Here is a 57,671-nt window from a genome sequence, read left to right as displayed (position 1 = left end):
CGGATCCTCAAGGCCACCGACCACGCCACCCGGATGGCCACCCACCCCTCCCCGGTCGTCACCAATCTGCGCCGGATGGTGCTGTCCCGGCTGCTGGGGCGGCGCCGGATCAACAAGTTCGCCGGTGAGGCGATCTCCGGACTGCGCGCCGGCTACGCGGGCCGGGGCCGGCCGGTCGCACTGGGCGGTGCCCGGCTGCGCCCCGGTCAGCGGGTGCCGGATCTGGCGGTGCCGCAGGCCGAGGGCGCGCCGGTGCGGCTGTACGAGCTGATGCGTGACGGCCGGTTCCTGCTGCTCGACCTGGGCGCGGACGGGACGGCGGCCGCGGTCTGCGAGTCCTGGGGCTCGCGGGTCTGCCCGGTCCGGGTGGACGGCCCGGTGCCCCAACTCTCCGGCGTCAGCACGGTTCTGGTCCGCCCTGACGGCTACGCTGCCTGGGTGGACAGCACGTCGTCGGCCACGGGCCGCGAGGAGCGCGTACGGCAGGCGCTGCACCGCTGGTGCGGCACCGAGGGCCCGACTCCCGCGCGCCGCACGACCACCGCCGCCGAGGCCGCCGGCCCGGCCCGGCCGGCCCAGGAGGAGACCGCCGAAGCCCCCGACTCGGAACCGGCCCGCGCAGACCGCACGTGACGAGAGGACACCGTGAAGGACCGACCGAGCCCGGCCGAATCCCTCGAACCGCCTCCCGCGCGGGGGCTTGTGCGGACCAGACGTGGAAAGGCTCGTCGCCGTGGCACACCAGCTGATGTCGTCGCGTTCCCAGCGGACCCGGGAGGCCATACTGCGCGCGGCCCGGATGCACTTCGCGGCCGACGGCTACCAGCGGTCGACGATCCGGGCGATCGCGGCGACGGCGTCCATCGACCCGTCCATGGTCATGCGCTACTTCGGCAGCAAGGAGCAGCTGTTCGACGCCGCTCTCGACGTGGACCTGGGTTTACCGGACCTCACCGGTACGCCCTGGGAGCTGCTGCCGCAGGAGTTGATCACGCGCTTCCTCGCGCCCTGGGAGGACGATCTCGACGAGGGTTCGATGCGGCTGCTGCTGCGCTGCGCGGCGACCAACGAGCGGGCGGCGGAGCATCTGCGGCGGATGCTGCACGAGCAGTTCACCAGCAGTCTGCGCGGCGCTCTGGGGCCGGAGCGTGCGGACGCGTGCAGCGGGGTGCTCGCGGCGCAGTTGCTGGGCGTGGCGTTCACCCGCTACGTCCTGCGGCTGCGGCCGATCGCCGATCTGCCGGTGGCGGCGCTGGTCGAGCTGGTGGCACCCTCGATGCGGACGGTGCTGGCGGCGGAGTGAACAGGAACGGTCAGAGTAAGGAAGAACCCAAGACTCCGCATGTTCATGGTCTGACGGTGCCCGACCTGATAAGGTATTTTCACTGTACAGTGAATTTCTTATTCCTCAATACACCACGCAAAGTGCAGTGATCTGATGAAATCCAGGCGCACAGACGGTTCCGTTTCACCATCCGAGGGACCCGAGCTGTCCGACGCCCCGGCCACCTACCGGGGCCGGTCCAAGCGTGCCCGCAGTGGGCGTCGCCCCGGGGACAGCGGCACCCGGGAACAGATCCTCGAATCGGCACTGCACCTCTTCGCCGAACGCGGCTACGCCCGCACGACGATCCGCGCCATCGCCGAGAGCGCCCAGGTGGACCCCGCCCTGGTACACCATTTCTTCACCAACAAGGAAGGCGTCTTCGACGCCGCGATCAACTCCCCCTTCAGCGTCTCGGCGGTGGTCGGCGAGGCGCCGCTGGCGGACACCACCACCACTCAGGCCGAGTGGCTCGCCATGACGTACTTCTCCTTCTGGGAGAACGAGAAGACGCGGTACGCCATGAAGGCCATCTACCGCGCCGGGCTCGCCGACGGCGCCACCGCGGAGGTCCTCAAGCACCGCATCGAGACCAGCGCCAAGGCCTGGGCGAACGCGTCGGGCTACAAGGAACAGCCGGATGCCGAGGTCCGCGTGGCCCTCGCCTCGGGACACCTCGCCGGACTGGCCATCCTCCGTTACGTCCTGGAGGTCCAGCCCCTGGCCGGCATGGAGTTCGCCGAGTTCATGGCCTGGGTGAAGCCGTCCCTGGAACTGCGGCTCTCCGCCGAGCTGAAACCGCGTCAACCCGCGGAGCCCGGGGCCGACGAGGACTGACCGCACGCGGCGAGCCGCTCGCCGTCGCACGCCGGACGGGCGGGACCGGGCCGAGGCCCTGGTCCTGCCCGTCCGGCGTTCGTGCAGGTGGGACAGGTCCGGGTTGCGGGCCCTCACACCTCGTCCCGCCAGATGGCCTTGACCGCGGTGAGGAAGATCCCGGGACCGGCGCCGAAGATCACGCCGTGCGCGCCCGACCGGGGCGGCTTGGCGAAGGTGCGCTCCAGCATGTCGAGCATGGAGACGGAGCCCAGGTTCCCCAGTTCGCGCAAGGAGTCGCGAGCCGGGTCGAAGATCTCCGGGGAGCATTCGAGCCCCTCGGCGAAGCAGGACAGGATCTTCGGGCTGCCGGTGTGACAGGCGGCGAACTCCGGCCCGTGGTCCGCGCCGACGGGCGCGTCACGCTCCAGCCACTCCTTCAGCTTCGGGGTCAGGCCCCGGATCATGTCGGAGACCACCGGGGAGTTGTGCAGATGCAGCCCGTCGTTGTCGACGTAACCGCCCACCACACCCCTGGCGTTGACCTCCAGGCAGTTCCAGGAATCCTGGATCTCCATGCGCCGGCCGGTCGACCGGTCCTGCACCACGCACGCGCCTGCTGCGTCGCCGACGAGCCCCTTGAAGATCATTCCGTCCATACCGGTGTCCCGCTCGTGGAGATAGTGGCTCAGCGTGTCGGAGCACACCACCAGCGCCTTGGTCTCCGGCCGCGCGGTCACCAGTTCGGCGGCCGTCGCGATCCCGAACGCCCCGCCGGCGCAGCCCATCTGGGTCACCGGGATGCGCCGGGCGGTGGGTGCGATGCCCAACCGCTCCATGAGCTGGATGTCCAGGCCGGGCATGGTGTGCCCGGTGGCGCTGGACGTCACCAGCGCGGTGACCTCCTCCGGCTCGAGACCGGCCTCGCGCAGGGTCGCGCGGGCCGCGCGCTCGGCGAGCTCCAGGCAGTCGTTCAGGTGCGCGCGGGTGCGCTCGGCGACCGAGTCGTCGTTCCTGAACTGCTCGGCCAGCGGGCGTGAGTACCAGCGTGTCCGTACGGTCGTGGCACGGACCACTTCGAAGACGCGGGCCAGCTTTGGGTGATCCGGATACAGCTCCGCGATGCGTTCCAGCACCTCCTCCGTGCTGACCTGATGGACGGGCAGGGCGACAGCGGGAGCAATGACGACAGGCACGACGCCTCCATGGCAGTGCGGAGCTTGCGGGAGGAGGGGGCACCGACCACGTCCGGCCCGGTGGTCGGGCGCCCGGGCGACGTCGCAGTCGCCGCCGGGCAAGGCTCAAACCGTGGAAATCTACGCATGCCGAACACTCCCCCCGGTGTCTGACGGTGCTGTCCCTCGCGGGCGCTGTGCGGCGCGGCGGTGATACGTGCGCAGGCAGGAGCGCAGCCGGTGCCGACACAGAACGATCCAGGACTTTGCCTGTGAGCCTCCCCGGGTAACCGATCGAACGCTCTGGGTCGGCCTCTGAACACGAAGGTACGAGAGGGGAGTTGACTACAACTAGAGCGAAATTCAACGCGCATGGAATTCAATCCGGGAGGACAGCCGAGAGCAACGGCCACCGGGATCACACCGAGAAAGGGCCGACCGCCATGCACGCACCACCGCACTACGCGGACCCTGACCCCTGGACCGAACGCGCGGCCTGCCGCGATACCGACCCCGAGACGTTCTTCCCGCTCCCCGGAGCCTCGGGCGGCCTCGATCGTGAGGCCATCGCCAAACGACTGTGCGGGCGCTGCCCGGTGGCCCGGGAGTGCTTGCGCGAGGCGCTCGTGCGCGACGAGGGGGCCGGGATCTGGGGCGGGTTCAACGCGCGGGAACGGCGTGAGCTGCTGCGGATCGCCGGGACGCTGGAGTCGACCGGAGCGGAGCTGGCCGCGTATCTGGCGGGCGGCGGACGCCGGCTCAGCGCAACGCCCCGGGAGCGGCCGGCGTATGTGTGGTACCTGCGCCGGCACGGCTGGACCCCGCGACGCATCGCGGGCGCCCTCGGCATCAGCTTCGGCCAGGTCCAACAGGCTTGGCAGCTGGCCGAACTGGCCTCCTCCTGCACCCGCGGCCCAGTCAGCGGCATGCCGCTTCCCCGGGCCCCGAGGAAGCGGGTACGGCGCGGCGGCGAGCAGGTCCTGCCCGGCCCCGAACGCTCCACGGCACGCGACGGCATGACACCGCTGGGCCGCCCACCACTCCCGCCGTACGGCGCCCCCACGCGGGGTGTCGCCCCGGCCCTGCGCCCTCAACTCCCGGCTGCCGGGGGGCATCCGGCGGGTCCGGTGCCCATGGGACGGGACGTGGAGGGGGGTTCCAGGGCGAGCACGGGTCCGGCGGCGGGTACGCGTGCCGCGGCAACTGGCCCGGCGGGCTCGGGTTCGAGTCCGCGGAACTCGGGGCCGGGGGCTGTCGGTGGACGGCGGGTGCCGGGGGCGGGCCAGGGTGCGCGCAACGCCGTGCCGGGCCCTTCCGACGGGCGGCGGGTGCCGGGCGTCGGCCGGCCCTCGGCGCCGGCCGAGGCCGGCGGGCGGGGAGTGCCGGGCGGTGGTCGGGCGTCGGTGCCGCTCGGGTCCGACGGGCGAGGTGTCCCGGGCGGTGCCCGGACCTCGGTACCGCTCGGGCCTGATGGGCGGCCCCTGACCGGCGGTGCCCGGGGCTCGCGGGGCTCGCAGGTGCCGCCCGGTGTGCGGTATCCGGCTGGACCGACACCCGCGGACGGAGGGCGCGTTCCCCTCACCGCGGACGGACGGCCCGCCGCTTCTGGAGGCCGCCCCGGCACGCCTGGCAACCCCAACTCCCGGCGCATTCCGGCCGAGCAGCCCCGCACGCCCCTCTCCCCCGGCGCTCGCCGCGTCCCGGGCGGCGTCGTCCCGAACCCCGCGCGAGTGCCCGGCAACCGGCCTCAAGCTCCCCTCACCCCGAACGCCCAGCGCACGCCCGGCAACCGACCCCAAGCCCCCTTCACCCCCAACTCCCCCCGCACCCCGAGTGATCGCACGCGGCAGCCCCTCGGCCCCGAACCTCGGCGCGCCCCCGGGCCCATCGTTGCGGATCGGGTGCGGGTGCCGGTGGGGCCCAAGGTCCGGCGGCGGCCGGAGGGGCCGAGGGTTACGTTGACCAGTGGGTCCGCGAGGACCTTCGTGGCGCCGGGGAATCCTCGGTTGACCATCACCATTCGGCCCGTTCCGGGTGGTGGGGCGTCATGAGCGGCGCGGCGGGGATGCAGGCCCGGCGGCTCGCGGGCACCGTGGTCACCGACGACGGCGCCGAGATCGTCGTATACGCGCATGGGTCGCCCCAGGCCGAGGCCACCGTCGTGCTGTCGCACGGGTGGACCATGTCGGCCCTCGAATGGCGGCCGCACATCGAGGCGTTGACGCGTCCCCGGCCCGGGTTTCCCGCGCTGCGAGCGGTCAGCTACGACCAGCGGGGGCACGGTCGGTCCACCCGGGGTGAGGCGCCGTTGGACATGGCCCTGCTCGGGCGGGACCTCGACCTTGTGCTGCGCCGGGCCACCGCGCCGGAGGACGGTCCCGTACTGCTCGTGGGGCACTCCATGGGCGGCATGTCCGTACAGCAACTCGCCGCCGCCGAACCCGACCTGTTCGGACCGTGGGTCGCCGGCGTCGCGCTCTTCTCCACCTGCGTCGAGGACGTGGGAGCCGTCCCGTTCGTGCCCCAGGACCGGGGCGCGCAGCGGCGGGCGCAGGCCGAACGGCTGGTCACCGACGGCCTGTTGCGCTCGCCGGGCTGGGCCAGGGCCGTACACCGGCTGCTCACCGGACCGCTCTCGCACCCCTCGGCCGCGCCCCTGTGGCACGCCCTGTTCGGGCGCGGCCCGCAGACCGACTCCGCACGGGCCGACGCGCATTCGCTGCGCGCCATCCCGCCGCTGACCGTCGCCGAGTTCTTCGCCGCGCTCACCACCCATGACTGCGCGGGCCGGCTCGACGCGCTCGGCCGGATCCCGACCCGGATCCTGGTCGGCGCCCTGGACACCTACACACCACCCGCCCAGGCCGTGCGCCTGGCTGACGACATCCCGGGGGCGACCCTGCACACCGTGCCGAAACAGGGCCATGACCTGCCGTACGAGCGTCCCGTGCTGGTCGTGGAGACCGTGCACGCGCTCCTGCGCGACCTACGACAACGGCGCGAGACCGCCCCGGCCGCACCCCGGGAACTCGCCCTGAAATCGGGAGCGGAACGATGACCCGGCCTGTCCCGACCGCCGCGGAGAACGGCGGACTGCGCCCTGATGTGCTCAGGGCGCGCCGGATCGTGGTGAAGGTGGGCTCGTCGTCACTGACGACGGCGGTCGGCGGACTGGACTCCGACCGCGTCGACGCCCTCGTCGACGTGCTCTCCCGCACCCGCTCCGGCGGCACCGAGATCGTGCTCGTCTCCTCGGGTGCCATCGCCGCCGGACTCGCCCCCCTGGGCCTGGACGAACGCCCCGCCGACCTGGCCGGGCAGCAGGCGGCGGCCTGTGTCGGCCAGGGCCTGCTGGTGGCCCGGTACACGGCCTCCTTCGCCCGCTACGGGCTGCGGGTCGGCCAAGTCCTGCTGACCGCCGATGACATCGGCCGCCGCGCCCAGTACCGCAACGCCTACCGCGCCCTGTCCAAGGTGCTGTCCATGGGCGCGGTACCGGTCGTCAACGAGAACGACACGGTGGCCACGTCGGAGATCCGCTTCGGCGACAACGACCGGCTCGCCGCCCTGGTCTCCCACCTCGTCCGCGCCGACCTGCTGGTCCTGCTCTCCGACATAGACGGCCTCTACGACGGCGACCCCAGGCGCCCCGGGGCGCGGCGCCTGACCGACGTCCACGGCCAACAGGACCTGGCGAGCGTGGAGTTGGGCGGCGCCGGGACCTCCGGCGTCGGCACCGGCGGGATGAAGACCAAGGTGGAGGCGGCCCGGATCGCGACCGGGGCGGGCGTCCCGGTGGTGCTCACCGCCGCCCGGCACGCCGCCGACGCCCTCGCCGGGCGGGAGACGGGCACGCTCTTCCACCGCACCGGGGACCGCAACTCCGACCATCTGCTGTGGCTGGAGCACGCCAGCAGCCCGCGCGGCACGGTGCAGCTCACCGCGGACGCCGTGCACGCGCTGGTGCAGGGGCGGGGCGCGCTGCCCGCGACGGGGGTGACCCGGGTCGCGGGCCAGTTCGTGGCGGGCGACCCGGTGGAACTCCTCGACGAGGAGGGCCATGTGGTCGCCCGCGGCCTCGCCTCGCTCGCCTTCCAGGAACTGTCCATGCTGCGCGGCCGTTCGGGCCGGGAGGTGGTGCACCAGGACGACCTGGTCCTGCTCCCGCCCGCGGCCCGCGCCGCCGGGCTCCCGGCGCAACTGCGCCGCGCGGTGAACGTACGAGTCCTGCCCGCCCGAGAGTTCGCGTCCAGGGACGCGGGCGGCCCCGGAATCTGAGATCCGACCGGACCCGGACGAACCTGGGGCGGCGCCCGTCGAATTCCACGACGGGCGCCGCCCCAGGTCTCGCACCGCTCTAGTCGATGCTGCGCACGATGTGCGGCTCACCGGGTTCGTTCTCCACCCCGGCCAGGCCCAACGGCGGCCCGAGTGCCCGGCGGCGGACCCGCCGCGACTCGCCCCGGTACACGAGCCGGCCCGCCGGCCTGGTCTTGGTGATGATGCGTATCTGCATGAACGGACCTCCCGTCTAGGGCAGCGGGGCGGCGGTTCCGCCCCTGGTGTGCCCGTCGCCCACCAGGACGTACTTGGTGGTGGTCAGCGCGGTCAGCCCCATCGGGCCGCGCGCGTGCAACTTCTGTGTGGAGACGCCGAGTTCGGTGCCGAGTCCGAGCTCGCCGCCGTCGGCGAACCGGGTGGAGGCGTTGACGGCGACGACCGCGGTGTCCAGCGCGGCGACGAACCGGCGGGCGGCGGACTGCGAGTCGGTGACGATGGCCTCGGTGTGCCCGGTGCCGTACCGGCGGATGTGCTCGACGGCCGCGTCCAGGGACCCGACGACAGCGGCGGAGATCTCAAGACCCAGATACTCCCGGCCCCAGTCCTCCCCGCCGGCCGCAACGACTGCCCGGTCACAGGCCCGTACGCGTGCGTCCCCGTGCACGACCACACCCCGCTCGATCAGCGCGGGCAGGACCCGGGGCAGGAAGTCGGCCGCCACGGCCTGGTGCACGAGGAGCGATTCGGCGGCGTTGCAGACGGAGGTCCGCTGGGTCTTGGCGTCGACGACGATCGCGAGCGCCTTGTCGAGGTCGGCGTGGGCGTCGACGTAGACATGGCAGTTGCCGACGCCGGTCTCGATCACGGGTACGGCCGATTCGCGCACGGTGGTCCGGATCAGCTCGGCGCCGCCGCGCGGGACGAGGACGTCCACCAGGCCGCGCAGGGACATCAGTTCGTGTACGGCGGCATGCGTCGTCCCGGGCACCAGCTGCACCGCGTCGACGGGGACTCCGGTGTCCGCCAGGGCCTGGCGCATGGCGGAGACGAGCGCGGCGTTGGTGTGCCGGGCGGTCGAGGAGCCGCGCAGCAGGGCGGAGTTGGCGCTCTTGAGGCAGAGGGCGGCGGCGTCGACGGTGACGTTCGGGCGCCCCTCGTAGATCATCCCGACCACGCCGAGCGGCACCCTGATCCGGCGTACCTCAAGCCCGTTGGGCATGACGGTGCCGTCCACGCCGGCGCCGACGGGGTCCGGCTGGGCGGCGAGGAAGCGTACGGTACCGGCGAGCGAGTCGAGCAGCTCACGAGTCAGGGTCAACCGGTCCAGCACGCTCGCGGCGAGCCCCGCGTCCCGGGCGGCGGCGAGGTCACGCTCGTTGGCGGCGAGGATGTCGGCGGGGTCGACGGTCAGGCGCCGGGCGATGGCCAGCAGCGCGGCGTTGCGTACGTCAGCGGTGGTACCGGCAAGCAGCCGGGAGGCGGCGCGAGCGGCAAGGGCAGCGCCGCGGACGTCCCGCTCGCCGGGCTCCCGCGCCCCGGTCGGGGCGCCGACGGACACATCGGCGGTCATCCCTCACCGCCGTCCCCCACCACCGCGTCCAGCTCGGCCCCGGGTGACGGCACGGGCTCCGTCCCCGACAGCTCGGCCAGCATCACCCAGGCCAGCGCCTCGGCCTCGTCCGGATGGACGGTGAGACCGGAACCGGTGCCGCTCATAGCAACCCCCTGTGGTGTACACCCGCCGCCGCCTCGGACGACAAGGGAAACTCAACAACTGCTGAACTCGCCTCACCGAAGCGTTCCACGCCCCAGTACCCCCGACAAGGCCGGTAGTTGCGCGGCACGACCACCCCTGGCCCGGGACTTGAGCGAGGCTCCACGAGGCAGGACGACCCCAGAGCGGGAGATCACGAGCGCCGGCCCCACCTGAAGGCCCCGCCACCCCTCGGGTGGACAATCCAGGCCGAAGCCGAGGCCGCTACCGCCGCGACCCCACCACCACCGCCGCCGCCGACCGGCGCAGCCGTATCCCCCAGAAGTGCCCTCCGGGCGCCGCCACTTGAGGCCGAGACCCCTCCGGCGCCCCCGACGTCTCGGCACGGGCCAGGACGAACACTCCCCGCCCCGCAGCGACCGCCGCGACCACCCCGAGACCCACCGTCATCAGCCCCGTCGCATACCGATCCCCTAGCACCACCACGCCCACCACCACCGCGAACACCGGATTGACCAGCGTCAAGGTGGCGAGCGGCGCCTCCAGCCCGCCCCGATAGGCGAGTTGGCACAGCAGCAGCCCCGCCGGTGCGAGAAACACCACCCCACCGACCACCAGCACCGTCGCCGCGAACGTCCCCGACCCCGCCCCGGTCACCCGCAGCACCGCGGTCTGCGCCAGCGCGGACGCCGCCGCGAAGGCGACCCCCGCCGCGGCCGCGTACGACAGGCTCGCCACCGTCGCCCCCCGCCCCACCGCAGCCACGAGCACCGCCACCCCCATCGCGACCGCGGTCAGCAGCACGACCCCGATCAGCTCACCGGAGTCCAGCGTCCGGCTCTCCCCCGCCGACGGCACCAGCGCGAGCAGCCCCACCACACCCGCCACGGTCAGCCCCGTCCCCGACCACTGCGCGGCGCTCAGCCGCTGCCGTAACACGGCCGACGACAGCAACGGCGCCGCGACCAGCGTGAGCACACCGAGCATCTGGACGGCGACCAGCGACCCGTACCGCAGCGCCGCCGTGTGCAGCACCGCACCGAGCGCGTTCAGCAGCAGCGCGATCCACCACGCCCCCGACCGCCGAAGCCCCACCCCATGCGCCCCGGCGACCCGGAGGGCAGCGACCCGCTGCGCCACCGCCGCCGCGGCATACGCCACCGCGGATGCCGCACCGAGCACCAGAACCGAGAACACGGTGTTCACGACGTCCTTTCACCGCGCCGGACACGGGAGCGAGAGGTACCGGCCACCCTATTTCACGTTCTGTTGAAGTCTACGGGCGCTGAATTAGCTCCGGCAACCAGGACAGCCGGGGGCGACATGCGTTCGAGAAGGACTCCATCCGACGTCCACGGGGATTCCTGCCGCGGCTCCTACCCTCACCGCACTCACCCGCCCGGCAAGAATATCTGGACCACGGAGAGTCGCTCATGACGTACGTCATCGCCCAGCCCTGCGTCGATCTCAAGGACAAGGCCTGCGTCGACGAGTGCCCCGTCGACTGCATCTATGAAGGCCAGCGGAAGATGTACATCAACCCCGACGAATGCGTGGACTGCGGCGCCTGCGAGCCCGTCTGTCCGGTGGAGGCCATCTTCTTCGAGGACGACGTCCCCGCCGAGTGGGCGGACTTCCGCCGCGCCGACACGGAGTTCTTCGCCGAGCTCGGCTCCCCGGGCGGCGCCGCCAACCTCGGCCCGGTCGAGAGTGACCACGCGGTCGTCGCGGAGCTGCCCGTCTCGGAGACCCGGTGACGAACGGGTGAGTTCGACGGCTGTTCACACGGCCCTCGTTGACGTACGCCCGCCACCTCCATAGCTTCGTCCCCGCCTGACATCACGTCAGCAAAGGCTTCGCCGAGGAGAGGGGCGGGACGTGCGGATGGGTCTTCGGGGCGCGGGGGTCGTGTGCGCGCTGATCGCAGGTCTGCTGCCGGTGTCGGCGGCGACCGCCGCCGCGCGGACCGCGGACGGTCCGCTCCCGTTGGAGCGGCTCTTCGACAACACCGCGGTCAGCGCCGACTCCCGCCCCGCCGAGGCGGACTTCGACGGCCACGGCGCCTCCCTGTCCGCCACCGACCTGGCCGCGGCGGGCTGGCACCCCAGTGCCTCGCTCAGCGTGCAGGGCGCCCGGCTGACCCTGCCGGACCGCGCCGCGGGCGAGCCGGACAACGTCCTTGCCGACGGCCAGGACGTCCGGGTCCGCGGCCGCGGTGACGCCCTCGCCCTCCTTGTCGCCGGCACGACCGGCGCGGAGGTGAGCGGCTCCGGCACGGTCGCGTACGCGAACGGCACGCGCACGCCGTACACGCTCACCGCCCCCGACTGGCGCACCGGCCCGCTCGCCACCAAGGCCCTGGCCCTCCCGCACATCAACACCCCGGACGGCCAACTCGCCGAGAAGCCACGGCTGTACGTCGTCACCGTGCCGCTCGCGACGGACCGCGAGGTGACCTCGGTACGGCTGCCCCGGGCGGCCGGTCTGCATGTGTTCGCGGTGTCCGTGCGCACCACCGGCCGGGGCTGGACCGGCAGTTGGGCCACCGCCACCGGTGGCTACACGGCCGTCGGCCCCTGGACCGACCGGACGCTGCGGCTGGTCGTGCACACCTCGGCGGGCGGGCCGCGGGTCCGGGTCCGGTTCGACAACACCTTCGCGGCGGCCCCGGTACGGATCGGCAGCGCCACGGTGGCGGTCCAGGAGTCCGGTGCCGCCCCGCGGACCGTGCCCGTGCCGCTGTCGTTCGGCGGTGTCGCGGGCACCGAGATCCCGGCGGGCGCGCAGGTGTTCAGCGATCCGCTCGGCTTCCGGGTGCCCGCGGGGACGAACCTGCTGATCAGCTTCCATCTGCCCGGCACGGTCACGGCGGCGCCCGTCCACCGGCTCGCCCAGCAGCGGTCGTACCTCAGCGATCCGGGCGACCACGCGGCCGACGGTTCCGCCGAGGCGTACACCTCGGCCCTGACCAACTGGCCGCTGCTCGCCGGGGTGGACGTGAGCGGCGGGCCGGGGTCCGTGGTGCTGCTCGGGGACTCGATCACCGACGGGGACAAGTCCACGGTCGACGCCAACCGGCGCTGGCCGGACGTGCTGGCCGCCCGGCTGCTCGCCCAGGACGAGGTGCCGCACTACGGCGTGCTCAACCAGGGCATCTCCGGCAACCGGATCATCGCCGACCGCTATCCCGGCGACGGCGTCTCCACGGACACGGCCGGGGTGCACGCCCTCAACCGCTTCGACCGCGATGTCCTCGCCCAGCCGTCGGTGCGTACGGCGGCGGTGTTCGAGGGCGTCAACGACGTCCGCTGGGGCGCGACCTCGGAACAGGTCATCGAGGGCCTGAGCCGGCTCGCCGACCGGGGACACGCCCGGGGGCTGCGGATGCTGGCGGCGACGATCGTCCCGTGCGAGGGCGAGACACGCTGCACGGCCGCCGTGGACGCGGAGCGGGTCGAGGTGAACGCGTGGATCCGGGACGCGGGCGTGTTCGACGGTGTCCTGGACTTCGACGCGGCGCTACGGGATCCCGCGCATCCGGCGCGCATCCTGCCCGGCTACGACAGCGGCGACCATCTGCACCCCGGCGACGCGGGGCTGGCCGCGCTGGCGGAGTCGGTGGATCTGCGGATGCTGATGCCGTAACCGCGCGGGCCCGCTCACACCTCCAGATCCACCACCACCGGCGCATGGTCCGACGCGCCCTTGCCCTTGCGCTCCTCGCGGTCGACGTAGGAGTCCTTGACGGCCTTGGTGAAGGGGTCATTGCCGTAGACCAGATCGATGCGCATGCCGCGGTTCTTGGGGAAGCAGAGCTGGCGGTAGTCCCAGTAGGTGAAGGGGTGGTCGTACTTCAGGGGGCGCGGGACCACGTCGGACAGGCCCGACTCGCGGAGAGAGGCGAGGGCGGCTCGCTCGGCGGGGGTGACATGGGTGAGGCCCTCGAAGGCGGCGACGTCGTGGACGTCATCATCGGTCGGCGCCACGTTGTAGTCGCCCATGACCGCGAACGGCCGGCTGCCGGCCGCGTCGCCCGCGACCGCCGCCTTCAGGGCCTCGAACCACTGGAGCTTGTAGGCGTAGTGCGGGTGGTCGACCTCACGGCCGTTCGGCACGTACACCGACCAGACCCGGACCGGGCCGCAGGTCGCGGAGATGGCGCGGGGCTCCACCGAGCCGTCGTAGCCGGGGTCTCCGGGCAGACCCTTGACGACGTCCTCCAGGCCGACGCGGGAGAGCACCGCCACGCCGTTCCACCGGCCGGTCGCGTGCACCGCCGACTCGTAGCCCAGCTCGCGCAGCTGCTCGGCCGGGAAGGCGTCCTCGGCGACCTTGGCCTCCTGGAGGCACAGCACGTCGGTGCCGCTGCTCTCCAGCCAGGCCAGGAGCCTCGGCAGGCGGGCGGTGATCGAGTTCACGTTCCAGGTCGCGATGCGCATGCCTCACAACCTACCCGGCACCACTGACAATCAGAGTGCCGCGCTCTCCCCGGGCGCCAGCCTGAGGTGCTCGGCACCGCCGAGGGCGCCGATCTGGTTGTCGTAGATGGGCCGCGCGAGGTCGGTGAGCAGGGCGTCATGGATGTCGTAGGCGCGCTGCGGCTTGACCTCGCGGACGTAGTCGATGACCTCCGAGATCTTGTTCCAGGGGGCCATGACCGGGAGCATCAGCGTCTCGACCTGGTGGTCGGGGACGGTGAGGGCGTCGCCGGGGTGGAAGACGCGGCCGCCGTCGACGAGGTAGCCGACGTTGGTGATGCGCGGGATGTCGGGGTGGATGACGGCGTGCAGTTCGCCGTGGACCTGGACGTCGAATCCGGCGGCGGTGAAGGTGTCGCCGTGGCCGACGGTGTGCACCCGGCCGGGGAAGGCGGCCGCGAGCTTGTCGGCGACCGACTTCAGGGTCCAGATCTCGACGGCCGGGTCGGCCTCCAGGGCGCCGCGCAGCCGTCGCTCGTCGAAGTGGTCCGGGTGTTCGTGGGTGACGAGGATCGCGTCCGCGCCGTGCGCGGCGTCCTCCTCGCTGAAGACTCCGGGGTCGAGGACGAGCGTGCGCCCGTCCTTCTCCAGACGGACGCAGGCGTGCGACTTCTTCGTGAACCTCATGGCACCATCCTGCCCCCGTGGCGCCGGGCGGGCTCACTCGGTCGGCGTGGTCTCCTCCCGGATGACCTGCTGCGCCACGGTGAACGCGCTGTTCGCGGCCGGGATCCCGCAGTAGACGCCGGCCTGGAGCAGCACCTCCTTGATCTCGGTGGGCGTCAGTCCGTTGCGCAGGGCGGCGCGGGTGTGGAAGGCGAGCTCGTCCAGGTGTCCCCCGGCGACCAGGGCAGTGAGGGTGACACAGCTGCGGGAGCGCCGGTCGAGGCCGGGCCGGTCCCAGATCTCGCCCCACGCGTAGCGGGTGACGAACTCCTGGAAGTCGCCGGAGAAGTCGTCCGCCTGCTCCAGGGCCCGGTCGACATGCGCGTCGCCGAGCACCTCGCGGCGCACCTTGATCCCCGCGTCGTAGGGGTCGGGACGGCCGCCCGGCACGGGGGCGGGGACGACGGCCGGGGCGATCTCGGCGATGGGCGCGGGCTGCGGGGGTGCCATCGGCGCGACCGGTGCCGCCGGTGCCGTGGCCAGGACCGGCTTCACCGGGGCGGCGGGGATGGCGATCTGGCCCGCGCTGGAGTCGTAGGCGGGATGCCAGGCCGTGGAGAAGTGCCTGACCAGCAGGTCGGTGACGGCGGCGGGCTGCTCGACCGGTACGAGGTGGGAGGCGCCGGGCACCACGGCGAGCCGTGCGTCCGGGATCCCGGCGACCAGGGTGCGGGCCTCGGCGGGCCCGGTGACCTGGTCCTCGGAGCCGACCAGGACGAGGGTGGGCGCTCCGACGCCGGCCATCTCGTGCCGCACGTCGAAGGCGGCCAGCGCCTCGCAGGCGGCGATGTAGCAGCCGGGGTCGGTGGTGCGCACCATCTGTACGGCCCAGTCCGTGATCGCGGGCTGGGCGGCGGCGAAGCCCTGGGTGAACCAGCGCTCGGGCGAGGTGCGGGCGATGGGGTCGAGGCCGTTGGTGCGCACGATCACGCCGCGCTGCCGGAACTCGTCGGCCGTGCCGAAGCGGGGCGAGGCGGCGATCAGGGCGAGCGAGGCGATCCGCTCCGGGTGCCGCAGGGCCAGCTCCACGCCGATGGCGCCGCCGAAGGCGCAGCCCGCGTAGCCGAAGCGCTGCACGCCGAGGGCGTCCAGCGTGCCCAGCAGCCGAGTCGCGAGTTCGCCGACGGAGCCCGTCGGGTAGGCGGGTGCGCCGCCGTGTCCCGGCAGGTCGAACCGGAAGACCCGCCACTGCTTGACCAGTTCGGGGATCTGGCGGTCCCACATGTGCCAGGTGGTGCCCAGCGAAGGGCCCAGAATCAGTACGGGTGCGTCCTCCGGCCCGTCGAAGCGGTACTGCAAGGTGTTCGTCACGCTCTCACTCACGCCCTGCACGCTCTCACATCTCACCATTTCTCACGTGCTTGGGTCGCAACCCCGTGCAAGCCGTCCCACCTTGTGACGGCCCCGCGAAGATTCTTTGCATTCGGGCTCGCCCCTACCCTCGCGGGCCGAGGTCGGCGAGGGCGGTGAGGGCGGCTTCGTACAGAGCCGGGGCGACCAGCTCCCCGGGTACCAGCAGGAAGTCGGCAACCGGGGTCAGCAGCAGGCTGCCGGCCTCGAAGCCGTACGGCTCGGCGGCCTCCGGGGCTCGGCCCGGACGCGGGCCCGGGGCGACCGGGGTGAGCCGCATGCCGTAGTGCAGGGTGCGCGGGTCGTCGGGTCCGCTCGGCCCGGTGTCCTCGCTCAGCCACTCCTCGCGCCGCCGGACCTCACGCACCGCCGCCGGGTCGAGGTCCTTGAACAGCGCGTCGAGGCGGGCGGCGCCCTCGGGGTCCACGTCCGCCCACTGCCGCAGCAGTTCCAGGAGTTCGGGTGCCAGCCTGAACTCGTCGGCGAGCCGCGCGAGTCGGGGGATGTCGACGTCGCGCTCCGGCGTCAGCGTCATCATCACGTCGACCAGGTCCTTGGCGTTGAAGGGCCGTTCGAAGCGTTCCTCGGCGACGGCGAGAAGCCCCGCGGCGACCGGATCGTCCGGCAGCCGCGGCCGGAGCGGAACCGCGCCGCCGTCGCCGGTGAGCGCGCAGGTGAAGATCTCCACACGGGGGTCGTAGTCCAGCAGCGGATCGGCGGCCGGCCAGGACAGCGTCACCAGGAAGTGGCGGCCTTCCGCGCCGAACATCGTCAGGTCCATCTCGGTCGGGCCGTACTCGGCGGCGAGCGCGCCGACGACCCGCCACAGGGCGGTCCGGTCCGGGACGACCAGGTCGATGTCGTTCATCGGGCGGGGCAGGTCGTCCGGGTACCACGGGGCGAGCGCGAACCCCTTGACCGGCCGTGCGCCGAGCGGTTCGGCCGTGCGCCGGAGGCGGGAGTAGAACGCGGTCCGCTCGGCGAGGCGGCGCACCTCGTCGGCGGAGCCGGTGCCGATCACTCCCTCGCGGACGGCGGCCGTCACCACCAGCATCCGCGTGGCGGGCGAGATCCGGCCGGCCGCCTCCACCACCGCGCGCGGCGATTCGTCCTCGTGCAGGTCGAACAGGCGCCGGAAGAAGGCGAGATCGACAGTGGGCGCAGTCACATCGGTGTCCTGACTCATGAGTTGGGGGCGTGCCAGTAGACGTGATCGGTCTCCCAGCCGCGCCGGTGCAGCGCGGCGACGACTCGGGCGCTGTGCTGCCGGCCCGGGGCGCCCGTTCGGTGCACGACATTGCCGAGCAGGGGGAGCCCGGCCCGGGTGCCCCGGGCGAGGGCGGCGTCGGTCAGCAGCCGGCTGAGGGGCCGGGTCTCGAACGGGACGGGGACCAGGATGTCGAAGAGTTCCAGGTACTCGTTCCCGGTCACCTCGTCGGTGAAGGGAAGCAGCGTCGCGTGCCCGGCGGGCTCGCCGTCGGCGACGGTCGCGACCAGCGTGACCCGCTCGGGCGCGGCCAGCACCGCGTCGGCCTGCGCCTCGGCGTCGGCCCGGGGCACGGTGACGCCCTGCTCGGCCGCCCCGGTCTGGAAAGCGTCGGCGAACCAGCCCCGCACCCGCTCCTCGTGCTCGGGCCCGGCGGCCAGCACGGTCACATCCTCCGGTCCGGACCCGGTCGTACCCCCGAAGTCATGGCGCACATAGGTCAGATGCTCGGCCCACGGCGGGCCGAGCCGGACCCCGGGTCCGGTGCGCAGCAGCACACCGGAGACGTCGGGATGGCCGGCGACGGCGTGCGCGCGCAGCGCCTCGGCCGCGGCCTGCGAGCCGGGCGGCGGATCGGCGTACTCGATGAGACAGAAGTCCCGCCCGGTGAGCGCGTCCTCGGTCCTGCCCAGCACACACTCCACCTCGCCGACCCGGACCAGGAGATCGGCGTCCCGGCAGGCGGCGAGGTACGCGGGGTCCACGCGCACGTCGGTCATCCCGGTTCCCCGGTCGGTCGTACGACGGTGATCTGGCGGTCGGCGATCGCGGCGGCGGCGCTCCGGACCTCCTCGGCGGACACCGCCTCCAGGGCGCGGATGCCCTCCTCCACGTTCCAGGGCCGGGTGCCCAGCGCGGTCTCCCGGCCCAGCGTCATCGCGTGGTCCCAGGGCCGCTCGGCACCGGTCACCAGTTCCATGACGGCCTGCCGTCGCGCCACGGCGAGGTCCTCCGGTTCCGGTCCGTGCCCGGCGACCTCCAGGAGCAGTTCGCGTACGACTTCCTGGGCGCGGCCCAGGTTGTGGTGCTCGACCCCGGCCATGATCCGCCAGGCCCCGGCCTCCGTGTAGTGGCGGGACCAGGCGAAGAAGGCGTAGACGAGCCCTTCGCGGCCGCGCAGCCTGCGGTAGAGCAGGGACGACGGGGAGGGGCCCAGCAGGTGAGCGAGGATGTTGTAGGCGTGTCGCCGGGGGTCGCTCATCGAGGGGGCGCGGCCGCCGGTGGCGAACCAGGAGAACTCGCCGGAGCCGCCCTCGTGCGGACGCCAGGGTCCGGGCGTGAGTTCGGCCAAGGGGGCTGTCGGGGTCGCGGTCTTTGACTTTGTCTCTGTCTCTGTCTCTGGCGCGGCGAGGTGTTTCGCCGCTTCGATCGGACCGGTTCCGCCCGTGCACACCAGAGCCATGCGTCGGCGCAGCAGCACCTCGCGGTGGACGGCGAGGACATCTGTGAGGGTGAGCCCGTCGATGTCCTGGACGGTTCCGCCGACCGGTCGGCCGAGCGGGTGCTCCGGGAAGACGGCGGCCAGGAAGGCGTCCTGCACGGTGTCGCTGGGATCGGCGTCCGCGGCGGCCAACTCCTGGAGGACGGCCTGCCGTTCGGTGTCGAGCACCTGGTCGTCGAGCCGGGGTTCCAGGACGGCCCGGGTCAACAGCCCGACCACCTCGGGGACATGCGCGCTGAGCACCTGCGCCTGGAAGAACATCTGGTCGAGCCCGGTGACGGCGTTGGCCTGTCCGCCCAGCCGCTCGATCCGCTCGCTCAGCGAGGGACCGCCGTCCAGCGGCGCCGACATGAGCAGATGTTCCAGCATGTGCGCGGCGCCGCCCTGTCCGGCCGGATCGTCCCGTGACCCGAAGTCGGCGGCCAGGCACAGGGTGCTGGTGCGCCATCGCCCGTCACTCTCACCGATCACCGCTACCGGCGGATCATCGCTCATCGCGATCCCTGCACCTTCGTTCGTTTCGGAAGAGCTCCCGGCCGGGGCGCGGGGCCCGGGTCCGGGGGTGGAACGCTGCCGGGAAGCAGCTGATGGCTTCCCGGCAGCGCGGCCGTCACTTGCCCGGCTTCACCTTGACCTTGTCCAGACGCGGCCGAAGGCCGGTGGCGTGGTTGCGCTCCATGGGTGTGCACCTCCTCTCCGGGCTCGGGTTCGAGGGACTCGGCCGGGCCCCGGGCTCGCGCCTTCGGGGCCGGCCACCGGCACCGCTCCGTGGCGAGCACGGCCGCGGACCGGCGGTTCAGGGGCTGGAGGGCGTGGGGTCACGTGCCGAACTCGATCGTTCCCGTTCGCCGGCCCCGCCGGGCGACCCGTCCGAAGCCGAGCACGGCCATGGCCAGCCAGCCGGCGCCGGTGACCACGCCGAGCACGGCCCGGCCGAGGACCCGTACCGCCGGATCGCCGTCGACGACGCCCCGCAGCGCGGCGAGTTCATGGGTCAACGGGATGGTCTGGGCGAGGAGTTGGACCGGCACCGGCCAGTAGTCCACCGGCACCTGCACCCCGCAGACGACCATCATGCCGAGGTACGCCACGTTGGAGACGAGGTTGCGCAGGGACGGCCGGTCGGCGACGAGCGCGGCGAGGGCCAGGCCGACGCAGTAGGTGCCGAGCGCGGTGAGCAGCACCAGGACCACCGCCGCCGAGGCACTGCCCGGGGTCCACCGCACACCGAAGACGGGTCCGAGGACGAACAGCGCGACGAGCGAGGTCGCGGTGCCGGTGAGCACCCACTGGAGGCTGCGCACGACGAAGGTCCAGGCGAGATGGGTGGGCGCGGCGACGAGCAGGGGCAGTGTGCCGAGGGACCGTTCCCAGGCGCTGGAGGCGACGACCATGGTGGCCTCGATGGCGCAGACCATGAGGGCGTTGCCGATGACGAGGAACTCCTCGTCGCCGCCGGCGTCGGTGAGGCGTGCCACCAGGGTGAAGAACAGGACCTGGCTGAGCATCCGGACCAGCCAGCCGAACAGCCAGGTCTTCCACGTGTAGATGACGGCGAGGTCGGCCAGGGCGATGGCACTGCCGTGCCGGAGCAGGGGGAGCGCCTTGGAGCGCGTACCCGCGTTCACACGTGCCCCAGGGTGCCGAGGACCCGCACCCGGGCGAGGACCCGGCGCAGCAGCAGCGTGGCGCAGCCGAGCCCGGCCGCGGCGAGCAGCACCAACGCCAGGAGCTGCACGGGCAGTCGACCGGGCGCCTCGGGGCGGAAGGCGGACCGCAGCAGATCGGCCGACCACGACAGATAGATCACCCGGCTGAGCGGACGCACCCACTCCGGCAACAGCCCCAGCGGTACGACGATCCCCGACAGCAGATAGAGCGGAAAGCTCAGCGAGTTCTGGTACGGCCGCCCGCCCCGGGTCAGCACCAGCACCGCGGCGATCACCGCGGCCGTGCAGGCGGTGGTGAGGGCGGTCGCGAGAATGCCGGTGACAAGGACGAGCGGATGGTGCACGGTCAGCCGGACACCGAAGCAGAGGCCGACGGCCCATGCCTCGGCGAAGGCGACGAGCCCGGCCGCGGTCACCGCGCAGATGCGTCCGGTGAAGACCGGCGCGAGGGCCGCGGGGGCGGCGACGGTGGCCTCCAGGGTGCCCTCGGCACGGTCGCGGTCGATCAGGTCCCCGGCGGTGAACAGCGCCATCGACCACAGGGCCATCAGCGTCGGGGCGATGACCACGGTGGAGGCGAGTCCGGGCCGGTTGGGGGCGTCGGTCATGGCCAGCAGGACGAGTGTGTACAGCGGAACGGTGGCCAGCATGTGGAGTTCGCCGGGAGAGCGCCACAACAGGGCGGCCTGGAGGCTCAGTCCGGCCCGGAAGGACCTCATGTGGCTCACCAGGCTCACCGCACTTACGGGGCTCATGAGGTGACCTCCATGCCGCGGTCGCCGATCAACCGGAGGTAGACCTCTTCGAGGCTCGGGCGGGTGGTCGCCAGGTCGGTGACACCGCCGTCGACGAGGAGCCGCAGCACCGGTGCGAGCGCGCCCCGCTCCGATACTTCGATCACCGTCGTGCCGTCGGGGCCGGTGCGGACGGAGGTGACCTCGGGGCTGCCGTCCAGCCGGGCGATCAGCGGCGCCGGGACGCCGGTGGCCTCGACGCGTTCGTGCCGGGACAGCAGCGCGCCCAGCTCCCTCGGGGTGGCGGTGTGCCGGATCCGGCCGCCGTCGATGAGGGTGGCGCGGTCGCAGACGGTCTCGGCCTCCGCCATGTCATGGGTGGTGAGCAGGACGGACCGGCCCTCGCCGCGCAGTTCGCCGATCAGCGTGCGGAAGTCCCGCGCGGCGACGGGGTCCATGCCGGTGGTCGGTTCGTCGAGCAGCAGCACCTGGGGACCGTGCATCAGTCCGCGGGCGAGGTGCAGCCGCTGTTTCATGCCCCGTGAGAAGGTCTCCACCCGCTCGTCCGCATGTGCGGTGAGTCCGAAGCGGTCCAGCAACTCGGCGGCGCGGGGCTGGATTTCACGGCCCGGTATGCCGTACAGAGCGCCCCAGTAGCAGAGGTTCCGGCGGGCGGAGAGCCGGCCGTACAGTCCTCGGTCGCCGCCGAAGACGCAGCCGATCAGCGGGCGGACGGTGGTGAGTTCGGTGACGACGTCATGGCCGAGGACGCGTGCCGTGCCCGCGCTGGGGACCAGGACGGTGGCGAGAATCTTGCAGAGGGTGGTCTTGCCCGCGCCGTTGGGGCCGAGCAGCGCGTGCACCTCGCCTTCCCCGACGGTGAGGTCGATGCCGTCGAGGGCGGTGCGGGAGGGGTTCCGTCCGCCCTTCGAGGGCAGGAACTCGCGGCGCAGTCCCAGAACTTCGACGGCGTTCATCGCGGCGCCCGTCGGCGGGGCGGGGGCCGTCGGTCGGATGCGCGGGAGAGCGGGGGCGGATCAGGTCGGTCCGGTAATCGGCGGGGCGTGAGGGGGCGGGAACGGGCCGGTAATCGGACCTGTAATCGCGGCTGTGTCAGGACCTGTAATCGGCGAGGGCCAGGACGGCCGAGAGGTCGGGGCGGGTCGAGCGGTCGGGACAGGTCGAGGAGTCGGGGACGGCTCGATAATCGCCGGCACGACGTTCGCGAACTCGACATGGATTTCGCGTCTTCCACGACAGGCATTGCCCTCCTCGTGTGTGCGAGGACCTCTGCCGTCACGGCCGAAGTCCCGTTCGGCGGTGAGGCGGGAGATCCAGGCGGCCCCGGACACGACTGGCAGCCGGCGCGGTGGTCGGCGACTCGTGCGCCAGTCGAGTCGCCGACCATGCTAATGCGGGAGCCGCTGGAGGGGTACCGGGCCTGGTCCGGACCTCATGCATCGGTGGGCCCGGACCTCATGGGTCGGCGGGCCCGCCCAGACCGGTCAGGGCGCCGACCGGATCCAGGTCGGGCGTGCCTCGGGGCCACCAGTCCTCGTGGCCGGGCTCCGATTCGTACGCGTACCACAAGCCGTCGCGCCCCAGGCGGAGTTGGACATGGCCGCGCGGGTGGGTGAGGCGGTTGCGCCACGGCCGGAAGCCGGGGAGGTCGGCGGCGAGAAGGAGCGGGCGGGCCCGGTCGAAGCGACCGGCGGGCGGATCCCACGGCTCTTCCAGTACGGCGAGCCCTTCCGGCCCTCCCTGGCGCCACGCGGCCACCGCCCGCGCCAGCTCGGCGGGCGTGCGCTCGGCGGCGGAGGCCAGCGCGGCGTACAGGGCGCGGCTTCCCGCGGTGAGTCCGGAACCGGGGCGCGCCGCGGCCAGTCGTACGGCGTCCTGCCACAGCGTCAGTTCGGCGAGCGGGTCGCGGCCGGTGCCGAGGAGCGCGTGGGCGCGGGCGGCGGCGTCGGTGGCCAGCTGGTCCAGCGCGAACGGGTCCGGGCCGCCCGGTGCCGCCGGGTAGACCGGGGGCTGCTCAGGGTGCGGCGGTACCGGCAACGGCGCTGGCAGGGGCGGGAGTCGGCGGGGCGCGAGCGCCTCACTCGCACGTACGCCCGGCAGCGGCGCCGGTCCCTGGTCCTGCGCGGCACGGGCCGCTCGGGCCGCGCTGAGTCGGGACAGGGCGTCGAGCAGTTCGCGCTCGCCGCGGCCGCGCAGCAGGAGCAGGACGAAGGGGTCGGCGTCGAGCAGACGGGCCGTCTGGTAGCAGAGGGCGGCCGCGTGCTTGCAGGGGTGCCCCGAGTCCGGGCAGCTGCACCGGGGGTCCAAGTCCTGCGGCCCCGGCAGCAACGGCACCCCGCACTCGGCCAGGGAGTGCGGCATCTCCTTGTCCAGCAGCGCTGCGATATGCCCCGGCCGCTCGGCGGCGGCGTCCAGGAACCGCTCCCAGTCGGCGTCGGCGAGCGTCCTGAGCCGCACCTGAACCCGGTACGGCCGTGGCCGGCTGCCCTTCACATACGCGAGGACCAGTCCCGGCGTGACGGTGATGGCATCGACATGCCCCTGCTCGGCATATCCCCGCCCCCGGGCAAGCCGCTTGGGGTCCAGCGCACCCTCCTCCAGGGCCGACACCCACGCGTTCCCCCACCACGTCTCCGCGAACCCGCCGTCACCGGCACCCCGAGCCGGAAACGCCGGGAAGGTGCGCCGCAGTTCGCCGTCGCGGGAAGGGGCTGCCATGGACTGGGGGGCTCGGGGGGCGGTGGGAGGCGCGGGGGCGGGAGATGCAGTGCTGGGTGGCGCGGCTTCGGGGGCCTGGGTGTCCGGGTCGCCGATGCCGCTCCACGCGGGGGCGTGCGGCAGGTCGAGGGGCCGGCGGTCGGGCGCGGATCCGCCGGGGCGCACGGTGGCGTCGGGGTCGGTCGGGCCTTCCTCCGGCGATTCCACGTCCGCGGGCAACCGGAAGGCGTCGGCGAGGAGTTCGCGCATGGCTCGGACCCGGGCCGCTGCCGGGTCGTTCCGGGGTGCGCGGCGGGCCGCGCGGGGCGGCTCCGTCCGGTCCGGCGCCTGGCTCCGGTCCCGGCGTGCGGCACGGAGCGCCTCGCGCACCAAGTCCGCGGGGCGGCCCGGGTGTTGACGGGCCAGGTCGCTCGCGCTCGCGACGGCATCCGGGCGCGCCGCGTGCTCTTCGGACGGGTCAGCGGCACGTGACGAGTACTCATGGGCGGCGTCACCGGCGCGTGCCGAGCGCTCATGCGGGGCGCCACCCGCGTGACCGCGGTGTTCGTAGGCGGTGCCGCCCGTTGAGGCGTCCGCGGAGGCGTCGCCTTCTTCGGCGCCGTCGGAGTTCGCACCGGGCCCCGTGGCGCCCTCATGGCGATGAGCCGACACCGCCCGCCGAAGTGCCGCGCGCGCCGCGTCCGCCGGACGTGACGCCCGCTCCCCCTCCGGCTTCGCGGCTCCCTCCTCGGCGGGCACCACCGCCGCTGCCCTCGCAGCGACCTCGTCGCCCTCGGCCTTCCCGGACACCTGGTCCCGCGCCGCCCGCAACGCGCGGCGTGCTGCCTCCGGCGTCACCGCCGCCTCTTCAGCAGCCTCCCCGGAACCCCTCGCACCGCCCTCCCCCTCCCCGGCGGCCGCCCTGTCCCGCGCCGCCCGCAGCGCGCGGCGTGCCTCCTCCGAAGGGCGGTTCATGACGTCCTCCGGAGGGAGACCAGGTCGGAGAGCTCGCGGGCGGTGAGCTCCGTGAGGGCCGATTCGCCGGAGCCGAGGATCGCGTCGGCCAGGGCTCGCTTGGACTCCAGCATCTCGGCGATGCGGTCCTCGATCGTGCCCTCGGTGATGAGGCGGTGGACCTGGACGGGCTGGGTCTGGCCGATGCGGTAGGCGCGGTCCGTGGCCTGTTCCTCCACGGCCGGGTTCCACCAGCGGTCGAAGTGGATGACATGACCGGCACGGGTGAGGTTCAGGCCGGTGCCGGCCGCCTTGAGGGACAGGACCAGGACGGGGGTCTCGCCCGCCTGGAAGCGGTCCACCATGCGCTCGCGCTCGGGGACCGGTGTGCCGCCGTGGAGCAGGTCCACCGGGACCGCGCGGGAGGCGAGGTGGGAGGTGATCAGCCGGGCCATCCCGACGTACTGCGTGAACACCAGGGCCGAGCCGTCCTCGGAGAGGAGGGTGTCCAGGAGTTCGTCCAGCAGCGCCAGCTTGCCCGAGCGGGCGAGCAGGCCGTCCCCCGCCGCGGGCTCCTTGAGGTACAGCGCCGGGTGGTCGCAGATCTGCTTCAGCGCCGACAGCAGTTTCAGGACCAGACCGCGGCGCGCCATGCCCTCCGCCGTCTCGATGGCCAGCATCGACTCCCGCACCACCGCCTCGTACAGCGCGGCCTGTTCACGGGTGAGCGGCACCGGGTGGTCGGTCTCCGTCTTGGGCGGCAGCTCCGGCACGATCCCCGGGTCCGATTTCTTGCGGCGCAGCAGGAACGGCCGCACCAGCCGGGCCAGCCGCTCCACCGCCTCCTCGTCCTCGCCGTTCTCCACCGCACGCGCGTGCCGGGCCCGGAAGGACTTCAGCGGCCCGAGCAGCCCCGGCGTCGTCCAGTCCAGCAGCGCCCACAGCTCGGACAGGTTGTTCTCCACCGGTGTGCCGGTCAGCGCCACCCGCGCCGGTGTCGGGATCGTGCGCAGGGCCTTCGCCGTCGCCGAGTACGGGTTCTTGACGTGCTGTGCCTCGTCCGCGACGACCATGCCCCAGGTCTGCTGCGCCAGCGTGGGCGCCGCCGTGCGCATGGTGCCGTAGGTCGTGAGGACGAAGCCTCCGGTCAGGTCGTCCAGGGTGCGGTCGGGGCCGTGGAAGCGGCGGACGGGGACGCCGGGCGCGAAGCGGGTGATCTCGCGCTGCCAGTTGCCGAGGAGGGAGGCCGGGCAGACCACCAGGGTCGGTTCGGTGCGGGCCCGCTTCAGGTGCAGGGCGATGACGGTGATGGTCTTGCCGAGCCCCATGTCGTCGGCGAGGCAGCCGCCGAGGCCGAGGGTGGTCATCAGGTCCAGCCAGGCCAGCCCGCGCAGTTGGTAGTCGCGGAGGATCGCCTTCAGACCCGGTGGCGGCTCGGCGGGCCGCACTCCTGCCGTGAGCCGGTCGCGCAGGGCGGCGAGGGCGCCGACCGGGACCGCCTCCACGGTGTCGCCGTCGACCTCCGCGGTGCCGGTGAGCGCCACGGACAGCGCGTCGACCGGGTCGAGCAGGCCCAGTTCGCGCTTGCGGGCCTTGCGGACCAGGGCCGGGTCCACCAGCACCCAGTGGTCGCGCAGCCGGACGACCGGGCGATGCGCCTCGGCGAGCGCGTCCATCTCGGCCTCGCTGAGCGGTTCCCCGCCGAGCGCCAACTGCCAGCGGAACTGGAGCAGTTCCTCGCCCTCGAAGAACCCGGTGCCGTCGGTCGCCGAGCCCGGGGCGGGCCGTACCACCGCGGCGGCGGTCAGGTCCTGGGCGAGGTCCCGGGGCCAGTGCACCCCGACGCCCGCCGCCGCGAGCCGGGTCGCCGCCACGCCGAGCAGATCGCCCAACTCCTCGTCGGAGAGCGCCAGTACATCGGGCATGTCCTGCTCGGCGAGCCGGTCCAGCGGCGGCCAGACCCGGGCCGCGCGGCGCACCGCGAGGGCCGCGTCGACCCGCGCGCGGGGGCCGAAGGCCGCGTCCGCCTCGCCCGCCCACAGTGCCGCCGCGTCGGCCACCAGGGTGGGGTCGGCGAGGCTGTGCACCTGGACGATCGCCGCGCCCGCGCTGCGCACGCCCTCCTCGGCGTCGAAGAGTTCGTGTGCCGACAGGTCCAGCCGCAGGGAGATCCGCACGCCCGCGTCCATCCCGGCGGCGACCTCGGCGGCCCAGTCGTGGGCGTCGGGCAAGCGCTGCGGGCGACGGTCCGCGAAGGGCTTCCCGGAGGCGTACGGGGCGGCCGGGGTGCGGGGCAGGGTGTCCGCGACGGCGTCCAGGAAGGAGCGCATCAGCGCTTCCGGCTCGGGCAGCCGGAGCGGGCCGGGGCCGGGCAGCGGCACCGCGTGGCCCTCGTGGGGCAGGGCGGCGGCGATGGCCCGCAGGTGGGCGATGTCGTCCGGGTCGAGCGGACCGGCGCGCCAGGCGTCGTGGCCGGTGGGTGTCAGTCCGGGCAGGAGGCGGCCGCGCGCGGTGAGGCGCAGCGCGTGCTGGGCGGCGGCGCCCCAGGCGGCCGTGGCGGGGTGGGCGGCGGGATCGCGGCGGGCCCGTACGAGGAGGGGCAGCGCGGTGTCGAGCGGGAGGGCCAGCGCGGGGGCGGACCTGCGGCGCACGCCTGATCCGTGCGGCCGTACGACGGTCAGTTCGGTCGGCTCCGGCCCGGCGGGCAGGGGGCCGTCCGCGGGGTCCCAGAAGGCGACGCGGCCCGCGCGCGGGAGCGGTCCGGGCAGGAAGACGGCGGCCAGGCGCAGCGGCACCGAGTCCGCCGTACGCGGACCGCCCGTGCCGTCTTCGGCCACCGCGGCCGTTTCGCCCATGTGTCACCTCCCTGCCCCGAGTCGGATCAGACGTCTTCGACTCTACGGGCGGGGTCTGACAATCGGCCCCGGCGACCGGCCCGGGCCGGGTTACGGAACCGTGCGGGAGACGACGTACACCATGGGGAACTCGGGGTTGCCCGTGTTCACCACGATGTCCTGCGTGGGCGCCGGGTTCTTCTGCTCGCGGACCAGTCCGAAGTAGTCGCCGGGCCGGGCTCCCTCGCCCGTGAACTTCCAGCCGGTGACCTTCTGGTCGCGGGCGCCGATGGTGATGTCGTCCCGCTCCAGGTCGTCCCGGCTCAGGCCCAGTTCGGCCAGGAAGGCGTCGAGACCGGCGTGCGTGGTCTGGAACTGGACGTAGAGGCGGCTGGTGCGCCAGTTGTTGGTCTCGTAGTACGCGACCTGGTTCGCCGGGTGCGGTATCGGGATCTGGTAGAGGCGGCGCTGGACCTTGGACGGCCAGCCCTCGGTGAGGCCCGTCGCCGAGTACTTGGCCTCCTTGTCCTTGCCGCTGTCCCGGCTCTGGTTGGCGGAGATCACCAGATAGCCGGCCGGGACGCCGATGAGCAGCCCGATGATGAGCAGGGTCAGGGCGCGGCGGCGGATCATGTGGCGCCGGTCCTCGGCGGGACGGGACGGCTCGTCCGCGGGTTCGGCCTGGCGGGGCAGATCGGGGGTCATGGTCACGCGGGCCCCTGCGACGCACGGCGGGAGGCCACGTACCGCTCGTAGCGCTCATGGCGCTCCACCCGGCGCCGGTTGGCGCGCCGGAAGCGGCGGGCGACCAGCCGGGCGAGGTCGGCGGCGCCGACCATGCCGGCCTCGGGGCCGAGCTGGGCGCGCGCGATCCGGGCCTCGGGGCGGTAGCCGCGGCCGGTGAGGTGCCGCTTGAAGGCGTCCCGCGCGGGGGCGATCAGCAGGTCGTCGGCGGCCGAGACACCGCCGCCGATGACGAAGCAGGACGGGTCGAGGGCGGCGGCGAGGTTGGCGATGCCGACGCCGAGCCACTGGCCGATGTCCTGGAGCAGCTCGATGCACATGGCGTCGCCGTCCCGGGCCAACTCGGTGATCATCGGGCCGCTGATGTCGGCGATGTTGCCCTTGACGTGCTCGATGATCCCGTACGCCACCGGGGAGTCGGCCGCGGCCAGCTCACGCGCCTCGCGCACCAGCGCGTTGCCGGAGCTGTACTGCTCCCAGCAGCCGCGGTTGCCGCACGGGCAGCGGTGCCCGCCGGGGACGACCTGCATATGGCCGAACTCGCCGGCGACGCCGAACTTGCCGCGCTTGACCTGGCCGTCCTCCAGGATCGCGCCGCCGATGCCGGTGCCCAGCGTGATCATGACCAGGTGGTCCTCGCCCCGGCCCGCGCCGAACCGCCACTCCGCCCACGCGGCCGTGTTGGCGTCGTTGTCGACGAGCACCGGCACCGCGAGCCGCCCGGCGAGCCGGTCCCGGAGCGGTTCGTTGCGCCAGGACAGGTGCGGGGCGAACAGGACGCGGTTGCGGTCGGCGTCGACCCAGCCGGCCGCGCCGATGCCGACGGCGTGCACGTCGTGCCGGTCGGACAGGTCCAGCACCAGCTCGACGATGGTGTCCTCGACGACCTTGGGGCTCTTGGACTTGTCCGGGGTCTCCGCGCGGAGCTTCTCCAGGATGTTGCCGTCGGCGTCGACGACACCGGCCATCACCTTGGTGCCGCCGATGTCGATGCCGACGGTGGGGACCCGGGGCGCCGTCAAGTGGGAGCGGCGTTCACGGGTGCCCACCGTGCGGAGCGCCGGCGCGCGGCGGGAGCCGATGGGGGCGTTGAAGGTGCCGTAGGTGCTCATCAGGCCCGATTCTGCCTCACCGCCGACCCCGGTGCCGTACAGGGAAACAATGGGGTGGTTCACGATGTACGCCGTCTACAGGCCGTATGTGGCTTGTCGCGCAGTTCCCCGCGCCCCTAGGTGCGTTCCAGTTCGTGGCGTAGATCGTCCAGGTCGTTTCCGCCTGCCATCTGTCTCGTCAGCTCGTCCGGAGTGATCTCACCGCGGGTGTGGTTGCCCACCATCGTGCCCCTCTTCAGCAGGACGAAGCGGTCGCCGACCATATAGGCGTGGTGCGGGTTGTGTGTGATGAAGACAACGCCCAGGCCCTCGTCCCTCGCCGTCGCCACCATCTTGAGGACCACGCCCGACTGCTTGACGCCCAGCGCCGCCGTCGGTTCGTCCAGGACCAGGACCCGGGCGCCGAAGTGCACGGCCCGCGCGATGGCCACGCACTGGCGTTCGCCTCCGGAGAGGGTGCCGATGGGCTGGTCGACGTCGCGGAGGTCGATGCCCATGTCGCGCAGCTCGGCCCAGGTGGCGCGGCGCATGTGGTCGACGTCCATGCGCTTGAAGGGGCCCTTGCCCTTGCGCGGCTCGGAGCCGAGGAAGAAGTTCCGCCAGACCGGCATCAGGGGTACGACGGCCAGGTCCTGGTAGACCGTGGCGATGCCGCGGTCTAGGGCCTCGCGCGGGGAGGACAGCTTCGTCTCCTCGCCGTCGATGCGCAGGACACCGCCGTCATGCTGGTGCAGCCCGGAGATGATCTTGATCAGCGTGGACTTGCCCGCGCCGTTGTCGCCCAGGACGCAGGTGATCTCGCCCTCGTTGACCTCCAGGGAGACGCCTTCGAGGGCGCGGATGTTGCCGTAGTGCTTGCTGACGTCCGCCAGCTCGACGAGCGTCACTTGGTGGCCTCCGCGCGCTTGCGGACCCAGGCGTTGAGCAGGGTCGCGAGGAGCAGCATCGCTCCGAGGAAGAACTTGAACCAGTCGGGGTTCCACTCGGCGAAGACGATGCCCTTGCTGGTCATGCCGAAGATGAACGCGCCGACGGCCGAGCCGACCGCGCTGCCGTAGCCGCCGGTGATCAGACAGCCGCCGATGACGGCGGCGATGATGTAGATCAGCTCGTTGCCGACGCCCTCGCCGGACTGGACGACGTCGTAGGAGAAGAGCAGGTGCTGGCCGGAGATCCAGGCGCCGAACGCGACGCCCATGTAGAGGCCGATCTTGGTCTTGGCGACCGGGACGCCCACCGCGCGGGCCGCGTCCTGGTCGCCGCCGACCGCGAAGATCCAGTTCCCCGCGCGGGTGCGCAGCAGGATCCAGGAGGCGAGGGCGACCAGGCCGAACCACCACAGGATGGTGATCTTGAAGTCGACGTCGCCGATCGTGAGCGTCGAGGCGAAGACGTCCTGGGCGCTGGAGAAGCCCTCCATGTCGGCGATCGACTTCGTCGAGACCGTGCCGTCGATCAGCTTGGTGAAGCCGAGGTTCATGCCGGTCAGCATCAGGAAGGTGCCGAGCGTGATGATGAAGCTCGGCAGCTCGGTGCGGGTGAGCATGATGCCGTTGAAGGCGCCGATGGCCAGGGTGACCAGCAGGGACACCCCGACGCCGACCCAGGTGTTGGCGGTCATCTGGTAGCTGACCATCGACGACACGAGGGCCGACGAGGTCACCATGACGCCCGCGGAGAGGTCGAACTCGCCGCCGATCATCAGCAGGGCGACCGGGACCGCCATGATGCCGATCGTGGAGGAGGCGTAGAGGACCGTGCTCAGGCTCGGTGCGCGCAGGAAGCCGTCGGCGACGAACGCGAAGAAGACGAAGACGGCGATCGCGCCGACCACCGAGCCGAGTTCGGGGCGGCCGAGCAGCTTGCGCAGCGCGGAGGTCTCGATGAGCCGGGTGTCGGCCGTGCCGGCGCTCATCGGGTGCCCCGCTGCGTGTACTCCTCCAGCTGGGCGGCCTGGTCCTTGGTGATGATCTGCGGGCCGGTGAGCACGGGCTTGCCGCCGCCGAGGACATCGGCGTTGTACTTGTACAGCCACAGCAGGTCCACGGCCTGGTAGCCCTGGAGGTAGGGCTGCTGGTCCACGGCGAAGCCGAGGGTGCCGTCCTGGAGCGAGGCCGCGACCTTGGCGTTGAGGTCGAAGGTGTCGATCTCGGCGTCGCTACTGGCGCCCTGCTTGGCCTTGACGGCGGTGTCGGCGTACGGCGCGCCGAGCGTGACGACCGAGTCGATGGAGCTGTCGGCCTGGAGCTTGGCCTCGATGGCGGACTGGACGTCCGGCATGTTCGTGCCGGTGACGTACAGGTCCTGGACGGTGCCGTCGAAGGTGTTCTTGATGCCGTCGCAGCGCTGTTCGTGGCCGACGTTGCCCTGCTCGTGCAGGACGCAGACGGCCTTCTTGCGGCCGCGCGCGTTCAGCTCCTCGCCGACGGCCTCTCCGGCGATGGTCTCGTCCTGCCCGATGTGGGTGAGCGCGCCGAAGTCCTCGGACTCCGCCGAGCCGGAGTTCACGGTGATCACCGGGATTCCGGCCTTGCGGGCGCGGGCCACGGCGGCCTTCATGGCGTCGGGCTTGGCGAGGGTGACGATGATCCCGTCGACCTGCTTGTCCACGGCCGCGTCGACGAGCTGGGCCTGCTGCTGGGCCTCGTCGTCGTGGGAGTAGAGGAAGTTGATGTTGTCCTTGACGGCGGCCTGCTCCGCACCGCTCTGGACGATGTCCCAGAAGGTGTCGCCATCACCCGAGTGGGTGATCATCGCGAAAGTCCAGCGGGGGGTGTTCACCGCCGCCCTGCCCTGGGCCGCCGCGGCCTTGCGGGCGTCCTCGGCGCGCTTGCCGCCGGTGCTGCTGCAACCGGCCATCCATGGGACTGTCGCGCACAGTGCCCCTGCCAGCGCGATTCCTGTCCAGGTCCTCAACCGTGCCACGAGGCCGTGCCCTTCTTGCTGTGCCTGACGTACGCAAGGGGCCGGTGTCCTCACCAGCCCCAAACGCCCCAGTATCAAACACAGGGATCACGCGCCGGGTGACCGGGGAGGGCGAGTCGGTCGCATTGTCCGGACATTGCGACGAGCTCGGGTTTTCCAGCGGGGCCGGTTACGGCCGTACGAGGAGCTGGAACTCGAAGGAGTAGCGGCTCGGCCGGTAGAGGTGATCGCCGTACTCGACCGCCCGGCCGGTGTCGTCGTAGGTGGTGCGCTGCATGGTGAGCAGCGGGGCGCCCTCGGCCTCGGTGAGCCGCTCGGCCTCGGCGGCGGTGGCGGCGCGGGCGCCGATGGACTGCCGCGCGCTGTGCAGGGTGATCCCGGAGGAGCGCATCATCCGGTACAGGCCGGTCGCCTCCAGCTGGGCGTTGTCCAGGTCGAGCAGTCCGCCGGGCAGATGGTTGCTCAGGTACGCCATCGGCTCGCCGTGCGCGAGGCGCAGCCGCTCCACCCGGTGCACCTCGCTGCCCTCGGTGACACCGAGCGCGGCCGCGATCTCGGCGGAGGCCGGGACGACGGTGTTGACCAGCACCTTGGTGGCGGGGCGCTGACCGGCCGCCTCCAGGTCGTCGTAGAGGCTGCTGAGCTCCAGGGGGCGCTTGACCTGGCTGTGCACGACCTGGGTGCCGACACCGCGGCGGCGGACCAGCAGACCCTTGTCGACCAGCGACTGGATGGCCTGCCGGACGGTGGGCCGGGAGAGACCGAGCCGTGCGGCGAGCTCGATCTCGTTGCCGAGCAGACTGCCGGGGGTGAGGGCGCCGTGCTCGATCGCGGCCTCCAGCTGCTGGGACAGCTGGAAGTACAACGGCACCGGGCTGCTCCGGTCCACAGTGAGGTCGAGCGACACGGTCGGGTCCACTTCTGGTTTCGGCACGGGGCGAGCGTAGCTCCGTGGCCGGTTGACGGGAAGTCGTGTAGTTCGATTGTCCGGACATACGAATTGACAGGGCGCCGGATGCGACCGCACTTTGGTCCCATGCGCATCGGAGTCATCGGTACAGGCCGGATCGGCACGATCCATGCGAACACACTGAGCCGGCATCGGGAGGTCGGTTCGCTGATCCTCACGGACGCCGATCCCGGGCGGGCCGCGGAGCTTGCCCTGCGACTGGGCGAGACGGCGGCCCCCGGGGTGGACGAGATCTTCCGGTGGGGCGTGGACGCCGTGGTGATCACGACGGCGACCTCGGCCCACGCCGAGCTGATCGGCCGGGCGGCGCGTTCGGGGCTGCCGGTGTTCTGCGAGAAGCCCATCGCGCTTGATCTGCCGGGCACGCTCCAGGCGATCAGCGAGGTGGAGAGTGCCGGAACGATCCTTCAGATGGGCTTCCAGCGCCGCTTCGACACGGGCTATGCCGGGGCCCGGGAGGCGGTGCGCGCGGGGCGGCTCGGGCGGCTGCACACCGTGCGGGCGCTCACCAGCGACCAGGCGCCGCCCCCGGCCGCCTATCTGCCGCTGTCCGGCGGGCTCTACCGGGACACGCTGATCCATGACTTCGACGTACTGCGCTGGGTGACCGGGCGCGAGGTCAGCGAGGTGTACGCGGCCGGGTCGGACGCCGGTGGCGCGATGTTCCGCGAGGCGGGCGACGTGGACACCGCCGCGGTGGTGCTGACCCTCGACGACGGGACGCTCGCCACGGCCACCGCGACCCGGCTGAACGGCGCCGGCTACGACGTGCGCATGGAGCTGGCCGGGGAGCGGGACACGATCGTCGTGGGCCTCGACGACCGCACCCCGATCGCCTCCACCGAGCCGACCGGACCACCGGCCGCGGACAAGCCCTGGCCCGGGTTCCTGGAGCGCTTCGGCCCCGCCTACGAGGCCGAACTGGTGGCGTTCGTCGAGGTGGTCACGGGTGAGCGGGCCAACCCCTGCGACGGCCGCGAGGCCCTTCAGGCGCTGCGCGTGGCCGAGGCCTGCGAACTCTCCCGGCGGGAGCGAAGACCGGTCCGGCTGGCGGAGCTCCCGGGCGGTCACGAGGCGGCCCGGATCTGAGACCGCGGCTGTGCCGCCTGCCACCGCACCGGCAGGCTCCGCATGCAGCGCGCGTATCGCGGTGCGTGCCTCCAGCCGGGCCAGGGGCGCGCCCAGGGCGCGCAGGCGGGCATACTCCGGATGCGGATCGCTCCGGAACCCCTCGCACACCTGCCCGCCACCCGGACAACGGACGGCGCCCCCAGCTAGTGCCCGTTCTCCCCGGATTCCTCCAGCAGACCCGCGTCATGGGCCAACAGGGCGATCTGCACCCGGTTGTTGAGGCCGAGCTTGGTCAGGATGCGGGAGACATGGGTCTTCACCGTGGCGACGCTCATGAACAGGCCGGTCGCGATCTCCGCGTTGGACAGTCCCCGGCCCACCGCCACGGCGACCTCGCGTTCGCGGTCGTTCAGGGCGGCGACCCGGTCACGCGCGCCGGTACGGCGGGTGTCGGCGGCGGCGTCCGCCGCGTGCTCCATCAACTGGCGGGTCACGGTGGGCGACAGCACCGGATCGCCCGCGGCGACCCGCCGCACCGCGTCGACGATCTCGGCGGGCGGGGTGTCCTTGAGGACGAACCCGGCGGCGCCCGCGCGCAGGGCGCGCAGCACCTGCTCGTCGGCGTGGAAGGTGGTGAGCAGGACCACCTGCGGGGCGTCGGGGCGTCCGCGCAGCCGTTCCGTGGCGGTGAGGCCGTCCATCGCGGGCATCCGGATGTCCATCAGCACGACGTCCGGGCGGCAGCGCTCGACGAGTTCCTCCACCTCGGCGCCGTCGGCGGCCTCACCGACGATCTCGATGTCGTCCGCGCCGCCCATCATCAGGGACAGACCGGCCCGGACCAGCGGGTCGTCGTCGACGAGGAGCAGTCTGATCGCAGTCATGGACCTTAACTAATCATGGTTGCCGGGGCGCGGGACGCACGGTCGGGCTAGATTGCCGAACCGAGCGACCGACGAGAGGGATCTCCTTGCGTTACCGGCTTCTGGGCCGTACCGGCCTGCGTGTGTCCGAACTGTTCCTGGGTGCCATGACCTTCGGCGAGGGCGGCGGAGTGGGGGTACCGCGGGAGGAGGCCGCGCGCATCCTCGACACCTACGCCGAGGCGGGCGGGAACGTCGTCGACACCGCCGTCAACTACGGTGACGGGCAGAGCGAGAGCATCGTCGGCGAGCTCCTCAAGGGGCGGCGCGACCGGTTCGTACTGTCCACCAAGTACACCTGCACGCGCGACGGCGAGGACCCCAACGCCGCGGGCAACCACCGCAAGAACCTGACCCGGTCGCTGGAGACGAGCCTGCGCCGGCTCGGCACCGACTACATCGACCTGTACTGGGTGCACATCTGGGACCCCAACACCCCGGTCGAGGAGACGATGCGCGCCCTCGACGACGCCGTGCGCTCCGGAAAGGTCCTCTACATCGGCGTCTCGGACGCCCCGGCCTGGCTGGTGTCCCGCGCCAACACACTGGCGGAGCTGCGGGGTTGGACGGAGTTCGCCGGACTCCAGGTGCCGTACAGCCTGCTGAACCGGGACGTCGAGCGGGAACTGCTGCCCATGGCCGAGGCGTTGGGCCTGTCGGTGGCGGCGTGGAGTCCGCTCCAGGGCGGGATCCTGTCCGGCAAGTACACCCGGCCGGGCGGTGTCGGCGGGGGCGAGCCCGCGCGGCTGGACGCCGGTGCGGTCGGTGAGCGGGAGCACGCCGTGGCGCGGGCGGTGGGGTCGGTGGCGGACGAACTCGGCGTCTCCCCGGCGCAGGTGGCCCTCGCCTGGACCATGACCCGCTCCGCCGCCGTGCATCCGATCGTCGGCGCCCGGCGGGCCGGGCAGCTCGCCGACAACCTGGGCGCGGCCGGACTGACCCTGCCCGCCGAGCTGATGACGAGGCTTGAGGAGCCGACCGGCTTCCGCCTCGGCTTCCCCGCCGAGTTCATCGACGCCACGTCGAAGTGGGTGTACGGGGCGGCGGGACAGCGCGTGGTGCCCCGCCGCCTCCCCTGAGCGCTGATAAGCCCTCAGGCCCGCAGGACGACGCCGTAGCGCGTGCGCAGGCGGTGCAGTTCCCAGCGGACCACCGCCGTCACCGAGGCCGGACCGGCCAGGACGGCGAGCGCCTGGACCACGGGCGGGCCGGGCGGCAGTCCGCCCGCGGCCAGGCTGATCAGCGCGAACTCCCACACCAGCACCAGCGTGAGCAGGGCGGGCAGCGCGGCGTGCACGCCCGCGGAGTTGAACCCGGTGCGCACGGCGGGCCCGGTGGCGAAGAAGAGGAAGAACACGAGCCAGAAGACCGGCAGCGTCAGCCCCAACTCCAGCCAGGGGAAACCGCCGTCGGGGGTGACGGGCCTGCTGTTCTGGGCCAGGGCGATCCCGACGAAGCACAGCGGTACGGCGGTCACCGCGCCGACGTACCACAGGGCCGACTTCCCTGCGGCCCGCACCCGGGGCCGCATCTCGGCCTTGGTCTGCGCCGACGCCATGCGGAACAGGAACGCGATCACCAGGGGCGCGCTCAGGAGCAGCAGCGGCGGGGTGACGGCGATGCGCATCATGTACTGCTGCTGTGCCTCGCTGATGTCCTCCGGCTTGCCGTACATCACCAGCAGCCCGACGGACATGACCACCGCGGTCCAGGCCCGCACCCGCTGGACGCGCATCAGGTCCGGATCCTCGATACGGCGGTGTCCGTTCGGCGGGAAGAGCCGGTGCGCCCGGCTGCGGGCGGAGCGGGCGAAGACGTACCCGGCCATGAGCGGCAGCGTCACGAACCAGGTGCAGGGGATGAGGAGCAACGCCCAGGCGCAGCCGTGGACCCGGGTCCGCCCGCCCCGCAACAGCACGCGCAGCGGCGGCCATTCGGCATCGCGCAGGCCCCGAAGACCGCCCAGCAGCGTGGTGGGCGGGGGCTGCGGCGGCGGCACATGGGGATGGGGCGGCGGATAGCCGTAGGGGTACGGCTGGGGCGGGACCTGCGGGGGCGGCGGCGGGTACGGTCCGCCGTTCGGTGGTCCCGGCGGCGGTGGCTGGTACGGGTTGTACGGTCCCCCGAAGCTCACTGTGCGGTTTTCCTTCCGGTGCCGGCGGCCTGTGCGCCGCTCAACGGTGTGACAGCCGCACCACCCTAGTCAACCGGGTTCACCACAGCCGCAATTGTCACCCCCAGGGCAGCCAGGCCCGCACCTCGAAACCACCGTCCGCCGTCGGGCCGTGCTCCAGCCGGCCGCCGGTCAGCGTCGCCCGTTCGGTCAGCCCGATCAGGCCCTGCCCGGAGCCGGGCACATGCGGCACCTCGCGCTCCGGCGCCGGATTGCGCACCCGCACGTCGAGGCCGTCGCCCGGGGCGCCGGTGACCGTGACGGTGACCTCGGTGCCGGGGGCGTGCTTACGGGCGTTGGTCAGGCCCTCCTGGGCGATGCGGTAGGCGGTGCGGCCCACGGAGGCGGGGACGGTCGCGGGATCGGTGACGCGGTTGTCGAGGCCGACCTTCATCCCGGCCTCGCGGGACTCGGCGACCAGCGACTCCAGCGCGCCGAGCGTGGGCTGGGGACGGCTGTTGTCGTCGCGGTCCCCCGCCCGCAGTACGCCGATGATCTCCCGCAGGTCCTGGAGGGCCTCGTGGGCGCTCTCCCGGATGACCCCGGCGGCGCGCGCGATCTCCTCCTGGGGCGCGTCCGGCCGGAACTCCAGCGCGCCCGCGTGCACGCTCAGCAGCGTCAGCCGGTGGGCGAGGACGTCGTGCATCTCCCGCGCGATGGCCTCGCGCGCCAGCCGCTGCGCCTGCTCGGCCCGCAACTGCGCCTCGGTCTCGGCGCGCCGCGCCCGGTCGCGCAGGCTGAGCATGAGCTGACGCTTCGACCGGACGAACATGCCCCAGCCGACGACGGCGCCGTTCAGCACCACGCCGAGGACCAGCGTCCAGCCGTACGGGATATCGGGGTCGGGGCGCAGCCAGTAGAAGAGCGGGGTCAGGGCCAGCGCGATCCCGCTCACCCAGGCCACGTAGCGGAACGGCCGGTGCACGGCGAGGGTGAACACCGCGACCAGGGCCGCGCCGGACGCGGTGAGGGAGAGGAAGCTGACCGGAATCATCGCCACGGCGAGCCCCAGCGGCCAGCGGCGGCGCAGCCAGACCGCCGCGCAGGCCAGCGCGCCGAGCACCTGGTCGAGGGCGGCGACGGCCTCGGGGAGGTGCTCCTGCTCAATGCCGTCGGCGGTGAGCAGGCCGACGCAGACGGCCGCCAGGAAGCAGCTGAAGTCGACGACCCAGTCCCGCGCGGTGCGCCGGTGCCGCCGCCCCGGGCGTTCGCCTTCGGGGTCGAGTTCCTTCACCACGGCCGAGGGCAGCAGCCAGCGCTGCGCCACGAAGGGCTGCGGTTCGGGGCCCGGCATCTCACCACTCACGGTCGACAAATCTACGCAGACCCGCGCCGCGGCACCGCCCCTGAGGCGAGATCGTCGACCAAAGTCGCGGCATCGCCGACTTTCGGCGCGGCGGAGCGGGGGAAGGGCGGACTTCCGTCGGCCCCGCCCCGCCCCACGGCCGATGTGCGCGGGGGGACCGCGGGGCGAGGGTGGTGCCATGAAGCAGTTGCTGGAAGTTCTCGGGTTCCTCGCCCTGGTGCAGGGCGTCGCCGGTCTGCTGCACGAGTTCACCGACTGGGACTGGGGCCTGGTGCAGAAGCTCGGCTTCCTCGACGGCTACGAGATCTACGCGAGCGTCACGCTGCTGGTCCTGGCGTTCGCGCTGTTCGCGGTGGCCGAGAGCCGGAAGCCCGGCTGAACCCGGACCGGACCTCCGGCCGGTCGCACCCTTCCTCGGGTCCGACCGTGATCGCTCGGCTCAGCAGCCGTAGTCGATCAGGTCGAAGGAGGCGTAGTGGTCGGAGGTGTAGTAGTCCTCCTCGTACGCCTGACCGGTGACGATCCGGCGAGCACCGCGCGTGGACACGCCCGGCGTCTTGACCGTGTACTCGTGGTAGTAGCCCGACGAGTGGCTGGGCAGAATGCCTTCCCGGTTGTAGAAGACGGATCCGTCCTGCGAGTACGGGAAGGGTCCGCCCTGCTCGATCAGGTTGAGCGTGGTGTACGCCTGGGAGGGCAGGTCGCTGTAGCAAATGTCACCGACAGCGGTGGCGGCCGCGGTCGCCGAGGTCGCGGTGACGGTACCGCCCAGCAGGACGGCGGACAGGAGCGCGACTGCGGCGCCGATACGAGTGGTCCGTGGGGGGAATCTCATGCGCACCATGATGACGCGCGTAGACGCTGACATGTCAATGACAACTTCACAGATTTTCCCGGCAAGTCCGAGAAGTTTTCAGGGAGTTAACCTGCCACGCCGACGACTCCCGGCGCCGAGCGGACCGCGGCCGACGGGAACCGGAGCGACGGGCGCGACGGGCGCGACGCCACAATAGGAGCGGGTGACTCGCATTCAAATCGAACAGATATGGAAACGAGGATTCCGAATCACCTTCCGACATCGATGGAATTCGAACACCCGCCGCCTTTCTGTTCAATTTCCATTTGATCAACGAACGGGGCTCTTCCCAATTAAGTCAAACCCTTACGGGCGCCACCGCCTGGTGCTACAACTACTGGCACGGTCTAGCGGGGTCCCAGGGGGGTGGTCCGATGATGACGGGCGCCTCCAGCCCTTCGTCGAAACGGCGGAGCCCAACTTCGCGAGACTCATTACGTCCCGTCTCATTTCCGTTGATCGGCTTGCCGAGCACGGTGAGAGTGATTTGCGCGCTATTACTGGCGCTGCTGCCGTCGGCCATTCCCGTGCCGGCCCACGCCACGGATGATCAGGGGGCCCTGCGTCCCGGCCCGGTCGACTTCGTCGTCCTGGTCGACGAGTCCGGGAGTCTGTCGAAGGCGGACGTCGCCGCGGAACGTGCGGCCGCCGCGGTGCTGGCGCTCGGGGAGGTCTCCGAGAAGTCCCGCGTGGCCGTGGTCGGCTTCGGCAGCGTGACACGGTCCGGACAGGCCCCCGTGGACACCGTGTGCCCGCTGACCCGGGTGGACGCGGCCGGCCGGGAGCGGCTGAGTGCCTGCGTTTCGGGCCTGCACCGGCGAACCGACGCCGAGGGCAACGGCACCGACTTCCCCGCGGCCCTGGCGCAGGCGCTGTCGCTCCTCTCCGGCAGCGAGGACAGCACCCCGAAGATCGTCTTCCTGCTGACGGACGGTCAACTCGACGTCAGCGACAGCCCCGCTTACGGCGACGATCCCGATGCGCGCAATGCCAACGCTCGGAAAGCGCTCAAGAAGAGGATCGAACAGGCCCGCGCGGACGAGGTGCAGATCTGGCCCCTCGGCTTCGGCTCGGCCATCGACAAGCAGCAGCTGGACGCGCTCGCAGCGGGCGGCTACCAGAGCCGCTGCGCCGATCTGCCCTCCGCCCGCCCCACCGCGCGTGTCACGGCAGGTTCCGCCGACGTGGCCGAGGTCCTGCTCACCGCCTTCGCGGGCGCACGCTGCGCGCGCACGACACCTGGTGACACGGCGTCGGTGTCGTCCAGCGCCGATCTGGAGGTGACGATCCCGCCGGTCGCGACGGACGGGACCATCGACGTCATCAAGGAGAACCCGGACGGCGTCGCGGTGACGTACTACGACCCGCGCGGCCGAAAGGTGCCGCTGAACGGCAGAGCCCACGGCTCGGAGTTCGAACTGGTCGGCCAGTCCGGGCCGGTGGAGGCGCTGCGCATCCGCAATCCCTACCCCGGAACCTGGCGGGTCCATGTGCAGGTGCTCGACGGGGCGTCGGCACAACGGATCACGGCCACCGCGATCTGGCAGGGCGTCCTGCGCTCCTACATCCTGGTCTCCCCGCCCGTCCCGACCGCCGGACAGCAGGTCACGGCCCACGTCACGCTCCAGACCCGACAGGGCGTCGTCCTCACCGAGCGCGCGCAACTGGCCGGCATCAGAGTGTCGGTGAAACTGACCGGCACCGGCTTCCCGGCCCGCACCGTGCGCCTGACGGACGACGGTGAAGGACCTGATCCCCAGGCACACGACGGTGAGTTCTCGGCGCGCATCACCGTACCGCGCACCGCCACCGGGGCGGTGTCCTTCACCGGGTTGATGCTCGGCGAGGGCATCGCGGGCGACCTGAGCCCGTACTCCACCCGACTGGCCACCTCCGCACCGCTGGTGACCGGCGCGATCGTCCTCGAGGACCGGGAGGTGCACCCGGGTGACACCGCGCACGGCAGCGTCGAACTACGCAACGACGACGACTCCGAGCACCGTCTGAGCCTGACGCTGGACGACGGCTCTTCGGGCAGCGCGCTCACCGTGGGCCCACAGAGGATGACGGTCGCCGCGGGCAAGGCCGTGCGCCTGCCCCTGCGGCTCGACTTCGGGCAGGACGCGGCGCTCGGCGCAGTGTCAGGGCGGTTGACGGTGCGGGACGAGACATCGGGCCAGGTCTTGACGCAGACCTTCGTCACGGTCCGGGTCGTGCCGGTGCCCGGCTTCCTCGACCGGTACGACAGGCAAGTGGGCGCCGCGGCCGCCTTGCTCCTGGCCCTGGCGGTGCTGCTGGGGTTGCGCTGGCAGGACCGGCGCCGGGCCCGCGAGACCTCGGACATCCAACTGATCTTGTACCGCGGCGACATGGAGCTCAGCCGGCTGCGGGCACCCGCCCACGCCGGCCCCGAGTTCGGCTTCTCGCTCCGTGCGGCCACGGGCGGCAACCAGCGGCTCCTGCTGGACGACTCCCCGGGCCGCCATCGGGTACGCCGAACCGCCGACGGCGGACTCGTCGTCCGGCTGGCGGGTGGCGAGCGACTCGTCGTCCCCCGCAACCAGCGCTCCGCTCTCACCGACGGTCTTTCCCTCGGCTTCGCCGACCACCGTCCCGCCGCTCGCTCGGCGCGATCGTCTCCCACCGGACGTGGCGCGCGCGGCGCCGAGAGGACCGCGCCGAAGGAGCGGTCCGAGGGACGGTCGCGACAGATCCGAGGCAAGCGCGAGTCGGCCGCCCAGAACACCACGCTGAAAACACGGCGGCCTTATGACGACGATTTCTGACGCGCGAGGCGTCCGCACGGTTCGCGGACCATCCACCCGGTCACCGCGCGCGTACGCCATGTCCCCTCGAGGTGAGGCTCAGTGAAGATCTATCAGCCGATGCTCTTCGTCGGCCTCGGGGGCACCGGTTGCCTCATCGGCGCCGAACTGGAGAACCGGCTGCGCGAGGCGCTCTGCGGGCCGGACGGCACCGCCCTGTTCCCCGTGCTCCGGGGCCGACAGCTGCTGCCGTACCAACTGCCGGACTGTCTGCAGTTCGTGTACGCCGATCTCAACGAGGCCGAGCTGAACCGCCTGCCGCACATGCGCGCCGACGGGCCGCTCAAGGCCGCGTACAGCCGGACCTCGCACGCCACCTTCGGGTTGCTGCCGCGCTTCGACTCCTATCCCGAGGTGGCCCGCAGCCTACGGACCAATCTGCCCGGGCCACTGTGCACATGGCTGCCACCGCGGGCCAGCGAGCCACGCGTCGCACCGCTGATCCGGGGCGCGGGACAATTGCCCACGGTGGGTCGGGGGGCGCTGTTCGAGACCTTCCGCAGTGGCCTCGGCGCGGCCATGGGACCGCTGCGCGAGGCGATCTCGATGATCAGCAAGTCGGGCGGTGATCTGACGTCGCTGGGGGGCACACTGGCCGACAGCTGCGACGTGTTCGTGGCCTTCTCGGTGGCCGGCGGCACGGGTTCGGGCATCTTCTACGACTATCTGCATCTGATCGGGCAGGCCTTCGACGAAGCCCACTACCGGGTGAAGATCTACCCGCTGGTGCTGATGCCGTCCGCCTTCGACGACGGGCGCGGCGGCGGCAGGGCCGCACGGCTCAACGCCGGCCGCGCGCTGGTGGACCTGTTCCGCCTGGTCGACGACCAGAACGCACCCGACGCCGAGGACAACCTGGACGACGTCGGCACCCAGGGGCAGCTCCGCCTGGAGTACCCGGGCGGCCTGGCAGTGCGGCTGCGCCCCTCCACCGCGCAGACGGCGTTCCTGTTCAGCCGTACCTCCGGCATCGAGCGCGAGGACCTGCACCGCAGTGTCGTCTCGCTCATGATGTCGCTGCTCGGCACCGAACTCGGCGACGACGACGGCCGCACGCACGACAGTGACCACCTCTACCAGTCCTTCGCCGACTCCTTCATCAACACGAACGTGGAGCGCGCGGCCATCGCGCCGACCGGAATCGGCCACCGGGGGGTGTCCACGAGCCTGGTCGCCTCCATGACCGTGCCGGTCGACGAGTTGGCGGAGCTTCTCGCCTCGCGACTTCAGGCCACCGCACTGCGTCGGCAGGACGCGGCGCCCCGCCCGCCTGACGGCTCCAGACGGGAACTCGTCCGCGAGTTCTTCACCGCCTCGAACATCGACCCTCTGTGGGGCCGGACCAGTCTGCCCATCAACGAGCCCCGCCCTGTCACCGGAGCCCGCGCCATCCTCGACGCGCTCGCCACCCGGCAAGTCGCGATGGAGGACGCCCTGGGCGACCTGGATCGCCAACTGCGGCAACTTGTCGCCGAGTTGGCGGCGGGATTCGACCCGGTGCGCGGGGTGCGGCAACTGCTGGGCCGGTGCGACGTCATGGAGCTCCACCACGTTGTCCTCGGCGACCCTGGAGCCAAGGACCGGCTGGAGCGGGTCGGCTTCGCCGGTCTGCTGGAGAACCGGCGCCGTGAGCCCGAGCGCCCACCCGGACTGACCACCGGTCCCCCGCAACCACAGGGAATCCGGGACCGCATGGGCGGGCTGGTCAAAGCCAAGTGGACCGACCCCGAGGTGTCCGCCGTTCTGCAACAGCAGGACACCTGGTACCAATGGGAGTCCCGGCGTACCTGGCACCGCCACTGGGCCGACCATGCGGCGCGCTGGGACCGCACCCTGGCCGGGGTCAAGTCCGAGCTGAACGCCCTCGTCGCCGCGTTCCGCGAACAGGCCGACGAGGAGCACGCCTCCTTCAGTCAGCGCACCCGCCACCTCTACCGGCCTCGCACGGGCGTGTCGTATCTCCTGCCCGCCCAGGCGGACCTGGCCTCCTTCTACGAGGCGGTGGTACGGCGGTTGCTGCTGGCCGAGGGGTTGCGCGAGACCGAGGACGAACAGGCCCTGCTGGGACGCCTGGTGAGCTCCGAGCAATGGCGGGCCGCATTCGGCGAGGCGCGAGCCGAACCCCGTCGCGCGGTACACGTGATCAAGGATCAACTCCAGCACCGGATCAAGCGGCTGTTCGTGGAACCCGGCAACCGGGAAGAGCGCCCCCTGCTGCCGCGGCTGGGCACTCTGCTGGCCGAGGCGGCCACGGGCGGTGGCGGACAGGTCGGCGACGACGCACTGGAGCAGTGCCGGCACAAACTGGCCTCACTGCTGCCGGTCGGATTCTCGCCGGAGGGAAGCGGTCGGCTGAAGGTGCTCATCGTGTATCCGGCTACGTCCTCCGACGCGACCGTACGCAGGTTCCTGGAACGCGAGATGCGGCTGCCGCGTGACAGCGAACGCGAGATCGAGTTCCGGCCGGTGTCCACGGAGTCCATCACGGTGGTGCTCTTCCGCAGCTCGATGAGTCTCACCGAGGTGCCGGAGGTGCGCGAGACCCTGACCCTGTGGGCCGAGGCACTCGCCGCGGAACAGCCCGGCGACCACCTGAGATGGCGTCAGCGGCTCGGCTACGGCTACGACTTCCTGATGGGCACGGTGGCGGACCGGAGGCACATCCTGCACCGGCTGTTGTGCGCCATATGGAACAACCAGGTCCAGGTCTTCGGAGACATCACGAGTCCGCGCCGGATCCGCATCGGTCTGCAGGACCGGGACTCCGCCGCCATGGTCTGCCCGCTCGACGCCCCCGGCGGTGGGCTGTCCAGCTGGGGCAACCTGCTGCGCGCGTACGAGGCATGGACGCTGGCCGAGGACAGCGGTGGAATCCGCAACGCGTTCTGCGAGCAGCTGATGACCACCACCCCCTTGGGCCTTGAGGTATCGCCGATCCCCCCGCACGGACTGTTCCACACGCTGGTCCATGAGGTGGCGCCGCAGCAGAGCAGACTGCTGGAAGTGATGGCCCAACAGGAGGACGGACAACGGCCCGCCGGCTTCACCGACCTCACCGCCTTCTGGAACGAGACCCTGCCGGGCGCCATCGACCTGCCCTTCCCACGGACGCACCGGATGTCGGGCTGGACCCTTCGTAAACTCCACCAGTCCTTCCAGCCCGCGTCCGGCCACTACCAGCCCCCGGTGCACGACCGGCGCTTTGGTGCCGGCGCCGACCAGACCAAGGACCCCCGGGGAGAGTGACCATGATCGGCTCCACCGACGACCGGCTCGTTGTCTGTATTGATCTGCGCCACGAGCTGGACAAGGTGATGGGCTCCCCGACCCTGGACGACCGCTTCCGCTACGCGATGCGCGAAGCACATGTGCGGTCCGCGGATGTCTCGCGTGTGCTGGTCATCGACACGGTCGCCGATCTGCCGGCACATCACGCGGCCTACGAGCGGCTGTGCTCCGACCCCCTGGTGTCGAACCTGCTGTGCCTGGCGGTGGGGCCGCTGCCCGGGCCGGACGAGCGGGTCCTGAGCCTGCCCGCGCAGCTGCGGCCCCCCGTGGCGGCCACGCTGTGGATCGGGGATGTACGGGGCATCGGCTGGCGTCCCGGCCAGGCCCGCTCGCTGGCGCTGACCGACACCGACATCGCGGCGGACGACAGTACCGGCCTGGAGCCACTGATCGACCTGCTGCGGGTGGCCGAGGTGTTCGACGAGGCCGTGGCGGCGCTGAGTGAACTGCCGTCCGCCGTCGCGAGCCCGTCGCTGCGTCTGCTGGCGCACGAGGTGCCCGAACAGGATCTGATGCGCGCCCAGTTGCAGGCTCTGGACGCCTGTGTGTCTCCACCGGACGACCTGCGCGCCGGGCGCGCTCCGGGCGGCGCCCTGGACGTGCTGGCCGGATACGTCCAGGCCGAGGACCTGTCGGTGGAGGACTGCCTGCCCGAGAGCAGCCTGCTGCGGCAGGCCCACTGGCGCAGCGTCGGACGCCTCGGTGAAGCGAACGACCGGCTGGACGCGCTGGCGGGCTGGCGCGGACTGCTGATGGTGGGCGAGCCGGCCGGGGACGTGGTGCAGGCGGCGCGGGAGGCCAGTCATGCGCTGGCCGATTACCGGGATGCCATCGAGCAGACCTTCGAGTGGGCCGACGGACGGGCTGGACTCAACGCCGACGGCCGTGACCATCTCGCGCAGATGGGCATCCAGCTACCGCTGGTGCCCGGCACCCGCCCGGAGGAGGTCGGCGGCGAACTGCGCCGACAGGTCGTCCAGCAACTGCGCAGGCGCCGCCCACTGCCCGAGATCGTGTCGTGGCTGCGGGACTTCGCCGCACGTGCGGTGCCCACCGGGAGCGCCGCCCAGCTCGACCGGCTGCACCGTATCTGCCCGGACGACCTTCTCGACACCCTGCGCGAACCGCCGCCGCCCTCGATCGGCACCGATCCCGTTCCGCCGGCCTTCTGGGCGGCCGCCGCCGCGCTGCTGGCGGGGCTCAGCCCAGTGGGTGTGTGGGGTGTCCTCATCATCCTGGTGCTGCTCGGGGCCGGCGCAGCCCGCACCGCCGGCTCACCCGGCAGGGTGCCGCCCGCCACCGCGGGTGCGCTGGCCGTCTCCTGGCTGGTCGGCGGCGCCGCGGGGCTGGGGCTGCGCTCGGTCGGCGTGCCCGTGTGGACCGGGACCCCGCTGCTCGTACTGGCCCTGCTGGCGGCCGCGCTGTCAGCCCGCTCGCTGTGGGTCGCCGCCGTACGACAGTGGCGGTCCGACACCGGTCTGGCGGAAGCCGGCGAGGCCGTGGAGCGGCTTGGTGACGTTCTCGACCAGGGTGTCCTGCAGCACTGGCTGTTGGCGGACGCCCGGGCCGGTGCGTCCGACCAGGCCAAGGCGCTGGCACATCTGGTGCAGTCGGTCTGCGACACGCTGGCCGAGTTCGCCGAACAGCTCAGCCGCCGAGCCCGCCCCGCCTGGGACTCCCCACCGCGTGACGGCGGCCGGACCGGGCCGGCCGGTGGGCGCGGCGGAAGCACGTTCGCCGTGGAGTACGTCGGCCAGGCCGGGCAAGCCCTGCAGACGACCCTCGCCGGGGACGTCGCCGATCTGGTGGCGGAGGTGCTCGCACCGTACTGGGAGGTCGTACTGCGCGATCCGTCCAGCGCCGCGGCACTGCCCGTGGCCTCCCGTACCGACGGGCTGATGCACGAGTACATGCAGCAGTTGGGAAAAATGGGCACCACTCCCCCGCCCCCGTTCGCCTCGGCATCGGCCGGCCGGCCCGACCCGGCCACCCTCGTCGGAGTGGACCTGCGCCGGATCGTCGACGTCCTGCTGCCCGACAGCCGCCACGACGCGCTGCAACTGTGCTCCCCGGACCAGTTGCGCATGCTCGACCGGGCGCCGGGCTCGGCCCGCAGCTTCGGCTTCGTGCCGCATGCCATGCAGGGGGCATTCTGGAAGGCCGCCGTGGGCTCCGCAGGCTCGGAGAAGGGACCCGACGGCCAGGGCACCGGCGTGGACGACGCGCCGCGGAACGACCGCTGGGCCGCGCACGGGTCACCTGCCGTGGTGGGCATGCCCGAGATCGTCTGGACGGCCTCGGGCCGGTTCGCCGGGCTGCTCCGGCTGGTGCCCCTGTCCGCGGGGGCAGTCCGGTCGGTGTGGCCGGAGGCGGACGTGGACGACGTCTCGTCGGACGACTCCTCGTCGGCCTCGCGTGCGCCGGGCGAGACAGGGTGAGAAGGAAGGGCACGACCCGATGGGTACGCAACGAGGCCCGGAGCGTGACGGGATGAACGAGAGCTTGTCCTTCGTCGACTCCTCCGGACTGCCCGAGCGGGTCCGGGTGCTCGAATACGGAGTCGACGAACAGCCCAGGTCGGCCGCCGGTTTCCGCACCCGCACCCTACGGCTGGAGGACGGGCGGCTCTATCTGCAACGGCGTCTGCTGCCGGCGTACACCACCCGCGCGGAAAGCGTCGACGCGCTGGAGGCGGAGATCCGTGCCGGGCTCACCCTGGTCCGGATGTTCCTGGAGGTCAGCTATCCCGCCGAGTTCACCCGGCTGGCCGGATACGCCATCGAGGTGGAACAGCCGTTCCTGCTGCTGGACCCGCCGCGCGAAGGGCGGACCCTGGCGGAACGGGCCGGCGGACTGATGCTGTCCGCGGAACAGAAGAAGTTCGAGAGCAGCCTGTTCCGGGCCCTGCGCCTGCTGGAGTGGGCCGGACTGGTGCACCGGTCGATCAGCCCGGCGACGGTGCGCTGGGACGGCGCTCGGGTTCAGCTGACGAACTTCGGCAGTGCCGACCGGGTGGGCCGTCCCAGGCAACGGATGGGCTCCCTGCCCTGGGCCCCGCCCGAACAGCGTGAAGGCACCGGCGCCAACGACCACCGCGACGACATCTGGAGCGCCGGCCAGCTCGTGTACTTCGTCGCCCACGCCGGGGAGGCATCGGGTAACCGGATGCCACCGGTCGCCGGGCCGGTCCGTGACGACCTGCTCAAGGACGTGTTCGCCGAACGCGCCGAGCAGCGGCCGGACGCCAGGACGATGCTGCGGCGCATCGCCGCGCCGGATCCCTGGGACGACCTCGGCCGCCCGTCGGATCCACTGCTGGAGGGCCGTCACCGGTTCACCGAACTCCTCGCCGACAAGGGCACGTCGGCGTGGCCGGTGGTGCCGCGGGCCGCGGATCCCCGCCTTCCGCAGGCCGAGCCGGATGCCGAACCGGGCGGACGGAGCGGATCGTACGAGCAGTTCGGCGGCGGCTGGGGACGGCGCCGCGGGCGTCCCGGACCGGGGCGCTGGGGAACGGGCGGCCGCAGGGCGGGAGAAGGCGGATAGTGGATCAGGTATTTCCCAACGGGCAACCGCGACAGCCGGTGCACTGTCCCAGTTGCCTCCAGGAACTGCACCTGGACGAAAAGCAGTTGTTCCTCTCCGACCCGCAGACGAACAACATGGTCTCGTGGGACCCGAGTTCGGAGCCCAACCGGATGCGGCGCCAGGACCAGCTGAACCGCGCTTTCTTGAAGTGCCCCAACGACAAACCGGACCGGCATTTCCTGCCGGTGCCGTACCTCATGTTCGGCAAGCCGCTGACCATCGCCTTCGTCGGGCAGTCAGGCACCGGCAAGACGCATCTGCTGGCGGCGATCATGGCCGAGATCGGCCGGGGCGGCCTGGACTCCCTGGGGATCCGCTGCCGTTCGGTCAACACCTCGCAGCACCACGCCTTCCTGGCCCGGGCGGTCAACCAGCTGGAGGCGGGCAGGGTGCTGCCGGCCACCAGGCCCACCGACTTCGTCGAGTTCACCGACGCCCTGCTGATCACCGTCAACGGGCAGACCAGACCGGTGGCGTTCTTCGACATCGCCGGGGAGTCACTGCATCTGCCCGGGAAGGCCACCGAGTTCCTGCTCGGAGTGGACGCGCTGGTCTTCGTCGTCGACGCGCTCAGGGCGCTGCGGCTGAAGCAGCTGACGCTGGCCCGGGAGGTCGCCGGTGTACCGGCACAGGCGGCGGGGCTGGCCGATCCCACCTTCTCGGCCGTACTGGACCGGCTGCCGCGTGAGGGCGGGCTGTGCGACGTGCCTACGGCCATCGTGCTGAACAAGTGCGACGTGCTGCGCTTCGAACCGCCGATCGATCAGTGGCTGCGCGAGGACGGTCGGCCTCAGAGTGCCCCGGACCCGGTGGATGTCTTCCGGGAGAGCCAGGACGTGTTCGCGTTCCTGACACACCATCAAGCCACGCCGTGGCTGCGTCCGTTCATGGAGTGCCGTCGCTGCACCCTGCACTTCGTCTCGGCGACCGGCATGTCCCCGGCCGTTCTGCCCGCGGCCGGCGGCTCCTCGGCGACCGGTTCGCCGACCGCCTTCGCCGGCGGCGTCCGCCCCCGCCGGGTGCTGGGCCCCCTGCTGTCCGTGTTCCAGATGTGGGGTCTGCTCGAACCGCCCGTGTCCGTAGCGCGGCTCAGAGAGGTGTGAGAACGTGCTCGTCTCGAACGCCGAGGTACACCAGGTCCTTTGTGCCTACGACCCCGAAAACCCCGCCGGCAACACAGGTTTTGGTCCCGTCGCCTCCTCCCTGCCCACCCTGGCGGAGGTCAGCCTGTTCAAGCTCGCGGGTGCCATCCTGCGCCCTCCCGGAGACTCCGCCGCCGGAAACTCGATCGCGTACGAGCGGCTCTCCTCGGACCAGGACCTCATCGTGCGCCGGGTCGTCGCGATCGACTCTCTGAACCGGGAGAACCTGCTCAGCCAGGCCCTAGTCGCAGGGCGCGGCCAGTTCACCGCCGAGCTGGCCCTGGGACTGGACCAGGCGGACTGGCCGCTGGGGGACGGGATCACGCGTGTACAGCTCGGCGATCGGCTCCCGCGCCCGGACCTCGCCGAGCTGGACCGCCTGGGCCGGGCGGGCGCGGACCGGTTGCGGGAGGTCAGCCGGGGGGCGGCGCTCACCGAGGCCCTGTGCCATCTGACGGCATGGGTGCTGACCGATCCGCTGCCCAGGCTGTCGGTCGCCGCGTCCCAGGTCGGCGAGGAACCGCGAGCGGTGCTGCTCGGCCTGGTGGACATGTTCTCCGTGCTGGTCCCCGGCCGTTGGACCTTCTCCACACAGGAGTCCGCCGAGTCCGAGGCCTACCGCCTCATCGTCATGCCGGAGTGGCCCCGCCCCGGCAGCCGCGACTACGGGCGGTTGCGCCTCGGCGGCCGGCCCGCACCCGACGGCGCGGCGCACGCGGCGGCGTCCCTGCTGGTGACCCGCTACCAGGCCTACGGCCTGGCGGGGCTGGAGCTGCTCCGTCGTCAGCAGGGCTGGCACGAGATGAGCGCGGTCGATCGTGCCGAGACCCTGCGCAACCTGTTGACCCTGCATGCCGAGACCACCCCCCACAAAGAGCTGCCGGCAGCTCCAAGTCCCTCACCTCTGGCGTCCCAGGAGTACACCATCGAGGGCGCCGAAGAACTGACGGGGCTCGTCGTCTCGCAGGCGAGCCAGGCCACCGAGGGCCCTGGCGTCCAGGAGTCGCCCACCCCGGAATCCTCCACGGCGTCATTCGATCCGGCACCCGCCCAGCTCGCGCCCTCGCACAGCGCGGGAGATCCCCCGGTCGACGCACCGGATGGGGAGGAGCGGGTCCGGGAAGCCGCCGCGCTCGTCGAGAGGCTGTTCCAGGCCCGCAGCGACGAGGAGGGGCAGGAGCTGCTGCAGGAGGTGGCGAGCCGGGCCGGGGTGTGGAACGAGTCGCAGACCGAGATCGCCTGTCTCACGGCGATTCGCTACGGGCTCGGGCTCCAGTACCGCCGAGTGGACGGGCAAGCCTGCCAGCCGGTGTTCACCCACGACCCGCAGGACCTGTTCGACCTGTTGATCCGCACCGCCCTGTACCGAAGGGACGCCGCCATCGAATGGGCCGTGTTCCTACGCCAGGAGTACGTCGCCGTACTCACCGACCCGCTGCGGTCCGTGGTGCGGCAGATGTTCGAACAGGACGCTCGGCATGAGCTCGTCGTTCACCACGCCTTCTTCGTCGTGATGGGCCGATGGGCGGGTCCCATCGCCCTGCAGCTGGGCCCGCCGGGGAACGTGCCGCCCGTTCCCGGCGAGCCGCCCGCGGTCCCCGCCCGGCTCAAGCGCTCGGCCTGGCGACCGGGCAGGAGGCGGCGCGGCGGAGCCCGAGCGCCGCGTCATGCGGAGGCGGTGCCACGAGCTCAGCCGGAGGGGAACACCGACGACTTCGTCTTGCTCGGCAAGGTGGCGGGGTCCTTCGTCATCATCGTGATGGTCCTGCTGGTGATCGGGGCGATACTGGACAAACAGCCCTGACCCTCGCGCCTGGCGACATGGTCAGAGCAGGCCGATTCCGAAGGTCTCCTCCTCCGGGATGTGGGTCAGCAGCCGGATTCGGGGGCCGCGCCGGCCGTCCTCCCCCTGACGTGACGCGACATGCTGAAGCCGTTCGGCGATCTGATGGGCTGTCCGGCCGAAGGCGACCGCATGGGCGAGGGCGGTACGGCGCCAGCTGCCGTCGGGATCGGAGCCGACGGGGCCGGAGGCCAGCACGGCGGGGACGTAGCCGAGCAGGTGCAGCTGGAACGCGAAGAGGTCGCGCAACTGGGCCTCGGTGCCGTCCGCCGTCTCCTGCGGCAGGGCGTCCAGCACCACCAGCGGAGGCGGTTGCCGCCGCTGGGCGCACAGATGGCGTACAGCACTGTCCACGTCCTCCGGCCGAATGGACCGGGCGCTGCCCGGCAGGCGCAGGGCCGCCCCCTGGTCGAAGGGACGCATCTCGCCGTGCAGGAGGATCACATCGACGGGCCTGTTCCCAGCGACGCCGAGGGGCTCCGGCGAGAGCAGGAAGTCCTCCGTCGCCCGCCAGACCAGCGCCCCGCCGACCGTGTCCGCCGGCAGCGCCCTGGTGGACTCGGGCCCCGGGCGGGGCACGGTGCCGACGGTGTCGCCCTTGACGTCCACCTCGATCTGGGTGACCGGCCGTTCCTCGGCGGCGGCGAGTACGGCCTGCCGCAGATGTGCGGGTACCTCTCCGCGTGCCTCGCGCTGATAGGCCGCCCACGCCTTGCGCCACGACTCGTCGGCCTTGCCGGTGGGCAGCCCCGGGCCCTCGTACCGGCCGAGCCGACGCAGCGCGAACTGGAGGTTGCGGCGGCGTGCCTCCTCCAGCAGCGGGGTGTCGAGCATTTCCGCCAGGGCGTCGGCGGGGATGCCGACGTCGGCGCCGTTCCGAGCGGCGTGCAGGTGCCAGACGGTGGGTACCTCGGTCTCCGTGGTCAGCCGCAGGAGTTCAGCGGCTTCCTCGGCCGCCCTGCGACGCTGCCTTCGCGACTTGTGCTGGGCGCGGGCCATGAGGTCGGCGGCGCGCAGCGTCAGCCGCTGGGCCGGGTCGTGGTCCTCCGCCTCGGGCAGGGGATCGGGCAGCGATTCCGCGGGCAGCAGGCGGTGCAGTCGCAGCCAGGTGGCGTGCACCAGTCGGTTGTCCGGGCCCAGCCAGTGGGCGGCCGTGCGCATCGCGGTGGCCGACCGAGGGCCCCCGCCGAGCATGAGCGTGTCCAGTTCCGCCCTCCACAAGGCCGCCAGCCCGGCGGGCCGACCCGTCTCGCCGGGGTTGGAGCGGTCCCGGCTCAGCAGCCGCTCGAACGCGTCGATCCGTGCCCCTTCCGTGATCAGCGGCTCCTCGGCGATGGTCGCGTACAGCCGTACCTGCTCGGCCAGGAGCATGAACCGGCGGTTCGTGCCGGGGATGGACTCCAGTGCCGTGGTCACCGTCGCGAGGTGATTCCTGACCTCGCCGACCGGCCCGCACACCAGTGCGTGCAGACCGTAGGAGAGCCATTCGGCCGCGGTGGGCGGGGTACCCGAACGTCCTGGTGCGTCCCGGCGGGACCGCAACTGGGTCAGCCAACGCCGCAGCACCTTCTCGGCTTCCTCGAAGCGCCCCCAGCGGTGCAGTAGTGCGCACTCGGCGCCGTTCATGGCCGTGCCGGCCACGCCGCGAAGGTCTTCACGCAACGGCTCGGACCGTGAGATCCACTGGTCCGCCCGCCCCAGATCGCCGGCGACGGACAGCGCCGTCGCGGCCCGCAGGGCCATCACGGACAGGCGTCGCTCGTCGTCGGAGGCTCGCCCCATGGCCATACGGGCGTAGCTCTCGGCCTGTTCGAGTTCGAGCATCTGCGCACTCGCGCGGGCCAGCACCATCAGTGTCTCGAAGGCAAGTTCCGGCTCCACCTGCCCCGACACGGCGGGCAGGGTGACCTCCCGTAGCAGCCGCTCGGCCTCCTCGGCTTCGCCCACGAGCAGTTGCGACCTGGCCTGGAGAAGATCCGCTCGCAGTGCGTCGCGGCTGAATCCGGAACGGATGGAGGGTTCGGCCGTCAGCGGCAGCCCGGAACGCAGCTCCGCCTCGGCAGCCGCGAGCCGCACCCAGTCCTCCACGGGGGCCGGAATCGTCTCCAGCCGCCGTTGCCAGGCCCGTACCAGATCGGGACGGTCCACCAGATCCCAGTCCTGCATGGCGTAGCGAGCCACGAGCCGGGCCTGGGGAGCCTCGCCCGAGACTGCCGCGTCGAACATGGCAGTGAAGGCGCGGTCCGCCTCGGCATGGCTGAAGTGGGCCTGCTCCTGGGTGCGTCCGATCCTGACCTGGCAACTGGCCAGCAGCAGGCGGGCATCGGCGATCCACAGATCTCGCAGGGCGTGGGCGGGACCGTCGTCGGCCTGCCGCGTCTTCTCCAGCAGGCTTTTCAGCAACGCGTACGCCTCGCGTACGGGGGCCAGTCCCTCACGCAGTTCCTCGTGCAACCGCAGGGCAGCGGTGATGACATCGACCCGCAGCCGGTCCTGCCGGACGGGCGGCCGGTCCGGGCAGGTCATATCGGTGCGGCGTGCCACCAGCTTCAGATATCGCTCCACATCGAACCAGCCGGGCCTGCCGCCGTACAGCACGGCGTGCAGCTCGCCATAGGCACGTTCCAGTGCGATGTCGTACCAGAGCTGCAACGGCATGACCCGGGGATCGGGCAGGCCGAGTCCGTCGCGTTCGCTCTCCGGGCTCTCCAGGTCGGCGCTGAGCAGCCGGTCGGCGAGGTCGATCACGGTCGCGAAGTCGCCGCGCTGCCAGGCCAGCGCGATCTGCCGGTGCCAGGTCTGCGCGACGCCGTCGAGGAACGCGTCGCGGTCGCTGTGCCGGTCCACGGCGGAGTGGAGCTGGTGGTAAACCTGCTCGGCGACCCAGCCCGCCGTCTCCTCGGCGCTGCCCGCTTGTTGGGCGAGGTCGGCGCAGCGACGGGCGGCGTCCCGGTGGAACTGGCGCCAGGCCGGCTTCTCCTCGGAGCGCATCGTCCGGCGCAGTTCGCGCCGCACGTTGACGTGCACGTCCAGCCGTGTGTCCTTGGCCCTGATCCACGCCGAGCGCCTGGCATAGCCGATCAACCGGTCCCACAGATCCCTCGGATCCTCTGGTTCGTCCGCTGCGGCTGTTCCGGGCCGGTTGCTGTCCGCGGACAGCAAGGGTACGAGGACCTTCAGGAAGTACTCGTAGGTGGGATGGCGGGCGACCGCGCAGTACTTGAGGGCGTTACGGGTGTAATCGTCCTTGATGTAGCTCAGTTCCCGGTCGACGACGAACAGATACAGCGAGTCGCCCGCGGTCGGCAGCTTGTCCGGGGAACCGGCCAGCAGCGCGAGGACGAGCGGATTGAAGGCCGGTGAGCCCTCGATGTCCTGCGCGCAGACAGCGACTATCCGCTCCGCCTGACCGGCGGCGACGCCACGCAGCCGGAGATAGATCTGCGCCTCGCGGGCCGTGAACGGCTGGAGCCCGAGAGCACGCCACGGTACGTCTCGGAAGGCCGTGCGGAAGACCTCCTGCTCGGTGACGTCGGCCCGCCCCGAGAGCACCACACGCAGCCAGGGCACTTGACGGACGAGTTTGCTGAGCATCCGCAGTAGCGCGGCCAACTCCTCCTCGGGGGCCTGCAACAGTTCGTCAGTGGTGTCCAGACAGAACAGGACGGGTGCGTCGTCGGCGATATCGTTCAGGGCGTCGGCGAACTCGGAGACGATGCACGTCGGCAGCGGGACGGCGTTCCAACGCTGAAGAGGTGTGTTGCCCGGCGGATCGAATTCATGATCCAGATCCCGGCGGCGGTGCCCATAGCTCCTGAGGAAGGCGTCCATGCGCCGAACCGTGTCCCCGCGGTCGAGCACCTGCGCCTGCTCCAGGAACCGCTCGGCGGCGTTGACCAGCAGGAGTTCCGGTAAGTCGAGCAGACGCTGGGACACCATGGTCTGCGCGTCCAGGACGGCGGAGATCACGGGCGGGTGCTGTTGGATCCCGAACCGCGAGACCAGCCAGGCGAGTTGGGTGCTCTTGCCCATGCCGCCGGTGGCGTGCATGTGAATGACGCGGGGCGGTCCGGGCGGGATGCCGTCCGGGACCACGCCGAGCGGCGGGGGCACCGTGCCGTGGACCGCCGACTCCAGGATCCCCTCGACATCACGGCGCGAGACATAGTGCCTGGTCTGTTCGAAGTACTCGTGCAGCCCTCGGCTCATCTCCAATCGGCGTTCCGCCCGCTCGCGGCGGCGCACCAGGTCGGAATCGAGGGCGTCCGCAGCGAATCTGCGCAGATCGTCCGGAGCCACGGCTTCCGCGAGTTTTCGGCACACGGCGAAGTCGGCGACGTTCTCGAACGCCGGGTACCACTTGTCAAACTCCTCGCCCGCCTCCCGGTGTCGGCCGGCGAGCACCAGCAGCCGCAACCGCTCGACCATGGCGGTGTTTCCGTCGGCGCGGGTCAGATGAGAGGCCAGCCGGGCGGCCGTCTCGGCCATCGCGGCCGGCAGTCCCTCGGCCGTGAAGGCCTCCCGGTCGTCCTTCCACCAGGCGGCCCAGGCACCTTTGCGGATCACGCCGTTGAGCTGATACCACCCGGCTTCGGCGGGATACGCGGCGAGTACCCGCCGCATCTCGTCGAAGGAGTAGTCCAGACCGTCGGCGGCGACGGCGAAGACGGGTTCGTTGAGGCACGTCATGAGGCTGCAACGCTTGAGAACCTCGTAACGCACCGGCTTGCGTTCCCGCGAGTCACTGAAGTGTCGGAACGCCTGGTCGTAGTCGTCGTTCCCGGCGCCGGGGACACGTTCTGTCCGTTCCATTCGCCCTTCGCCCCCCTTCTTCGCCTCAGCCGAGCCTGGCCAGTGCGGTATCGCACACGTCCTTCAGGAGCTGCGGGCCGAAGTCTTCCGCAATCGTGCCGAGTTTCTCTCTGACCAACGCGCGCCACTCGGGCATGTCGTGCCAGTCGTAACCCATTCGTGTACCCAATTCCCGCAAAAGCGGACCGCCATGATGTGCCGACCAGCGCTGGAGCGTGACGTCGTTGCGCTCCACCACGAACCCGGCGAGCAGGTCGTCGGTCCGATCGTGGTGCGGGTTCCTGGCGGTCGCCACGACGGTGATGGCACTGTGGCTGTGCAATGCGGGTTTGAACAGCTTCTTCACCAGATACCGGGCTACGGGGCGCACCTTCTCGTTCTCCACGAAGTGGTCGAGAGCCAGTACGAGGTGAGTGTCGGGCGGTGCGGCCTTGACCAGCAGTTCCATCGCGGCGCCGACCAGTTCGTCCCGGACGGGACTGACCCCGGTGTGATAGCCGCCGTCGCCCTGGACGTTGAGGCGCTCCCGTGCGACCAGTGCCTCCACATCGGCAAGCTCGCCGTCGATGTGCCAGCCGCCCTGGCGATCGCTGTGCGTGCGCACGCCCTCGGTCAGCAGGGCCACCGTCTCCAGGACGACGTCGTCGGCCTGTGGCATGTCCTGTGCCGCC

The 57,671-nt window shown here is 72.0% G+C and carries 45 protein-coding genes (2 of these 45 running past the window's edge); 17 read left to right on the top strand and 28 right to left on the bottom strand.

Annotated elements, in window-relative coordinates; all coding sequences use genetic code 11:
- The 3 genes from STRCI_RS32705 to STRCI_RS32695 form a co-directional block, all read left to right on the top strand.
- On the top strand, positions 1-633 hold the 3' portion of the coding sequence (locus STRCI_RS32705) for an FAD-dependent oxidoreductase (RefSeq protein ID WP_269662563.1). Its footprint begins 996 nt before the window's first position; 633 of the gene's 1,629 nt are visible here — the last part of the coding sequence; its start codon lies off the left edge, out of view; it ends in the stop codon at positions 631-633.
- A 100-nt stretch (positions 634-733) separates the two neighbouring features.
- Positions 734-1,303, top strand: a complete 570-nt coding sequence (locus STRCI_RS32700; RefSeq protein WP_269662562.1) for a TetR/AcrR family transcriptional regulator — start codon at positions 734-736, stop codon at positions 1,301-1,303.
- 135 nt (positions 1,304-1,438) lie between these two features.
- Positions 1,439-2,161 carry a TetR/AcrR family transcriptional regulator gene (locus STRCI_RS32695; RefSeq protein ID WP_269662561.1) on the top strand — a complete coding sequence of 241 codons (723 nt, stop codon included), beginning with the start codon at positions 1,439-1,441 and terminating at the stop codon, positions 2,159-2,161.
- 113 nt (positions 2,162-2,274) lie between these two features.
- On the opposite strand, the gene STRCI_RS32690 is transcribed toward STRCI_RS32695, so the two are convergent.
- Entirely contained in the window at positions 2,275-3,336 is a 1,062-nt protein-coding gene (locus STRCI_RS32690) for a beta-ketoacyl-[acyl-carrier-protein] synthase family protein (protein ID WP_269662560.1), read from the bottom strand.
- 422 nt (positions 3,337-3,758) lie between these two features.
- Between STRCI_RS32690 and STRCI_RS32685 the strand changes: the two genes are divergently transcribed.
- Genes STRCI_RS32685 through proB form a run of 3 tightly spaced genes read left to right on the top strand, consistent with a single transcriptional unit; the run spans position 3,759 to position 7,593 of the window.
- Positions 3,759-5,366 (top strand): WhiB family transcriptional regulator, encoded by a 1,608-nt coding sequence (locus STRCI_RS32685; protein WP_269662559.1) that lies wholly within the window; start codon positions 3,759-3,761, stop codon positions 5,364-5,366.
- Entirely contained in the window at positions 5,363-6,373 is a 1,011-nt protein-coding gene (locus STRCI_RS32680; RefSeq protein WP_269662558.1) for an alpha/beta fold hydrolase, read from the top strand. The genes STRCI_RS32685 and STRCI_RS32680 overlap by 4 nt, the downstream gene beginning before the upstream one ends.
- Positions 6,370-7,593, top strand: coding sequence for a glutamate 5-kinase (proB, locus tag STRCI_RS32675; protein ID WP_269662557.1), 1,224 nt, complete (start codon positions 6,370-6,372; stop codon positions 7,591-7,593). The genes STRCI_RS32680 and proB overlap by 4 nt, the downstream gene beginning before the upstream one ends.
- A 79-nt stretch (positions 7,594-7,672) precedes the next feature.
- Here proB and STRCI_RS32670 read toward each other — a convergent pair whose 3' ends face one another.
- The 4 genes from STRCI_RS32670 to STRCI_RS32655 form a co-directional block, all read right to left on the bottom strand.
- Positions 7,673-7,831, bottom strand: a complete 159-nt coding sequence (locus tag STRCI_RS32670; RefSeq protein ID WP_269662556.1) for a hypothetical protein — start codon at positions 7,829-7,831, stop codon at positions 7,673-7,675.
- A gap of 15 nt (positions 7,832-7,846) precedes the next feature.
- Positions 7,847-9,166, bottom strand: a complete 1,320-nt coding sequence (locus tag STRCI_RS32665) for a glutamate-5-semialdehyde dehydrogenase (RefSeq protein ID WP_269662555.1) — start codon at positions 9,164-9,166, stop codon at positions 7,847-7,849.
- On the bottom strand, positions 9,163-9,312 hold the full coding sequence (locus STRCI_RS32660) for a hypothetical protein (protein ID WP_269662554.1): 150 nt from the start codon (positions 9,310-9,312) through the stop codon (positions 9,163-9,165). Before STRCI_RS32660 ends, STRCI_RS32665 begins: the two co-directional genes overlap by 4 nt.
- A 262-nt stretch (positions 9,313-9,574) precedes the next feature.
- A complete protein-coding gene (locus STRCI_RS32655; protein WP_269662553.1) occupies positions 9,575-10,516 on the bottom strand; it encodes a DMT family protein in 942 nt (313 codons plus the stop codon).
- A 227-nt stretch (positions 10,517-10,743) separates the two neighbouring features.
- Here STRCI_RS32655 and fdxA point away from each other — a divergent pair, with 227 nt between their 5' ends.
- Both fdxA and STRCI_RS32645 read left to right on the top strand, forming a co-directional pair.
- Positions 10,744-11,067, top strand: a complete 324-nt coding sequence (gene fdxA / locus STRCI_RS32650; protein WP_269662552.1) for a ferredoxin — start codon at positions 10,744-10,746, stop codon at positions 11,065-11,067.
- Positions 11,068-11,194: 127 nt separating this feature from the next.
- Positions 11,195-12,955: an SGNH/GDSL hydrolase family protein gene (locus tag STRCI_RS32645; protein ID WP_269664710.1), complete on the top strand. Its 1,761-nt coding sequence runs from the start codon at positions 11,195-11,197 to the stop codon at positions 12,953-12,955.
- A 14-nt stretch (positions 12,956-12,969) separates the two neighbouring features.
- Here the strand turns inward: STRCI_RS32645 and STRCI_RS32640 are convergent, their stop codons facing one another.
- The 17 genes from STRCI_RS32640 to STRCI_RS32560 form a co-directional block, all read right to left on the bottom strand.
- Complete coding sequence (locus STRCI_RS32640) at positions 12,970-13,749, bottom strand: exodeoxyribonuclease III (protein ID WP_269662551.1); 780 nt, start codon at positions 13,747-13,749, stop codon at positions 12,970-12,972.
- 30 nt (positions 13,750-13,779) lie between these two features.
- A complete protein-coding gene (locus STRCI_RS32635; RefSeq protein WP_269662550.1) occupies positions 13,780-14,415 on the bottom strand; it encodes an MBL fold metallo-hydrolase in 636 nt (211 codons plus the stop codon).
- A gap of 33 nt (positions 14,416-14,448) precedes the next feature.
- On the bottom strand, positions 14,449-15,777 hold the full coding sequence (gene pcaDC / locus STRCI_RS32630) for a bifunctional 3-oxoadipate enol-lactonase/4-carboxymuconolactone decarboxylase PcaDC (RefSeq protein WP_269662549.1): 1,329 nt from the start codon (positions 15,775-15,777) through the stop codon (positions 14,449-14,451).
- A 112-nt stretch (positions 15,778-15,889) separates the two neighbouring features.
- Entirely contained in the window at positions 15,890-16,972 is a 1,083-nt protein-coding gene (locus tag STRCI_RS32625; protein WP_269662548.1) for a hypothetical protein, read from the bottom strand.
- Between the two features lie 14 nt (positions 16,973-16,986).
- Positions 16,987-17,790, bottom strand: a complete 804-nt coding sequence (locus STRCI_RS32620; RefSeq protein WP_269662547.1) for a hypothetical protein — start codon at positions 17,788-17,790, stop codon at positions 16,987-16,989.
- A complete protein-coding gene (locus STRCI_RS32615; protein ID WP_269662546.1) occupies positions 17,787-19,007 on the bottom strand; it encodes a M16 family metallopeptidase in 1,221 nt (406 codons plus the stop codon). The genes STRCI_RS32620 and STRCI_RS32615 overlap by 4 nt, the downstream gene beginning before the upstream one ends.
- 323 nt (positions 19,008-19,330) lie before the next feature.
- On the bottom strand, positions 19,331-20,140 hold the full coding sequence (locus STRCI_RS32610) for an ABC transporter permease (protein ID WP_269662545.1): 810 nt from the start codon (positions 20,138-20,140) through the stop codon (positions 19,331-19,333).
- Positions 20,137-20,937 (bottom strand): ABC transporter permease, encoded by an 801-nt coding sequence (locus tag STRCI_RS32605; RefSeq protein WP_269662544.1) that lies wholly within the window; start codon positions 20,935-20,937, stop codon positions 20,137-20,139. Before STRCI_RS32605 ends, STRCI_RS32610 begins: the two co-directional genes overlap by 4 nt.
- Positions 20,934-21,893: an ABC transporter ATP-binding protein gene (locus STRCI_RS32600; protein WP_269662543.1), complete on the bottom strand. Its 960-nt coding sequence runs from the start codon at positions 21,891-21,893 to the stop codon at positions 20,934-20,936. The genes STRCI_RS32605 and STRCI_RS32600 overlap by 4 nt, the downstream gene beginning before the upstream one ends.
- Positions 21,894-22,392: 499 nt before the next feature.
- Positions 22,393-24,609, bottom strand: a complete 2,217-nt coding sequence (locus tag STRCI_RS32595; RefSeq protein ID WP_269662542.1) for an SWIM zinc finger family protein — start codon at positions 24,607-24,609, stop codon at positions 22,393-22,395.
- Positions 24,606-27,443: a DEAD/DEAH box helicase gene (locus tag STRCI_RS32590; protein WP_269662541.1), complete on the bottom strand. Its 2,838-nt coding sequence runs from the start codon at positions 27,441-27,443 to the stop codon at positions 24,606-24,608. Before STRCI_RS32590 ends, STRCI_RS32595 begins: the two co-directional genes overlap by 4 nt.
- 90 nt (positions 27,444-27,533) lie before the next feature.
- Positions 27,534-28,127, bottom strand: coding sequence for a sugar kinase (locus STRCI_RS32585; RefSeq protein WP_269664709.1), 594 nt, complete (start codon positions 28,125-28,127; stop codon positions 27,534-27,536).
- A 2-nt stretch (positions 28,128-28,129) separates the two neighbouring features.
- Complete coding sequence (locus STRCI_RS32580) at positions 28,130-29,278, bottom strand: ROK family glucokinase (RefSeq protein ID WP_269664708.1); 1,149 nt, start codon at positions 29,276-29,278, stop codon at positions 28,130-28,132.
- A gap of 116 nt (positions 29,279-29,394) precedes the next feature.
- A complete protein-coding gene (locus STRCI_RS32575; RefSeq protein WP_269662540.1) occupies positions 29,395-30,165 on the bottom strand; it encodes an ATP-binding cassette domain-containing protein in 771 nt (256 codons plus the stop codon).
- Positions 30,162-31,193, bottom strand: coding sequence for an ABC transporter permease (locus tag STRCI_RS32570; protein ID WP_269662539.1), 1,032 nt, complete (start codon positions 31,191-31,193; stop codon positions 30,162-30,164). The genes STRCI_RS32575 and STRCI_RS32570 overlap by 4 nt, the downstream gene beginning before the upstream one ends.
- Positions 31,190-32,203 (bottom strand): sugar ABC transporter substrate-binding protein, encoded by a 1,014-nt coding sequence (locus STRCI_RS32565; protein WP_269662538.1) that lies wholly within the window; start codon positions 32,201-32,203, stop codon positions 31,190-31,192. The genes STRCI_RS32570 and STRCI_RS32565 overlap by 4 nt, the downstream gene beginning before the upstream one ends.
- Before the next feature lie 169 nt (positions 32,204-32,372).
- Positions 32,373-33,110, bottom strand: a complete 738-nt coding sequence (locus STRCI_RS32560) for a GntR family transcriptional regulator (protein ID WP_269664707.1) — start codon at positions 33,108-33,110, stop codon at positions 32,373-32,375.
- Positions 33,111-33,239: 129 nt separating this feature from the next.
- Here STRCI_RS32560 and STRCI_RS32555 point away from each other — a divergent pair, with 129 nt between their 5' ends.
- Entirely contained in the window at positions 33,240-34,262 is a 1,023-nt protein-coding gene (locus tag STRCI_RS32555; RefSeq protein WP_269662537.1) for a Gfo/Idh/MocA family oxidoreductase, read from the top strand.
- Positions 34,263-34,447: 185 nt separating this feature from the next.
- On the opposite strand, the gene STRCI_RS32550 is transcribed toward STRCI_RS32555, so the two are convergent.
- Positions 34,448-35,128 (bottom strand): response regulator transcription factor, encoded by a 681-nt coding sequence (locus tag STRCI_RS32550; protein WP_269662536.1) that lies wholly within the window; start codon positions 35,126-35,128, stop codon positions 34,448-34,450.
- Positions 35,129-35,214: 86 nt separating this feature from the next.
- Here STRCI_RS32550 and STRCI_RS32545 point away from each other — a divergent pair, with 86 nt between their 5' ends.
- A complete protein-coding gene (locus tag STRCI_RS32545; RefSeq protein ID WP_269662535.1) occupies positions 35,215-36,246 on the top strand; it encodes an aldo/keto reductase in 1,032 nt (343 codons plus the stop codon).
- Between the two features lie 14 nt (positions 36,247-36,260).
- On the opposite strand, the gene STRCI_RS32540 is transcribed toward STRCI_RS32545, so the two are convergent.
- A complete protein-coding gene (locus STRCI_RS32540) occupies positions 36,261-37,301 on the bottom strand; it encodes a hypothetical protein (protein ID WP_269662534.1) in 1,041 nt (346 codons plus the stop codon).
- 97 nt (positions 37,302-37,398) lie between these two features.
- Entirely contained in the window at positions 37,399-38,634 is a 1,236-nt protein-coding gene (locus tag STRCI_RS32535; protein WP_269664705.1) for a sensor histidine kinase, read from the bottom strand.
- Positions 38,635-38,824: 190 nt separating this feature from the next.
- Between STRCI_RS32535 and STRCI_RS32530 the strand changes: the two genes are divergently transcribed.
- The gene (locus STRCI_RS32530; protein WP_269662533.1) at positions 38,825-39,025 is read left to right on the top strand and encodes a hypothetical protein; all 201 of its coding nucleotides are present in this window, start codon (positions 38,825-38,827) and stop codon (positions 39,023-39,025) included.
- 60 nt (positions 39,026-39,085) lie between these two features.
- On the opposite strand, the gene STRCI_RS32525 is transcribed toward STRCI_RS32530, so the two are convergent.
- The gene (locus tag STRCI_RS32525) at positions 39,086-39,481 is read right to left on the bottom strand and encodes a guanyl-specific ribonuclease (protein WP_269662532.1); all 396 of its coding nucleotides are present in this window, start codon (positions 39,479-39,481) and stop codon (positions 39,086-39,088) included.
- 497 nt (positions 39,482-39,978) lie between these two features.
- Here STRCI_RS32525 and STRCI_RS32520 point away from each other — a divergent pair, with 497 nt between their 5' ends.
- The 6 genes from STRCI_RS32520 (at position 39,979) to STRCI_RS32495 (ending at position 52,149) form a co-directional block, all read left to right on the top strand.
- Positions 39,979-42,288: a VWA domain-containing protein gene (locus STRCI_RS32520; protein WP_269662531.1), complete on the top strand. Its 2,310-nt coding sequence runs from the start codon at positions 39,979-39,981 to the stop codon at positions 42,286-42,288.
- A gap of 81 nt (positions 42,289-42,369) precedes the next feature.
- Entirely contained in the window at positions 42,370-45,573 is a 3,204-nt protein-coding gene (locus STRCI_RS32515; RefSeq protein WP_269662530.1) for a tubulin-like doman-containing protein, read from the top strand.
- A 2-nt stretch (positions 45,574-45,575) separates the two neighbouring features.
- Positions 45,576-48,053, top strand: a complete 2,478-nt coding sequence (locus STRCI_RS32510; RefSeq protein WP_269662529.1) for a hypothetical protein — start codon at positions 45,576-45,578, stop codon at positions 48,051-48,053.
- Between the two features lie 52 nt (positions 48,054-48,105).
- On the top strand, positions 48,106-49,161 hold the full coding sequence (locus tag STRCI_RS32505; RefSeq protein ID WP_269662528.1) for a serine/threonine-protein kinase: 1,056 nt from the start codon (positions 48,106-48,108) through the stop codon (positions 49,159-49,161).
- A gap of 38 nt (positions 49,162-49,199) precedes the next feature.
- On the top strand, positions 49,200-50,306 hold the full coding sequence (locus STRCI_RS32500) for an ATP-binding protein (RefSeq protein ID WP_269662527.1): 1,107 nt from the start codon (positions 49,200-49,202) through the stop codon (positions 50,304-50,306).
- Positions 50,307-50,310: 4 nt separating this feature from the next.
- A complete protein-coding gene (locus tag STRCI_RS32495; RefSeq protein ID WP_269662526.1) occupies positions 50,311-52,149 on the top strand; it encodes a hypothetical protein in 1,839 nt (612 codons plus the stop codon).
- A 21-nt stretch (positions 52,150-52,170) separates the two neighbouring features.
- Here STRCI_RS32495 and STRCI_RS32490 read toward each other — a convergent pair whose 3' ends face one another.
- Entirely contained in the window at positions 52,171-57,000 is a 4,830-nt protein-coding gene (locus tag STRCI_RS32490; protein WP_269662525.1) for a hypothetical protein, read from the bottom strand.
- A gap of 25 nt (positions 57,001-57,025) precedes the next feature.
- Positions 57,026-57,671, bottom strand: partial view of a CHAT domain-containing protein gene (locus STRCI_RS32485; protein ID WP_269662524.1) — the final stretch only. It continues 1,217 nt past the right edge of the window; the window shows 646 of its 1,863 coding nt (coding positions 1,218-1,863); the start codon falls outside the window, past its right edge; the stop codon is at positions 57,026-57,028.

Source organism: Streptomyces cinnabarinus (assembly GCF_027270315.1).
In the GTDB taxonomy this organism is placed as follows: domain Bacteria; phylum Actinomycetota; class Actinomycetes; order Streptomycetales; family Streptomycetaceae; genus Streptomyces; species Streptomyces cinnabarinus.
This window is presented reverse-complemented; position numbering and strand designations above follow the sequence as displayed.

What these genes read in the sequence shown, in the direction of transcription:
- proB (WP_269662557.1), top strand. Translation starts at nt 6,370, where the DNA reads ATGACCCGGCCTGTCCCGACCGCCGCGGAGAACGGCGGACTGCGCCCT.
- STRCI_RS32645 (WP_269664710.1), top strand. Translation starts at nt 11,195, where the DNA reads ATGGGTCTTCGGGGCGCGGGGGTCGTGTGCGCGCTGATCGCAGGTCTG.
- STRCI_RS32680 (WP_269662558.1), top strand. Translation starts at nt 5,363, where the DNA reads ATGAGCGGCGCGGCGGGGATGCAGGCCCGGCGGCTCGCGGGCACCGTG.
- STRCI_RS32530 (WP_269662533.1), top strand. Translation starts at nt 38,825, where the DNA reads ATGAAGCAGTTGCTGGAAGTTCTCGGGTTCCTCGCCCTGGTGCAGGGC.
- STRCI_RS32580 (WP_269664708.1), bottom strand. Translation starts at nt 29,278, where the DNA reads ATGAGCACCTACGGCACCTTCAACGCCCCCATCGGCTCCCGCCGCGCG.
- STRCI_RS32695 (WP_269662561.1), top strand. Translation starts at nt 1,439, where the DNA reads ATGAAATCCAGGCGCACAGACGGTTCCGTTTCACCATCCGAGGGACCC.
- STRCI_RS32570 (WP_269662539.1), bottom strand. Translation starts at nt 31,193, where the DNA reads ATGAGCGCCGGCACGGCCGACACCCGGCTCATCGAGACCTCCGCGCTG.
- STRCI_RS32590 (WP_269662541.1), bottom strand. Translation starts at nt 27,443, where the DNA reads ATGGGCGAAACGGCCGCGGTGGCCGAAGACGGCACGGGCGGTCCGCGT.
- fdxA (WP_269662552.1), top strand. Translation starts at nt 10,744, where the DNA reads ATGACGTACGTCATCGCCCAGCCCTGCGTCGATCTCAAGGACAAGGCC.
- STRCI_RS32505 (WP_269662528.1), top strand. Translation starts at nt 48,106, where the DNA reads ATGAACGAGAGCTTGTCCTTCGTCGACTCCTCCGGACTGCCCGAGCGG.
- STRCI_RS32635 (WP_269662550.1), bottom strand. Translation starts at nt 14,415, where the DNA reads ATGAGGTTCACGAAGAAGTCGCACGCCTGCGTCCGTCTGGAGAAGGAC.
- STRCI_RS32595 (WP_269662542.1), bottom strand. Translation starts at nt 24,609, where the DNA reads ATGAACCGCCCTTCGGAGGAGGCACGCCGCGCGCTGCGGGCGGCGCGG.
- STRCI_RS32525 (WP_269662532.1), bottom strand. Translation starts at nt 39,481, where the DNA reads ATGAGATTCCCCCCACGGACCACTCGTATCGGCGCCGCAGTCGCGCTC.
- STRCI_RS32605 (WP_269662544.1), bottom strand. Translation starts at nt 20,937, where the DNA reads ATGAGCCCCGTAAGTGCGGTGAGCCTGGTGAGCCACATGAGGTCCTTC.
- STRCI_RS32660 (WP_269662554.1), bottom strand. Translation starts at nt 9,312, where the DNA reads ATGAGCGGCACCGGTTCCGGTCTCACCGTCCATCCGGACGAGGCCGAG.
- STRCI_RS32600 (WP_269662543.1), bottom strand. Translation starts at nt 21,893, where the DNA reads ATGAACGCCGTCGAAGTTCTGGGACTGCGCCGCGAGTTCCTGCCCTCG.
- STRCI_RS32510 (WP_269662529.1), top strand. Translation starts at nt 45,576, where the DNA reads ATGATCGGCTCCACCGACGACCGGCTCGTTGTCTGTATTGATCTGCGC.
- STRCI_RS32665 (WP_269662555.1), bottom strand. Translation starts at nt 9,166, where the DNA reads ATGACCGCCGATGTGTCCGTCGGCGCCCCGACCGGGGCGCGGGAGCCC.
- STRCI_RS32550 (WP_269662536.1), bottom strand. Translation starts at nt 35,128, where the DNA reads ATGACTGCGATCAGACTGCTCCTCGTCGACGACGACCCGCTGGTCCGG.
- STRCI_RS32555 (WP_269662537.1), top strand. Translation starts at nt 33,240, where the DNA reads ATGCGCATCGGAGTCATCGGTACAGGCCGGATCGGCACGATCCATGCG.
- STRCI_RS32490 (WP_269662525.1), bottom strand. Translation starts at nt 57,000, where the DNA reads ATGGAACGGACAGAACGTGTCCCCGGCGCCGGGAACGACGACTACGAC.
- STRCI_RS32585 (WP_269664709.1), bottom strand. Translation starts at nt 28,127, where the DNA reads ATGACCCCCGATCTGCCCCGCCAGGCCGAACCCGCGGACGAGCCGTCC.
- STRCI_RS32685 (WP_269662559.1), top strand. Translation starts at nt 3,759, where the DNA reads ATGCACGCACCACCGCACTACGCGGACCCTGACCCCTGGACCGAACGC.
- STRCI_RS32615 (WP_269662546.1), bottom strand. Translation starts at nt 19,007, where the DNA reads ATGAGCGATGATCCGCCGGTAGCGGTGATCGGTGAGAGTGACGGGCGA.
- STRCI_RS32640 (WP_269662551.1), bottom strand. Translation starts at nt 13,749, where the DNA reads ATGCGCATCGCGACCTGGAACGTGAACTCGATCACCGCCCGCCTGCCG.
- STRCI_RS32670 (WP_269662556.1), bottom strand. Translation starts at nt 7,831, where the DNA reads ATGCAGATACGCATCATCACCAAGACCAGGCCGGCGGGCCGGCTCGTG.
- STRCI_RS32620 (WP_269662547.1), bottom strand. Translation starts at nt 17,790, where the DNA reads ATGACCGACGTGCGCGTGGACCCCGCGTACCTCGCCGCCTGCCGGGAC.
- STRCI_RS32535 (WP_269664705.1), bottom strand. Translation starts at nt 38,634, where the DNA reads ATGCCGGGCCCCGAACCGCAGCCCTTCGTGGCGCAGCGCTGGCTGCTG.